Raw genomic sequence first — 56,549 nt, forward strand, 5'->3', positions numbered from 1 at the left:
TACTGGGCATACAGGGGTTTGTTCAGACCAAGGCGTTCCATTGCCTGAGCGTGCATTTCCGGGTCGACTCTGCGTTCGCCCATCATGACTTCCACGGGGTCGCCAGGGATCATGCGAATCAACGCGAACGTCAGCAAGGTGATGCCGAAGAACGTGGGGATCAGTAACCCCAGTCGGCGGGCAATAAAACTAAACATCGTAAGGTGTACCTCATCAGCCGGTTAGGCGTGCCCGGCATGCCTGGGTCAGGTATGCCGGGAGTTTCTTATCTACTTCACCTGGGTGGTGGCGAAGTTATTAGTGGTGAGGGGGCTAATTTGATAGCCCTCTACGTTGTTGCGCATTGCGGTGAACATTCTAGTGTGCGCCAGGCTGATCCATGGCTGGTCCTGGTTAAAGATAACCTGAGCTTGTTCGTACAGTGCTGCACGTTCAGCCGGGTCGGTTTTTTCCCGGGCCTGGTCGATCAGGGCCTGGAATTTTTCATTGCACCAGCGTGCGTAGTTTTCGCCGTTCTTCGCCGCCTCGCAACTGAGCATAGGCGTCAGGAAGTTATCCGGGTCGCCGTTATCGCCCGCCCATCCGGCGGAAACCATGTCGTGCTCGCCGTTTTTTGCGCGTTTGAGCATTTCGCCCCACTCCATCACGCGGATGTCGATCTTGATCCCGACCTTGGCCAGGTCGGCCTGCATCATCTGCGCGCCGAGCATCGGGTTGGGGTTGGTCGCACCCCCGCCGTTACGGGTGAACAGGGTGAACACGGTGCCTTCCGGTACGCCGGCTTCCTTGAGCAGGGCACGGGCCTTGTCCAGGTCGCGGGCAGGGTTCTTCATGTCGTGGTTGTAGCCCAGCAGGGTGTCCGGGAACGGGTTGACCGCCGCGGTCGCATTGCCTTTGCCGAACAGCGCGTTGACGGCCGCTTCCTTGTCGAAGGCGATGTCGATGGCTTTACGTACGCGCACGTCACTCAGGTATTTGTGCTGGGTGTTGATGGCGATGTACGCGACGGTCATCGCGTTCAGTTCATCGACCTTCAGCTTGGTGTCTTTCTTGATGCTCGGGATGTCGTCCGGTTTCGGGTACAGCGCGACCTGGCATTCGTTGGCCTTGAGCTTCTGCAGGCGCACGTTGTTGTCGGTGGCGATGGCCAGGATCAGCGAGTCAGCCGGCGGCTTGCCACGGAAATAGTCCGGGTTGGCCTTGAAGCGAACCTGGGCGTCCTTGTTGTAACGCTGGAAGACGAATGGGCCGGTGCCGATCGGCTTGTTGTTCAGTTCGCCAGTCTTGCCAGCCTTGAGCAGTTGGTCGGCGTATTCGGCGGAGTAGATCGAGGAGAACGCCATGGCGATATCGGCCAGGAACGGCGCTTCGCGGCGGGTCAAGGTGAACTTGACCGTATTGTTGTCGACTTTTTCGACGTTTTTCAGCAGTTCCTTGAAGCCCATGCTTTCAAAGTACGGGAAGCCCACGCTCGACAGTTTGTGCCATGGGTGGTTCGGGTCCAGCTGGCGCTGGAAGCTCCAGACCACGTCGTCGGCATTCATGTCGCGGGTCGGCTTGAAGTATTCGGTGGTGTGAAACTTGACGCCTTTGCGCAGGTGGAACGTGTACGTCAGACCGTCTTCGCTGATGTCCCAGGATTCGGCCAGTGCCGGAATCACATCAGTGGTGCCGGGCTTGAAGTCCGCCAGGCGATTGAAGATGGTTTCGGCCACCGCATCGGCTGTGACTGCAGTCGTGTACTGGACCATGTCGAAGCCTTCGGGGCTGTTTTCGGTGCAGACCACCAGCGGCTTGGCCGATACACCCACCGCGACAGTCAGCAAGGCGGCCGCGATGGCCGCACGTAGGGGAAGCATTTTCATCAAGAACCCTCTGCAATCGGTTGAAGGACAAAAGCCCCACGGTTGATTCATCGCTGGATCAACCGTGGGGCGGGTGCATTACAGAATGTTGAACGGAACAGTGGTCACGAGACGGAACTCGTTGATGCTGCCGTCAGCCTGGTTTTCGCTGGCGCGGTGGGCGGTGTAGGTCCCGCGAACAGTGGTGGCCTTGAACGGGCCGCTCTGGATAGCGTAGGTGGCACCGATGCCGTATTCGTAATGGTGTTCGCCGTCTTGCGACTGGATACCGTCGTAGCCTTTGTCGGCCACGCCTTTGTTGCCGGTGTAGTGAGTACCGTCGATGCCCCAGCCGCGCGCCTGGTAGATGTTGAACTTCAGGCCGGGTACGCCGTATTCGGCCATGTTCAGGCCGTAGGCAACCTGGAACGATTTCTCGTTCGGGCCGTTGAAGTCCGACAGCAGGGAGTTGGCCAGGTAGATGCCGTTGGTTTCGTGCAGGTAGTCGAAGTACTCGTTACCGTTCACTTCCTGGTACGAGAAGGTCAGGCTGTGGGCCTGGTGGGTCAGGCCGAACGACAGGGAGTAGGTGTCGTTGTCGATGTCGCCGATCAGCGCTTTGCCTTCTTCCTGGGTCTTGTAGTAGTTCAGGCCGGTGGTCAGGCTCAGTACCTGGCTGTCGCCCAGTACGTGGGTGGCGCCGAAGTAGTACTGGTTCCAGATGTCTTCGGCCTGGGTGGCCCAGAGGCTGGTGGTCAGGCTGGCGAAGGGGGTGTAGGTGATACCGCCGGTGTAGACGTGATCGGATTCAACGATGCCGTTGGCGTATTCGGTACGGAATTTACGCTGGCTTTGTTCGGTACGCGGTGAGTTGCGGTCGAAGGTGGCCAGGTCGAACGCCAGGTTGTTCAGCTCTTCGCTGTGGATCGCCACACCCTGGAAGCTCGAAGGCAGCGCACGGTTACCGATGACGTCGACCATCGGGCTGCTGAAGTTCTGACGACCGGCGGTCAGGGTGGTGTTGGAAATACGCGCCTTGACGTTGGCCAGGCCCAGTTTGCTCCACTGGCCAACGGCGTCGCCGCCTTCTTCGGTCAGGGTACGGTTGTTGCCCGCGCCTGGACGAGTGCCCGGTGCGCCGCCGTTGTTGGACGCCAGGTCCTTGCGGTCCTGGTCCAGGGCGATGGCGTTGTAGGCCGCCACTTCAGTGCTGACACCGACAGTGCCTTCGGTGAAGCCCGAGTTGTACTTGATGATGGTGCCCTGGACCCAGTTGATACGACGGTCAGTCGGGGTCGAGACGCCGTCTTTCTTGTAGGCGAAATTGGCACCACGTTTCAGTTGTTCATTGGCGTACCAGTTACGGGTCGTGCCGCTGATCGACTGGCCTTCGAGGAAACCGGTGGCTTCGCTCTGGGCGCTTTTTTCATTCACGGTCACCGGGGTGTACGCCTGGCTCTGGGTTTCAGCATACGCCGTGGCGGTGATGCTGCTGATGGCCAGGGCCAGTATCGCGGTGCTGCTCAGTTTCATGGGTGAAGCTCCTTACTTTCTATTATTAATGCCGGCCTTTTTTGGTGGTTCGGCTATTTGCTTTGGAACTCTTTCACGCATCGCAAACGTTTGCTGGATGCCGGATTGGCGAATTACGGCAATACGCTTGCGTGAGGGCGCATTGCGCCCCCAGCGTTTTCAGCTACACGGTTTTATTTTTCGATGCTGACACCCGAGAAAACGTTGCGACCGAAAGGACTGACCTTGAACCCTTCGATTTTGGCGCTCAACGGCTGGTTGACCGTCGAGTGGGCGACCGGCGTGATCGGTACCTGCTGCTTGAGGTACTGCTGCGCCTGTTTGTAGAGCACGGTGCGCTGGTCGCGGTCGGTCACGACCTTGGCCTGCTTGATCAGCTTGTCGTAGGCCGGATCACACCACATGGAGTAGTTGTTGCCACCGATGGCGTCGCAGCTGTACAGCGTGCCGAGCCAGTTGTCCGGGTCACCGTTGTCACCGGTCCAGCCGATCAGGCTGATGTCGTGCTCGCCATTCTTGGTGCGCTTGATGTACTCGCCCCATTCGTAGCTGACGATCTTGACCTTGAGGCCGATCTTCGCCCAGTCAGCCTGGAGCATTTCGGCCATCAACTTGGCGTTGGGGTTGTAGGGGCGCTGTACGGGCATGGCCCACAGGGTGATTTCGGTGCCTTCCTTCACGCCGGCAGCCTTGAGCAGTTCCTTGGCTTTTTCCGGGTTGTAGGCGGCGTCCTTGATCGTCTCATCGTAGGACCATTGGGTCGGCGGCATGGCGTTGACGGCCAGTTGCCCCGCACCCTGGTAAACGGCATTGAGAATGCCTTGCTTGTTCACCGCCATGTCCAGCGCCTGGCGCACTTCGAGCTGGTCGAATGGCTTGTGACGCACGTTGTAGGCGATGTAGCCCAGGTTGAAACCGGGCTTTTCGATCAACTGCAGCGCGGGATCGTTCTTCAGCGCGGTCACGTCGGCGGGGCGCGGGTGCAAGGTGATCTGGCATTCATTGGCCTTGAGCTTCTGCACACGCACCGAGGCGTCGGTGTTGATGGCGAAAATCAGGTTGTCGAGCTTGACCCGGCTCGGGTCCCAGTAATGCTTGTTGCCGGTGTAACGGATGTTCGAGTCTTTCTGGTAGCTCTTGAACACGAACGGCCCGGTGCCGATCGGCTTCTGGTTGATGTCGCTCGGCTTGCCTTCGGCCAGCAGCTTGTCGGCGTACTCGGCGGAGAGGATCGCGGCGAAGCTCATGGCGATGTTCTGGATGAACGCGGCGTCGACGCTGTTGAGCGTCATGACCACGGTCAGCGGCCCGGTCTTTTCGACCTTGGCGATGTTCTTGTTCAGGCTCATCCCGTTGAAATACGGGAATTCGGTCGGGTAAGCCTTACGGAAAGGTTGTTGCGGGTCGAGCATGCGATTGAACGTGAACAGCACGTCATCGGCGTTGAAGTCGCGAGTCGGAGTGAAGTACTTGGTTGTATGAAACTTCACGCCCGGGCGCAGGTGAAAGGTGTATGTGAGGCCGTCCTCGGAAATATCCCAGCTAGTGGCCAGACCAGGTACGACATTGGTCGAGCCTTTTTCAAACTCTGCCAGGCGGTTGTACAGCGGTTCGGCGGCGTCGTTATCGGTCGCGGTGGTGTACTGCGCGGTGTCGAAGCCGGCGGGGCTGCCTTCGGAGCAGAACACCAGGCTGTTGGAGGCAGCCTGGCTCATGGACGTGGCGGCCAGCAGGCCGGTGCCCAGCAATGCGGATAAAACCAAGGTATGGCGCATGACGCTCTCTCTTGTTCAGTGTTGTGTCAATGAGCCTTCGTCCCGTGCGCAGACGGAGGAGGCTTCACTGGTTTCCAGCCATGGCGTGCAGCAAAAAAAAACCGAGGACCCACGCATTCGCTGGTCAGATACCCGACGGTATGTACCGTGGGCCTGGCAGTAAATACGAAAAGTCCGAAAGACTCGTGGGAAAAGACGACGCGTCCTAGCGCTCTGCTGTAGTCAGCGGGCGATTTGGATGTAGGTAATTTCCTGCGTTCTCGGTAGGCAAAGTAACGGCGACGTCATGAACGTCGCCGTTACCCAACCTTATTTGCTGACGCTGACGCCGTAGAAGGAGTTCAAGCCAAACGGGCTGATCTTGAAGTCCTGCACATTGGCGCGCATGGGTTGGAACACCGTCGAGTGAGCGATAGGTGTCATTGGCGTCTGATCTTTAAGGATGTGTTGCGCCTGCTTGTACAGTTCGGTGCGCTTGCCTTGATCCGAAGTGCGCTTGGCTTGCTTGACGATGTCGTCAAACGGCTTGTAGCACCATTTCGAGAAGTTGTTGCCTTCCAGCGAGTCGCAGCCGAACAGCACGTTCAGCCAGTTGTCGGGATCACCATTGTCACCGCTCCAGCCAATCAGCATCGCCTGGTTCTCGCCGCCTTTGGAGCGCTTGATGTACTCGCCCCACTCGTAGCTCTGGATCTTGACCTTGAGACCGACTTTCGCCCAGTCGGACTGCAGCATTTCTGCCATCAGCTTGGCGTTCGGGTTATACGGACGCTGTACCGGCATGGCCCAGAGAACGATTTCGGTGCCTTCTTTCACACCGGCTTCCTTGAGCAGCTCCTTGGCTTTCTCAGGGTTGTACGGCGCATCCTTGATGGTGGTGTCGTAGGACCACTGGGTCGGCGGCATGGCGTTGACGGCCAGTTGGCCAGCGCCCTGGTACACGGAGTCGATGATCTGTTGCTTGTTGACCGCCATGTCCAGTGCCTGGCGCACTTTCAGTTGCGCCAACGGGTTTGGCTCGTTGCTGCCCTTGACCTTGTCCATCACGTTGTAGGCGATGTAGCCCAGGTTGAAACCGGCCTGGTCAGGCAGTTTCAGGGTCTTGTCTTCGCGCAGCGCTTTCAGGTCGGCCGGACGAGGGAAAAGGGTGACCTGGCACTCGTTCTTCTTCAGCTTCTGGATACGTACCGACGGGTCGGTGGTGATGGCGAAGATCAGGTTGTCGATCTTGACGTCGTCCGGCTTCCAGTAGTCCTTGTTCCCGGTGTAGCGGATGTTGGAGTCTTTCTGGTAGCTCTTGAACACGAACGGACCGGTGCCGACCGGCTTCTGGTTGATGTCGGCAGCCTTGCCTTCCTTCAGCAGCTGGGCTGCGTATTCGGCGGACTGGATCGAGGCGAAGCTCATGGCCATGTTCTGGATGAACGCGGCGTCAACGTCTTTGAGAGTGAACTTGACGGTTTTGTCGTCGACTTTATCGATCTTGGTGATGTTGGTATCCATCCCCATGTCGGTGAAGTACGGGAATTCGGTTGGGTACGCTTTGCGGAACGGGTCATCCTTGTTAATCATGCGATTAAAGGTGAACAGCACGTCGTCGGCGTTGAACTCACGAGTCGGCTTGAAATACGGGGTGGTGTGGAACTTGACACCGTCGCGCAGGTGGAAGGTGTAGGTCAGGCCGTCATCGGAGACGTCCCAGCTGGTCGCCAGGCCAGGAATTACGGCGGTGCCGCCGCGCTCGAACTGGGTCAGGCGGTTGAACATGGTTTCGGCAGAGGCGTCGAAGTCGGTTCCGGTGGTGTATTGACCTGGATCGAAACCGGCCGGGCTCCCTTCGGAGCAGAACACCAGGTTAGTCGCAGCTTGGGCGAACGGTGCGCTAGCTAGCAAGCTGGCACCTAATAAAAACGGAATGACCGCTTGTTTAAGCATGGTGGCCTCATGATTTGTTGTCATTTTTTGATTTTGAGGACGACCTCGTGAGTCGTGCCTGCGGATACTTATGCAGGGGCCATACCCAATGCAAGATCCAGAGCGACTACAAGCGTTAAACAGTGGCACGAACGTACCTTAATGTCGCATTTGTATAAAACTTGACGCATTTGACCGTTTGCGCGGTGTTTTTGTAGTGCAACTGGCGCACTTTTATGGTGCGCTAAAGCCTTGGGTTGCCCGTGAGTGGGGCGTGGTGTTACCTATTTATACCCCGTCCTTGACGGGTGTGTGGGGGTGAATGGGAGTGCTTATCGTTGCACTGGTATTGGTCGCGGGGTGCGAGTAGTACAAGGTGCAACTTTTCATTCCGGCCTGTAGGTTTTCCCTGTAGGAGCGCTCACAGACTGCGATCTTTTCGATAGCCCTCGAAATGTCCTGAGAGCATAGATCAGGATCAAAAGATCGCAGCCTGCGGCAGCTCCTACAGGGATAAAAAAAGGCGATCACCTTGGTGATCGCCTTTTTTGTTCAGAGGTTATCGAATCAAGGCATCAGCACTTCAATCGATCCATCGGCCGTCATGCTGACCTGGCTGGTGCCGGCTTCCACTTCCGGCGTCACCGGAGCGGCGTCCATGCTGGCGGCTTTCATCATCATCGGCCCGCGCATGTACGGTTGCGGGTAACCGTTGCTGTTGAAGTTCAGATTGACGATTTTGTAACCCTTGCCGCCCAGGGCATCGGTGGCCAGTTGGGCGCGGGCCTTGAAGGCAGTCACGGCCTCTTTGAGCAAGGCGTCTTCGCTGGCCTTGCGGGTTGGCGTGGCGATGGCGAAATCCATGCCGCCCATTTTCAGGTCGGTGAGCAGTTCGCCGGTCAGCTTCGACAGCGCGGCGAAGTCCGGGCTTTCCAGGCGCAGTTCGGCACGCTCGCGCCAGCCGGTGATTTTCTGGCCCTTGGCGTCGTAGATCGGGTAGCTGTTGCGACTGCCCTGGCGCAGGGTGACGTCCTTGACCTGCTTGGCCTGGGCCAGGGCCTTGTTCATGGTGGTGCTGACGTCCGCGGCGAGTTTGGCCGGGTCGGTATTCTGTTCTTCGGTGTAGAGGGTCACGATCATCAGGTCGCGCGCCACTTCCTGGCTGACTTCGGCGCGCAGGGAAATCTGGTTGTAATGCAGTTCGTCGGCGGCCAGGGCCGGGAAGGCGGCGAGGGTGCCAGCACTCAGGGCGAGGAGGGCGGCGCTGCGGCGGAATGTGTGCATGAAGGCTCCTAAGTGGGTGCGCAGGTTGATGGTCCGGGCCTGCGTGAAACCATCAGACTCTAGCTTTGATGATCCGGTTCGCACAGTTACAACTTCTATACAGATGGATGGCAGGTGACCCTGTGGCGAGGGGATTTAGCGAAACGTCGCACCGCCCCGTTCGGCTGCGTAGCAGTCGCAAAACAATGGGGCGGCTTCGCCACCCAACGGGGATAAATCCCCTCGCCACGAAGAGCTCGATGTCATTCAGGGCTGTGGCCGTTTGCCGCACTTTCGCCTGCCAGCCCCCGTGCTTGGTTATACTCCCGGCGATCCGCCTGGAGCGCTCATCAGGAGAGCTCATGCTCGCCCCCGTCCAAATCACTTCCGCCACGCGCCAGAATCTCTGGCGGTTGACGTTCATCCGCACTTTGGTCCTGGCCGCCCAAGCCGGTTCCGTAGGCCTGGCCTACTGGCTCGAACTGTTGCCGTTGCCATGGTTCCAACTGGCCGCGACCCTCGGCTGCTCGATGCTGCTGTGTGCCTTCACGGCCATTCGGCTGCGCACCAGCTGGCCGGTCACCGAGCTCGAATACGCGGTGCAACTGGCCTGCGACCTGTTTATCCACAGTGCGTTACTGTATTTCTCGGGGGGGTCGACCAACCCGTTCGTCTCTTATTACCTGGTACCGCTGACCATCGCGGCAGTGACTCTGCCATGGCGTTACTCGGTGATTCTATCGGGCATCGCCCTGGCCATGTATACCTTGCTGCTGGCGCGCTTCTACCCGCTGCAAACCTTCCCGATCGCCCGGGAAAACCTGCAGGTGTACGGGATGTGGTTGAGCTTCGCCCTGGCGGCGGCGGTGATCACGTTCTTCGCCGCGCGCATGGCCGAGGAGCTGCGTCGCCAGGAAGAGTTGCGGGCCATTCGCCGGGAAGAAGGCCTGCGGGACCAGCAACTGCTGGCCGTCGCCACCCAGGCGGCGGGCGCCGCCCATGAGCTGGGCACGCCGCTGGCAACCATGAGCGTGTTGCTCAAGGAGATGCAACAGGATCATCCTGACCCGATGCTGCAGGATGACCTGAAGGTGCTGCAGGACCAGGTCAAGCTGTGCAAGGAGACCTTGCAACAACTTGTTCGGGCGGCAGAGGCCAATCGCCGGCTGGCGGTGCAGATGCAGGACGTCACCGACTGGCTCGACGAAGCACTCAATCGCTGGCACCTGATGCGCCCGGAAGCCAGTTATCGCTTCCAGCGCCTGGGCCAGGGCACGGTGCCGCGCATGGCGCCGCCGCCGGACCTGACCCAGGCGCTGCTCAATTTGCTCAACAACGCAGCGGATGCCTGCCCCGAAGGGCTGCAAGTGACCCTGGACTGGAATGCCGAGGACCTGACCATCAGCATCCGCGACCACGGTGCCGGTGTGCCGCTGGCCATTGCCGAGCAGATCGGCAAGCCGTTTTTTACCACCAAGGGCAAAGGTTTCGGCCTGGGCCTGTTTTTGAGCAAGGCCAGCGTGACACGCGCCGGCGGCTCAGTGAAACTCTATAGTCATGAGGAAGGCGGCACGCTCACTGAGCTGCGCCTGCCCCACGGCGCCCGAGGAGACCAACATGAGTGACGAAATCCAAGTCGAAGGCGAAGAACTGCCGCATTTGCTGCTGGTCGACGATGACGCGACCTTTACCCGGGTGATGGCCCGCGCCATGGCCCGCCGCGGCTTTCGCGTCAGCACCGCCGGTTCCGCCGAAGAGGGCCTGACCATCGCCCAGGCCGATCTGCCGGACTATGCCGCGCTGGACCTGAAAATGGATGGCGATTCGGGCCTGGTGTTGCTGCCCAAGTTGCTGGAAATGGACCCGGAAATGCGCGTGGTGATCCTCACCGGTTATTCGAGCATTGCCACCGCCGTGGAGGCGATCAAGCGCGGCGCCTGCAACTACCTGTGCAAGCCGGCCGACGCCGACGACGTGCTGGCCGCGCTGTTGTCCGAACACGCTGACCTCGACAGCCTGGTACCGGAAAACCCGATGTCCGTGGACCGCCTGCAGTGGGAACACATCCAGCGCGTGTTGACCGAGCACGAAGGCAACATCTCCGCCACTGCCCGCGCCCTGGGCATGCACCGCCGCACGCTGCAGCGCAAACTGCAGAAGCGCCCCGTTCGTCGCTGAACCTGCGCTGAACGAATGCCGGCCGCTCCTCGCGACAAACCGAACCGATCATCTATGATCGGTTCGTGCATGTACTTTTCTTTATCGAGCCTTATCCATGAATCAGAACGCTGAATATTCCGCGGTCAATGATGCTGTGCGCGGGCAGTTTTTCCGAAAAGTCTGGGCGATGGTCACGCCTTATTGGCAGAGCGAAGAAAAGGCCAAGGCCTGGACATTGCTGATCGCCGTGATTGCGCTGTCGCTGATGAGCGTGGGGATCTCGGTGTGGTTCAACACCTGGTACAAGGATTTCTACAACGCCCTGCAGCAAAAGGACGAGGAGGCTTTTTGGCGGCTGATCCTGTATTTCTGCGCGATTGCCGCAGTGGCGATTGTCGGTGCAGTGTACCGGCTCTACCTGACGCAGATGCTGACGATTCGCTGGCGGGCGTGGCTCACCGAAAAGCATTTCGCCCGTTGGCTGGGCAACAAGAATTACTACCAGCTGGAGCAGGGCGGTTATACCGATAACCCGGACCAGCGCATTTCCGAAGACCTCAACAATTTCACGTCCGACACCTTGAGCCTGGGCGTTGGCCTGCTGCGCAATATCGTCAGCCTGGTGTCGTTCTCCATCATCCTCTGGGGGGTGTCGGGAAGCATTGAGGTGTTCGGGGTGACCATTCCCGGCTACATGTTCTGGTGCGTGCTGGTCTACGCAGTGGTGGGCAGCTGGCTGACGCATTTGATCGGTCGTCGCTTGATCGGCCTGAACAATCGGCAACAACGCTTCGAAGCCGACCTGCGTTTCTCCATGGTGCGGGTTCGTGAGAATGCCGAAAGCATTGCGCTGTACAACGGCGAGCCCAATGAGAACCGCCGCTTGACCCATCGTTTCTCGATGGTCTGGCACAACTTCTGGGACATCATGAAAGTGTCCAAGCGCCTGACCTTCTTCACCTCCGGTTACGAGCAGGCGGCCATCATCTTCCCCTTCATGGTCGCCGCGCCGCGTTACCTGGCCGGCAAGATCGAACTGGGCGAGCTGATGCAGATCAGTTCGGCGTTCGGCAATGTCCAGGACAGCTTCAGCTGGTTTATCACCGCGTACCAGAGCCTCGCTTCATGGCGCGCCACCTGCGATCGCCTGCTCAGTTTCCGTCAGGCCATGACAGACAACGAGCAACGTGCGCCGGCCATCGACGTGCAGAACTCGGGCTCAGCCTTGAAGGTGCACAACCTGGGCCTCGACCTGGCTGACGGTCGCCACCTGTTGACCAGTGGCGACATGACCGTGCAAGAGGGCGAGCGCGTCATGCTCAGCGGTCGTTCCGGCAGTGGCAAGTCGACCCTGCTGCGGGCAATGGGGCACTTGTGGCCGACGGGGCATGGCAGCATCCGCCTGCCGACGGCGCGTTATCTGTTCCTGCCGCAAAAACCGTACTTGCCAATCGGTACCCTGCGTGAAGCGCTGAGTTATCCACAGGCCGGTGATACGTATCCGAACGAGCGCTACGTGCACGTTCTGGAAACCTGTCGTTTGCCGCACCTGGTGGCGCGCCTCGATGAAGCCAATCACTGGCAGCGCATGTTGTCGCCGGGTGAGCAACAACGCCTGGCCTTTGCCCGCGCGCTGCTTTATGCCCCGCAATGGCTGTACATGGACGAAGCGACTTCGGCGATGGATGAAGAGGATGAGGCGTCGCTGTATCAGGCACTGATCGATGAGTTGCCGGGCCTGAGCATTGTCAGCGTCGGGCATCGCAGCAGCCTCAAGCGTTTCCATCCGCGGCACATTCGTATCGAGAGCGGCCATTTGGTGGACCAGACTGTGACTGCCTGATCACCACCGTTCTCTGTAGGAGCGAGGCTTGCCCGCGAAGAACGATAACGCGACCTTAAATAGACACCGTGTAACGGCTTTCGCGGGCAAGCCTCGCTCCTACAGAGGCGAGGTGGTGGTGATCGTACAACCGCGTTGAGCTATGATGCGTTTTCAGCCGATTTTTTCGAGACAGATGTTCACCATGGAAAACCCGAACGACGCACCACGCCTCCCTCGCAAGCGCCGTAGCCTCGCTCAGGAACTGGTGACGGTGCTGTCAGAGCAGATCCGCGACGGTCACCTCAAGCGTGGCGACAAGTTGCCCACCGAGTCGGCGATCATGGATGCCCATGGCGTCAGCCGCACGGTGGTGCGCGAGGCGATTTCCCGATTGCAGGCGGCCGGGCAGGTGGAAACCCGCCACGGCATCGGCACCTTCGTGCTCGATACCCCGAGCCCGAGTGGCTTTCGCATCGATCCGGCGACCGTGGTCACCCTGCGTGACGTGCTGGCCATCCTTGAACTGCGCATCAGCCTGGAAGTTGAGTCCGCCGGCCTCGCCGCGCAACGTCGCAGCCCCGAGCAGTTGGCGCTGATGCGCGCGGCGCTGGATGCCCTCAATGAAAGCGTTTCTCACGCCAGCGATGCCGTGGCATCGGACTTCCAGTTCCACCTGCAGATTGCCCTGGCGACCGGCAACCGCTACTTCACCGACATCATGACCCACCTGGGCACCAGCATCATCCCGCGTACCCGCCTCAACTCCGCACGACTGGCCCATGACGATCAGCAGCACTACATGAATCGCCTGAGCCGCGAGCACGAAGAGATCTACGACGCCATCGCCCGCCAGGACTCCGACGCGGCGCGTGCGGCCATGCGTTTGCACCTGACCAATAGCCGCGAGCGGTTGCGCCATGCCCATGAAGAGGCTGAGGCGCAGCGGGGGTAGATTCCGGGTCAGGTAATCCATTGCCTGTCAGACCGTCTTCGCGAGCAGGCTCGCTCCCACAGTTGAACGTGGCGGCTCACAATATGTGTGGCCGCAGATGAGCCATTGTGGGAGCGAGCCTGCTCGCGAAGGGGCCTGTAGTCATTGCACGCATCCTCCAGGCGCTCCGCCGATCGTCGTTGAATCCTCCGACAACGTATCTCTATCAAACCGTTGATCGCGTAATCTTGCCTCATCCTCCCATCATGTAGGCCCTGCAAACACGGGGCGTCACCCTATCTTGTCGAACAATTTTCACCCCTGACGATGAAATGCAGTTGACGGTTGTATTTTAAGTTGTACGATGACCTACAACCTCAGCGCAGGCTGAACGGTTTTCTCACACAACGTCGCTACCCAGGGTGTTCGAATAATGAATCCACAAGAACTGAAGTCCATCCTCTCTTCCGGTCTGCTGTCTTTCCCGGTCACCGATTTCAATGCCCAGGGCGATTTCAACCGCGCTGGCTACATCAAGCGTCTGGAATGGCTGGCCCCATACGGCGCCTCGGCTCTGTTCGCCGCAGGCGGCACCGGTGAGTTCTTCTCTCTGGCGGCCAGCGAATATTCGGAAATCATCAAGACGGCCGTCGACACTTGCGCCACCAGCGTGCCCATTCTCGCCGGTGTCGGTGGTTCCACCCGCCAGGCCATCGAATACGCACAGGAAGCCGAGCGTCTGGGCGCCAAAGGCCTGTTGCTGCTGCCGCACTACCTGACCGAAGCCAGCCAGGACGGCGTTGCCGCCCACGTTGAAGCCGTGTGCAAATCGGTCAACATCGGCGTGGTGGTCTACAACCGTAACGTCTGCCGCCTTAACGCGCCGCTGCTGGAACGTCTGGCCGAGCGCTGCCCGAACCTGATCGGCTACAAGGATGGCCTGGGTGATATCGAGTTGATGGTGTCGATCCGTCGCCGCCTCGGTGATCGCTTCAGCTACCTGGGTGGCCTGCCGACCGCCGAAGTCTACGCCGCGGCCTACAAGGCCCTGGGCGTACCGGTCTACTCCTCCGCGGTGTTCAACTTCATCCCGAAAACCGCGATGGACTTCTACCACGCCATTGCTCGTGAAGATCACGCCACCGTCGGCAAGATCATCGACGACTTCTTCCTGCCGTACCTGGACATCCGTAACCGCAAAGCCGGCTACGCGGTGAGCATCGTCAAGGCCGGGGCAAAAATCGCCGGTTATGACGCGGGCCCTGTGCGTGCGCCGCTGACCGACCTGACCGGCGAAGAGTACGAAATGCTCGCCGCGCTGATCGACAAGCAGGGTGCGCAATAACAACGATCAAACCGGAGCCGCTGAGCAATCAGCGGCTTTTTGCGTGAGGAGAACGACTCGTGACAAAGCGCTACGACAACTACATCAACGGTGAATGGGTCGCCGGTGCCGATTACTCGGTCAACATCAACCCGTCCGAACTGAGCGACGCCATTGGCGACTACGCCAAGGCTGACCTGACGCAGGTCCATGCCGCCATCGACGCCGCCCGCGCCGCATTCCCGGCATGGTCGGTTTCGGGCATTCAGGCCCGTCACGATTCCCTGGATAAAGTCGGTACCGAGATCCTCGCCCGTCGCGAAGAACTCGGCACCCTGCTGGCCCGGGAAGAGGGCAAGACCCTGCCCGAAGCCATCGGCGAAGTGACCCGCGCCGGCAACATCTTCAAGTTCTTCGCCGGTGAATGCCTGCGCCTGTCCGGTGACTACCTGCCGTCGGTGCGTCCGGGCGTCAATGTTGAAGTCACCCGCGAAGCCCTGGGTGTGGTCGGCCTGATCACTCCTTGGAACTTCCCGATCGCGATCCCTGCCTGGAAAATCGCTCCGGCCCTGGCCTACGGCAACTGCGTCGTATTGAAACCAGCTGATCTGGTACCGGGTTGCGCCTGGGCACTGGCGGAAATTATCTCCCGCGCAGGCTTCCCGGCCGGTGTGTTCAACCTGGTGATGGGCAGTGGTCGTGTGGTTGGCGATGCGCTGGTCAACAGCCCGAAAGTCGACGGCATCAGCTTCACCGGTTCCGTGGGCGTCGGTCGTCAGATCGCCGTCAGTTGCGTGTCGCGCCAGGCCAAGGTGCAGTTGGAAATGGGCGGCAAGAATCCGCAGATCATTCTCGACGACGCCGACCTCAAGCAAGCGGTCGAGCTGTCGGTGCAGAGCGCGTTCTACTCCACCGGCCAGCGTTGCACGGCATCGAGCCGCTTTATCGTCACCGCCGGGATTCACGACAAATTCGTCGAAGCCATGGCCGAGCGCATGAAGTCGATCAAGGTCGGCCACGCGTTGAAAGCCGGTACCGACATCGGTCCGGTGGTCTCGCAAGCTCAACTTGAACAGGACATGAAGTACATCGACATCGGCCAGTCCGAAGGTGCGCGCCTGGTCAGCGGCGGTGGTCTGGTGACCTGTGACACCGAGGGCTACTTCCTCGCGCCAACCCTGTTTGCCGACAGCGAAGCCTCAATGCGCATCAGCCGCGAAGAGATCTTCGGCCCGGTGGCCAACATCGTGCGCGTGGCCGATTACGACGCTGCACTGGCCATGGCCAACGACACCGAGTTCGGTCTGTCGGCGGGCATCGCCACTACGTCGTTGAAGTACGCCAATCACTTCAAGCGCCACTCCCAGGCCGGGATGGTGATGGTCAACCTGCCGACCGCCGGTGTGGATTACCACGTTCCGTTCGGTGGGCGTAAAGGTTCATCCTATGGATCACGTGAGCAAGGTCGCTATGCGCAAGAGTTCTACACGGTCGTGAAGACCAGCTACATCGGCTCCTGACGCAACACCCCCTGTAGGAGCGAGCCTGCTCGCGATGGTCGCAAGGACGCGGCGGTAAACCTGATGCCCCGCGTCATCGTTGACCACCATCGCGAGCAGGCTCGCTCCTACAGGGGAAACAAAGATTCACCCGCGCATAAAAATAATCAGTGGGAGTACATCTACATGCAATCGACCAAGAAGCCGACTCACGTCCGCTATTTGATCCTGCTCATGCTGTTTCTGGTGACCACGATCAACTACGCCGACCGCGCCACCATCGCCATCGCCGGCTCCAGCTTGCAAAAAGACCTCGGCATTGACGCGGTTACCCTTGGCTACATCTTCTCTGCATTCGGTTGGGCCTACGTGGCCGGGCAAATTCCCGGTGGTTGGCTGCTGGACCGTTTCGGTTCGAAAAAAATCTATGCGCTGAGCATCTTCACCTGGTCGCTGTTCACCGTGTTGCAGGGTTATGTCGGCGAGTTCGGCATGTCCACGGCGGTGGTTGCGCTGTTCATGCTGCGCTTTTTGGTCGGCCTGGCCGAAGCGCCGTCCTTTCCCGGCAACGCACGCATCGTCGCGGCCTGGTTCCCGACCGCTGAACGGGGCACCGCTTCGGCGATCTTCAACTCGGCGCAATACTTTGCCACCGTGTTGTTCGCACCGCTGATGGGCTGGATCGTCTACAGCTTCGGCTGGCAGCACGTGTTCATCGTCATGGGCGTGATTGGCATCATCTTCTCGGGCATCTGGCTGAAGGTTATCCACAGCCCACGCCAACACCCGATGATCAACGACGCCGAGTTCAAGCACATCGCCGACAACGGCGGCATGGTCGACATGGACCAGGACAAGGGCAAAGGCAAAAAGGTCGACGGTCCGAAGTGGGACTACATCCGCCAGTTGCTGACCAACCGCATGATGTTGGGCGTGTACCTCGGTCAGTACTGCATCAACGGCATCACCTACTTCTTCCTGACCTGGTTCCCGGTGTACCTGGTTCAAGAGCGCGGCATGACCATCCTCAAGGCCGGTTTCATCGCCTCGTTGCCGGCGATCTGCGGCTTCATCGGTGGCGTGCTTGGCGGGGTGATTTCCGATTACCTGCTGCGCAAGGGCCATTCCCTGACCTTCGCCCGCAAGGCGCCGATCATCGCTGGCCTGCTGGTGTCCAGCAGCATCGTGGCCTGCAACTACGTGGACGTCGAATGGATGGTCGTGGGCTTCATGGCCCTGGCGTTCTTCGGCAAAGGCGTGGGGGCATTGGGTTGGGCGGTGGTGTCCGATACTTCACCGAAGCAGATCGCCGGTCTCAGCGGTGGGCTGTTCAATACCTTCGGCAACCTGGCGTCGATCACTACGCCGATCGTCATCGGCTACATCATCAGTTCCACCGGTTCGTTCAAATGGGCGCTGGTGTTTGTCGGTTGCAACGCACTGGTCGCGGTGTTCAGCTATCTGGTGATCGTCGGTCCGATCAAGCGTGTGGTGCTCAAGGAGCCGCCGGTAAACGGCCCTGAAGCATCCGGTAAATTGTCTCAAGCGCATTCCTGAGGAGCGGCGTCATGCAGTTGATTGAACATTCCGATTCGCCGCGCTACATCCGCCTGCACGAGCGGGACAACGTGGTGATCGTGGTCAATGACCAGGGGGTACCGGCCGGTACCGAGTTTTCCGATGGCCTGGTTACCGTCGACTTCGTGCCACAGAGCCACAAGGTCACCCTGGAAGATATTCCCGAGGGTGGCCAGGTGATTCGTTACGGGCAGGTCATTGGCTACGCCCTGCAGCCAATTCCGCGTGGCAGTTGGGTCAAGGAAGATCAACTGCGCATGCCGACTGCGCCACCGCTGGACAGCTTGCCGCTGTCCACCGAAGTGCCGGCCGCACAGGCACCGCTGCAAGGCTATACCTTCGAGGGTTATCGCAACGCCGATGGTACGGTGGGCACGCGCAACATTCTCGGGATCACCACCACGGTGCAATGCGTGACCGGTGTGCTGGATCATGCGGTCAAGCGCATCAAGGACGAACTGCTGCCCAAGTACCCGCACGTCGATGACGTGGTGGCACTGACCCACAGCTACGGCTGTGGTGTGGCGATCACCGCCACCGACGCCTATATCCCGATTCGCACGGTGCGCAACCTGGCGCGCAACCCGAACCTGGGCGGCGAGGCGCTGGTGATCAGCCTGGGCTGCGAGAAATTGCAGGCCGGGCAGGTGATGCACGAAGGCGATGCCTCGGTGGACCTGAGCGAGCCGTGGCTGTATCGCCTGCAGGATTCCAGTCACGGTTTTACCGAGATGATCGAGCAGATCATGGAACTGGCTGAAACCCGTTTGAAGAAGCTCGATCAACGCCGTCGGGAAACCGTGCCGGCGTCCGAGCTGATCCTGGGCATGCAGTGTGGCGGCAGCGATGCGTTTTCCGGGATCACCGCCAACCCGGCCCTAGGCTATGCCTCGGACCTGTTGTTGCGTGCAGGTGCGACGGTGATGTTCTCCGAAGTCACCGAAGTGCGCGATGCGATCTACCTGCTGACCTCCCGTGCGCAAACCAAAGAGGTTGCCCAGGAACTGGTGCGGGAAATGGACTGGTACGACCGTTACCTGGCCAAGGGCGAGGCGGATCGCAGCGCCAACACCACGCCGGGCAACAAGAAGGGCGGTTTGTCGAACATTGTCGAGAAGTCCCTGGGCTCGATCGTCAAGTCCGGTAGCAGCGCTATCACCGGCGTGCTCGGCCCTGGCGAGCGATTCAAGGAAAAAGGCCTGATCTTCTGCGCCACCCCGGCCAGTGACTTTGTCTGCGGGACACTGCAGTTGGCGGCGGGGATGAACCTGCACGTTTTCACCACCGGCCGCGGCACGCCTTACGGGCTGGCCATGGCGCCGGTGGTGAAGGTATCGACCCGGACCGAACTGGCGCAGCGCTGGCCGGACCTGATCGACATCGACGCCGGGCGCATTGCTACCGGGCGGGCGTCCATCGAGGAGCTGGGCTGGGAGTTGTTCCACTACTACCTGGATGTGGCCAGCGGCAAAAAACAGACCTGGGCGGAGCGGCACAAGCTGCATAACGACATCACCCTGTTCAATCCGGCGCCGATTACCTGAGACCGCGTTATCGTTCTTCGCGGGCAAGCCTCGCTCCTACAAATCCGTGCCGTGCACATTTTTGCGCACGACACGGACCTGTAGGAGCGAGGCTTGCCCGCGATGACGGTCTTCCAGACGCCGGAGTCCTCAGTGGCTTATCATTAGCCCCCTAACGACGCCCACCTCAAGGTCCTCCCCGGCATGCTGGCAATTTTCCTCGAAACCCTGAACATCACCGCCCCGGTGTTCGCCATGCTGTTTCTGGGGGTGTTGCTCAAGCGCATCGACTGGATCAACGACAACTTCATCCACACCGCGTCATCCCTGGTGTTCAACGTCACCATGCCGGCGCTGCTGTTCCTGGGCATCCTGCATGCCGACTTGCACGCCGCGTTGCAACCGGCGCTGCTGATCTACTTCTCCCTCGCGACCCTGGTGTGCTTTGCCATTGCCTGGGGCTGGGCGATCTTCAGGTGCCCACGCGAAGACCGGGGGATCTACACCCAGGGTGCGTTTCGCGGTAACAACGGCGTTATCGGCCTGGCGCTGGCCGCGAGCATGTACGGCGACTACGGGATCTCCCTCGGGGCGATTCTGGCGGCGCTGGTGATCCTGTTCTACAACACGCTCTCGACCATTGTGCTGGCGGTGTACAGCCCGGTGATCAAGTCCGACCCGTGGAGCATTTGCAAAAGCGTGTTCAGCAACCCGCTGATCATCAGTGTGATTGCAGCGGCGCCCTTTGCTTACTTCAAGATCGGCTTGCCGGGATGGCTGGAGACGTCCGGCCAGTATCTGGCGCAAACCACCTTGCCGTTGGCGTTGATCTGCATAGGCGGCACGCTGTCGCTGGCGGCGATGCGAAAAAGTGGCTCGATGGCGCTCAGTTCAAGCCTGGTGAAAATGCTTGGCCTGCCCATTCTGGCGACCCTGGGTGCGTGGCTCTGGGGCTTTCGCGGTGCGGAGCTGGGGATTCTGTTCCTGTACTTCGGCAGCCCGACCGCAGCCGCCAGTTTCGTCATGGCCCGGGCAGCGGATGGCAATCATGAACTGGCGGCGGCGATCATCGTGATCACCACGTTGATGGCGGCGGTCACCACCAACATCGGAATCTTTTTGTTGCAGTGGGGTGGGTGGATCTAGCGGCTGGCCAGGTCGGGCAGAGTTTTGCACGCCGGCTCGATGACCGGAGGCGCCTGGCTCGGATAGCGCATCGGCATGACCTGCACCGGGGTCGTCACGACGAAGCCATCGGCAAAGATCGCTTCGACAAAGGTCGCTTTCCAGCCATTTTCTGGAGTGTCGATCTGCATGACACCGTCGAGGGGGGCGGTGAGGCTCAGCTCTTGCGGTTCGAACTGGATGCCACAGGGCTGCCGAAAGTCCCGGGCGTGCGGATTGATCGCCGTCCACTGTATCACCCGTACCGGTGCTTCGGAAAACTGCAGTCCAATCTTTTGTGGTTGCTGATCCGGGCGCAATGAAATGACCGGCAAGGGCTTATCCTGTTGCCAGCGATTGATGACAGGTATCAGCGAGTTCTCGATGAACCGTTTGATGCCGTAGTGACTGGCATTGGGCGCGACTCGCAAAGCTTTCGGACCTGGAAGCCGGTCGAAGAAAAATCGCGCATTGTCTGGCAGGAAGAAATCGTCGCTGCTGGCGTTGACGATGTATTTCGGGATCGCCAGGCGCTCGGCATAGCGGGTCTGCAGGTAGTTCAGCGGGTCTTCGATTTGCATCAGGCGGGAGAAGTTTTCAGTTTTTATCCGCTGGGTGATGCCTTCGTGATGATAGTCAAAAAATGCCAGTGGCCAGTTCTTGCCGTAGCTTTGATAGGTATGTTCAAGGACGTTATCCGTGCCCAGCACGTCGATGACAAATGGCACGATGGCCTTGACCCTCTCGTCGGCAATGGCTGTCAGCCAAACGGTCCAGCCACGTTTCGATGCGCCGCTGGCAATGAAGCGGTCTATCCCCCAGGGTTGCAGTTCCTTTTGCGCAAGGTCCATGGCCTTGACCATCGACACCACCATGGGCAGGCGCACCGACATGAACGGGCGCTGGTATGGGTCGTCGAGAAAGAGTTTCCAGCTGTGGGCGACGCTGGCGTCTTCAGTGCGCGCAATGCCGTCGTCGGCATAGGTCAGGTACTGGTTCGGAACGTTGCTGACTGAAATGACAATCGTGCGTGTCTTGCCCGCCACTTCAAGCGCCATGGTTTCGGTGAAGTCAGTGGGTTCGTTGGCATTGGTTGGCCCGGCGTTGGCGGTTCCGTTGTTGGCCAACAGCAGGGCCTGGCTGTGCAGGGCGTTGTCCGGAATGTAGATGTCAACCGTGTGTTTCCACGGTGCCGGGCTGACCAAAGCCTGTGGCGACCATTGCTGGGAAGACAATTCGAAACTGCGTTTTTCCACGCCGGGAAATATCGTGCTCGCCTTGGCGGTGTAAAGCAGCGGGTTGGCGTCCTCGGCTTTCTTGTAACAAGCGAGCACTTCGCTGAAGTCCTGACCGCTGGCTTCGAAACACGCTTGGGCAGAGGCATGAATCGAGCTGCTGACGAGCAGACTGGACAACATCAATATCGACAATACGAACCTGGTGTTCATTCCCATGGGAGCCTTCCTTGTGATGCAGGGAAAGGCTCGAGTCCTGGGCGCAGCGAGCTGCACCGACCATTCCCCATCTGGTTTTTGGTCGGCGCTGTGTGTCGAAAAGAGGCTTGCGGGAACAGGTTTGGCAGGGCGCCTTTTATTGTCGAAATATGTGGGCGAACTGATTAGCCACGAGGGTTACCAAGAGAAGTGTTCACTCCGGCTTCTGATAGCTGTCGATCACTTCCTGCGCCGCGCGAAACGCATCGATCGCCGCCGGCACCCCGGCATACACCGCGCAATGCAGCAGGGCTTCGCGGATCTCCTCCACGGTACAGCCGTTGTTCAGCGCGCCGCGCACGTGGCCTTTCAATTCCTGCGGGCATTTGAGCGCCGTCAGTGCTGCGAGCGTGATCAGGCTGCGGGTTTTCAACGGCAGGCCTTCGCGATTCCAGACCCCGCCCCAGGCGTGTTCGTTGACGAAGTCCTGCAGCGGCTGGGTGAACTCGGTAGCGTTGCCCAGTGCGCGGTCGACGAAGGTGTCGCCCATCACTTGGCGACGTACTTCAACGCCGGATTTCTTGTTCTCGGTCATGGCGATTCCCTCTTATGGTGTTGGCGACGCCAGGCGCGCAATGACGTGAACAACAGGAACGCCATTAGCGCTGGCAGGACGAAAAACAGCATCAGGTGTTCAAGCTTGCTGGCCAGCGGCATGCCGGTGGTGAACGACACCACGTGCAGGCCGTAGGCCAGGTACAAGCCCAGAAACAGCAGGCCTTCGGCGCGGGTCACGCGGTAACCGGAATAGAACACCGGCAGGCACAGCGCGGCGACGCCAAGCATCACCGGCAAGTCGAAATCCAGGGCGTTAGGCGATACCGACAGCGGCGCTGGCGCGACCAGTGCGGTCAAGCCCAGCACACCCAGGAGGTTGAACAGGTTGCTGCCGATCACGTTGCCCACGGCGATCTCGCGTTCACCGCGCAGCGCCGCGATCAGCGAGGTGGCGAGCTCCGGCAGGGACGTGCTGACGGCGACGATGGTCAGGCCGATGATGCGTTCTGACAGCCCGAGGTCTGTGGCGACCGATACCGCTGCACCCAGCAGCAGATGCCCGGCGTACACCAGCATTGCCAGGCCGGTGACGATCATCAGCAGGCTGCTGATCCACGGTGCTTGCCCTGTGTGGTCATGACTCGATACCGGGCGCACCGAATGCCGCGATTGGCGTAACAGCAAAGCCAGGTACAGCAGCAGCGCCGACAGCAATATCACGCCGTCGACACGGGTCAGGTCCTCGTTCCACGCCAGTACGAACACCAGCAGGCTCGCGCCGATCATCAGGGGAATATCCAGGCGCACCAGTTGCCGTGACACCCGCAACGGGATGATCAGCGCCGACAATCCGAGCGTGACGAGGATGTTGAAAATGCTGCTGCCGATCACGCTGCCGACGGCAATGTCGGCGTTGTGCGCCAGGGTGGCTTGCAGGCTGACCGCCATTTGCGGTGCGCTGCTGCCGAGGGCGACGATGGTCAGGCCGATGATCAGTGGGCGTACATGCAGGCGGGCTGCCAGGCGCACGGCAGCGCGTACCATCAGTTCGGCGCCGGCAATCAGCAGCACCAGCCCGCTGAGCAATTCGATCACGCTGATCAGGGGTAAATCGGCTAGTCCGAAAATGGTCGGGGCTCCGTCGGTCAGTCGAGGGCTTGCACGCGAACCCGCGCGGTGCCGCTCTTGAGCATGCCCAGCCGTTCGGCGGCTTCATGGGACAGGTCGATCAGGCGGCCACGGGTGTGCGGGCCGCGGTCATTGATGCGCACCACGCAGGATCTGTCGTTGTTCAGGTTGGTGACCTTCACCCGTGTACCGAAGGGTAGCTGGCGATGGGCGGCGGTCATGGAATTCTTGTTGAAACGCTCGCCACTGGCGGTGCGTTTACCTTGGTGTTTGGCGCCGTAATAGGAGGCAACGCCGGTTTTGTCGTAGCCGTGCGGGTCGACGGTGTCGGTGCTGGCGCAGCCGGCCAGCAGGGAGAGCAGGGCGCAAAGTCCAAGTAGACGCTTCATTCAAGGTTTCCCGAAACAAATTGTAGGAGCGAGCCTGCTCGCGATAGCGTTCTGACCGTCAACTCATCGTTGAGTGCCGAACCGCCATCGCGAGCAGGCTCACTCCCACAGGGAAATGGAGCCAGATTTTAGAGCTGGCTCCATTCCGGTCAGCCTTCGAGCTTGCTTTTCAGCAGTTCGTTGACCTGTTGCGGGTTGGCCTTGCCTTTGGAGGCTTTCATGGCCTGGCCGACGAAGAAGCCGAACATCTTGCCGCGCTTGGCTTCGTCTGCCGCGCGGTATTGCTCGACCTGCTCGGCATTGGCCGCGAGCATTTCGTCCAGCACCGCCGAGATCGCACCGGTGTCGGTCACTTGCTTGAGGCCGCGCTTGTCGATGATCTCGTCCGCGCTGCCTTCGCCGTTGGCCATGGCTTCGAACACCACCTTGGCGATCTTGCCGGAGATGGTGTTGTCCTTGATGCGCAGCAGCATGCCGCCCAGAAGCTCTGCGGAAACCGGCGACTGCTCGATGTCCAGGCCTTGCTTGTTGAGCAGGCTGCCCAACTCGACCATCACCCAGTTCGCCGCCAGCTTGGCGTCGCCGCCGATGCTTGCGACTTTCTCGAAGTAATCGGCTTGCTCGCGGCTGGTGGCCAGCACGCTGGCGTCATAGACCGACAGGCCGAACTGCGCCTGGAAGCGCTCGCGTTTCTGCGGTGGCAGTTCCGGCAGGGTGGCGCGCACGTCGTCGAGGAACGAGTTTTCGATCACGACAGGCAGCAGGTCCGGATCGGGGAAGTAACGGTAGTCGTTGGCTTCCTCCTTGCTGCGCATCGGACGGGTCTCGTCCTTGTTCGGATCGTACAGGCGGGTCTGCTGGATCACCTTGCCGCCGTCTTCGATCAATTCGATCTGACGCTGGATTTCGCTGTTGATCGCCTTCTCGATGAAGCGGAACGAGTTGACGTTCTTGATCTCGCAGCGCGTACCGAACTCGACCTGGCCCTTTGGACGGATCGAAACGTTGCAGTCGCAACGCAGCGAACCTTCGGCCATGTTGCCGTCACAGATGCCCAAGTAACGCACCAGCGCGTGGATCGCCTTGACGTAAGCCACGGCTTCCTTGGCGCTGCGCATGTCCGGCTCGGAAACGATTTCGAGCAACGGCGTGCCGGCACGGTTCAGGTCGATGCCGCTGGCGCCGCTGAATTCTTCGTGCAGGCTCTTGCCGGCGTCTTCTTCCAGGTGCGCACGGGTGATGCCGACGCGTTTGACCGTGCCGTCTTCCAGGGCGATATCCAGGTGGCCCTTGCCGACGATCGGCAATTCCATCTGGCTGATCTGGTAGCCCTTGGGCAGGTCCGGGTAGAAGTAGTTTTTACGGGCGAACACGTTGTGCTGGCCGATCTCGGCGTCAATCGCCAGGCCGAACATCACCGCCATGCGCACCGCTTCCTGGTTCAGCACCGGTAGTACGCCGGGCATGCCCAGGTCTACGAGGCTGGCCTGGGTGTTCGGCTCGGAACCGAAGGTGGTGGAACTACCGGAAAAGATTTTCGACCGGGTGGTGAGCTGGGTGTGAATCTCCAGCCCGATCACGACTTCCCATTGCATGTGTGTCTCCTCAGAAGCCGGTTGGGGTGCGGGTGTGCCAGTCAGTGTTCAACTGATACTGGTGGGCAACGTTCAACAGGCGACCTTCCTGGAAATACGGGGCGAGCAGTTGCACGCCGACCGGCAGGCCGTCGACAAAACCGGCTGGCATCGACAGGCCTGGCAGGCCGGCGAGGTTGGCGGTGATGGTGTAGACGTCTTCCAGGTAGGCTGCGACCGGGTCGCTGTTCTTGGCGCCGAGCTTCCAGGCCGGGTTAGGCGTGGTTGGGCCGAGAATGATGTCGACCTCATTGAAGGCCGCCATGAAGTCGTTCTTGATCAAGCGACGAATCTTCTGCGCCTTCAGGTAGTAGGCGTCGTAGTAACCGGCGGACAGGGCGTAGGCGCCGACCATGATCCGGCGCTGCACTTCCGTCCCGAAACCTTCGCCACGGGAGCGCTTGTACAGGTCTTCGAGGTTTTTCGGGTCTTCGCAGCGATAGCCGAAACGCACGCCATCGAAACGCGACAGGTTGGAAGAGGCTTCCGCCGGGGCGATCACGTAGTACGCAGGAATCGCGTGCTGCATGTTCGGCAGGCTGATTTCCTTGATCACGGCGCCGAGCTTTTTCAGTTCTTCGACGCTGGCCATGACCAGGTCGGCGATGCGCGGGTCGAGACCGGCGCTGAAGTACTCTTTAGGCACGCCGATGCGCAGGCCCTGCAGCGAACCGTTGAGGCTGGCGCTGTAGTCCGGCACGGGTTCGTCGATGCTGGTGGAGTCGTTCGGATCGAAGCCAGCCATACCTTGCAACAATATTGCGCAGTCTTCGGCAGTGCGCGCCAACGGGCCGCCCTGATCGAGGCTGGAGGCGTAGGCGATCATGCCCCAGCGCGAAACGCGACCGTACGTCGGTTTCAGGCCGGTGAGGTTGGTCAGCGCCGCTGGCTGGCGGATCGAACCGCCGGTGTCGGTACCGGTGGCGGCAGGCAGCAGGCGAGCAGCCACTGCAGCAGCGGAGCCACCGGACGAACCGCCTGGCACGTGTTCCAGGTTCCACGGGTTTTTCACCGCGCCGTAGTAGCTCGACTCGTTGGCCGAGCCCATGGCGAATTCGTCCATGTTGGTCTTGCCCAGGGTCACGGCCCCGGCAGCGGCCAGCTTGGCGACGACGGTGGCGTCGTACGGCGCCTTGAAGTTGTCGAGCATCTTCGAGCCGCAGCTGGTGCGGATGCCCTGGGTGCAGAACAGGTCCTTGTGGGCGATCGGCGCACCCAGTAGCGCGCCGTTCTCACCATTGGCCCGGCGTGCGTCAGCGGCTTTCGCCTGCGTGAGCGCCAGGTCTTCGGTGAGGCTGATGAAGCTGTTGAGCTGCGGGTCGAGCTGGGCGATGCGCGCCAGCAGGACTGTGGTCAGCTCTTCGGAAGAAAACTTTTTATCGGCGAGTCCGCGGGCGATCTCGGCCAGAGTCAATTGATGCATTGCAGGCTCTTTCCCTTTAGTCGATGACTTTCGGAACCAGGTACAGGCCGTTTTCGACCGCTGGTGCGATGGACTGGTAGGCCTCGCGATTGTTGCTTTCGGTCACGACGTCTGCACGCAGGCGCTGGCTGGCTTCCAGTGGGTGGGCGAGCGGCTCGATACCATCGGTATTGACCGCCTGCATTTCGTCGACCAGCCCGAGAATGCTGTTGAGGGCCGAAGTAATGTGTGGAAGATCGGCATCATTGAGGCCAAGGCAGGCCAGATGAGCGATTTTTTCCACATCGGAGCGTTCAAGCGCCATTGGGATTCTCCAGTGGAAAACAAGACGGACGGCGTCCGTGTGTTAGATTGTCGGAACACTACCGCACTTCTACGGTCATATGGCCGCGATTGTGGGGTTTGGTGCACAGAAAAGCGGCCAATTTAACATATTGGCGCCTTGCCCAAAATCCCTGTCGTTGTTAGAGTTTGCCGCACTTTTTTACCCACGCGTTGCCTAGGGTCCCTTTCCCATGTTCAAGAAACTGCGTGGCATGTTTTCCAGCGATCTTTCCATCGACCTGGGCACTGCCAACACCCTTATTTACGTGCGTGAGCGCGGTATCGTCCTGAATGAGCCATCGGTTGTGGCCATTCGGACGCACGGTAACCAGAAAAGTGTCGTTGCTGTCGGCACCGAAGCGAAGCGCATGTTGGGCCGTACGCCGGGCAACATTGCTGCCATTCGTCCGATGAAAGACGGCGTGATCGCCGACTTCAGCGTCTGCGAAAAGATGCTGCAGTATTTTATCAACAAGGTTCATGAAAACAGCTTCCTGCAGCCTAGCCCTCGTGTGCTGATCTGCGTCCCATGCAAGTCCACCCAGGTTGAGCGTCGCGCCATCCGTGAGTCGGCCCTCGGTGCCGGTGCCCGTGAAGTGTTCCTGATCGAAGAGCCGATGGCGGCTGCGATCGGTGCCGGCCTGCCGGTTGAAGAAGCTCGCGGTTCGATGGTTGTGGATATCGGTGGCGGTACCACCGAAATCGCGCTGATCTCCCTGAACGGTGTGGTCTACGCCGAATCCGTACGGGTAGGTGGCGACCGTTTCGACGAAGCGATCATCACTTATGTGCGTCGCAACTACGGCAGCCTGATCGGTGAATCCACTGCCGAGCGCATCAAGCAGGAAATCGGTACCGCCTACCCGGGCGGCGAAGTTCGCGAAGTCGACGTTCGTGGCCGCAACCTGGCCGAAGGCGTTCCACGCGCATTTACCCTGAACTCCAACGAAGTGCTGGAAGCTCTGCAAGAGTCCCTGGCAACCATCGTTCAGGCCGTGAAGAGCGCACTGGAGCAATCGCCGCCGGAACTGGCTTCCGACATCGCCGAGCGTGGCCTGGTGCTGACCGGTGGTGGCGCCTTGCTGCGTGACCTCGACAAGCTGCTGGCCCAGGAAACCGGCTTGCCGGTGATTGTCGCCGAAGACCCGTTGACCTGCGTTGCTCGCGGCGGTGGCCGTGCATTGGAAATGATGGATAAACACACCATGGACCTGCTCTCCAGCGAATAAGTCGCCGGATCGCCTCCATGCTGTTGAGCGCGCAGGCGGCACTTTGCAGTGCTGCCTGTTCGCGTTTATCTTCTGTCGTCTGCATCCAGGCCGGTTTGATGCCGTATGAATAAAGAGAACATTTGCCTGGGAGGAGCGGCTTATTAAACCGCTTTTCACCAAGGGTCCCTCACTGGGCGTGCGCTTGTTGGTGCTGGTCGTGCTATCGGTCGCGCTGATGGTGGTCGATGCCCGCTTCACACTGCTCAAGCCAGTGCGTAGCCAAATGTCGCTGGCGCTGATGCAGTCTTACTGGATCACTGACCTGCCGCAGCGGCTATGGCAGGGTGTGGCCAGCCAGTTTGGCAGCCGCACCGAACTGGTCGCCGAAAACGAAAAACTCAAGAGCGAGAACCTGCTGTTGCAGGGGCGCATGCAGAAGCTTGCTTCTCTCACCGAGCAGAACGTTCGGCTGCGCGAGTTGCTCAACTCTTCGGCGCTGGTCAACGAAAAGGTCGAAGTGGCCGAACTGATCGGCATGGACCCCAACCCGTTCACCCATCGCATCATCATCAACAAGGGTGAGCGCGACGGCGTGGTGCTCGGTCAGCCGGTACTCGATGCCCGTGGCCTGATGGGCCAGGTGGTCGAGTTGATGCCCTACACCTCCCGGGTCCTGCTGCTGACCGATTCCACCCACAGCATTCCGGTGCAGGTCAACCGCAACGGCCTGCGCGCCATTGCCAGCGGCACTGGCAACCCGGAGCGCCTGGAACTGCGCCACGTGGCCGATACCGCCGATATCAAGGAAGGCGACCTGTTGGTCAGTTCCGGCCTCGGCCAGCGCTTCCCGGCAGGTTACCCGGTGGCGACGGTCAAGGAAGTAATCCACGATTCCGGCCAGCCGTTCGCCATTGTTCGCGCCGTACCGACCGCCGCCTTGAACCGCAGCCGTTACCTGCTGCTGGTGTTCAGCGATACCCGGACCGCCGAAGAGCGTGCCAACGATGCTGCCCAGGCCCAGGAAAGCCTGGATGCGCAGGGCGGTGGGCCGATCATTCCGGCGACCGTGCCGCGGCCGGCGGTTGTACCGGCGGCTGTTGCAGCTCCCGCTGCCCCGGCGGCGCCAGCAGCTCTAGTGGCCACTCCGGCGGCCACGACCCCGGCCAAGCCTGCCGCCAAGCCTGCTGCCAAACCCACCGCGACTGCACCCGCCAAGCCACCGGCGGCACAACCCGCTGTCGTCAAGCCTGCTGCCAAACCGCCTGTCTCCGCGCCGGCTACCACTGGGGGACGAGAATAATGGTCGGTGTTACAGCTTCCCGAAACGGCTGGATCGTCTGGCTGACATTTGCCGTCGGCATGTTGCTCAGCGTATCGCCGCTGCCGCAATTCATGGAAATCCTGCGCCCGCTGTGGCTGGCCTTGCTGCTGGCGTTCTGGGCGCTGGCACTGCCGCAGAAAGTCGGCATGGTCACCGCCTGGTGCCTGGGCCTGGCAGAGGACGTACTGTACGGCACGCTGCTGGGCCAGAATGCATTGATCCTGACGCTCATCACCTACTTGGTGCTGGCGCTGCAACAACGCCTGCGAATGTTCCCGATGTGGCAGCAGAGCCTGGTGATCCTGGTGATCTTCGGCCTCGCCCAGCTTGTTCAATTGTGGCTCAGTGCCCTGACCGGCAATCGTCAGCCAACCCTGGCGCTGGTATTGCCGGCACTGGTCAGCGCGTTGCTCTGGCCTTGGGTCAGCTTCGGTTTGCGTGGATTGCGTCGACGCTACAAAATCAATTAATTCGCTCAGGCATAGACAGGGAGAGGTCTTGATGAAACGGTTGTACCTCGCCTCTGGCTCACCGCGTCGGCGTGAACTGCTCACGCAGATCGGCGTGCCGTTCTCCGCCATCAGTGCGGATATCGACGAAACCCCTTTGACCCATGAATCCCCGTCGGCCTATGTCGAGCGCCTGGCGCGCGGCAAGGCCGAGGCCGGACGCGGCGCCGTCTCGTCTGAAGCTGCCTGCTGCGTGCTCGGTGCAGATACCGCCGTGGTGCTCGATGGAAAAATTCTTGGCAAACCGGTTGATGAAGACGATGCGTGCGCCATGCTGAAGAGGTTGTCGGGGCGCGAGCATCAGGTCCTGACCGCGATCGCGCTGCTCGACGGTGAGCGTTGCGAGTCCTTGGTGGTCACCAGTCACGTGCGTTTTCGAGAGATCAGCCCTGATGAAGCGGCAGCATACTGGGCCAGCGGCGAACCCCGGGACAAGGCCGGTGGATACGGTATACAAGGACTGGGCGCGGTGTTTGTCGCCGGGCTCACTGGAAGTTACTCGGCGGTGGTTGGACTGCCGCTGTGCGAAACCGCGGAACTGCTCGGCCATTTCGGCATACCCTGTTGGCAAACCAATAACGCGCGCTAAGCGTCGTAACCGGCCATTATCGTGAACATGCCTGAACGAGACCCTGCCATGAGTGAAGAGATCCTGATCAACATCACGCCGATGGAATCGCGCGTGGCGGTGGTCGAAAACGGTGTCCTGCAAGAAGTTCATGTCGAGCGCACGCAAAAGCGCGGGATCGTCGGCAACATCTACAAAGGCAAGGTCGTGCGGGTGTTGCCCGGCATGCAGGCGGCGTTCGTCGATATCGGCCTGGACCGCGCCGCGTTCATTCATGCGTCCGAAATCTCCATGCGTGAAGGTCCGGCAGTCGAGAGCATCAGTGCGCTGGTGCATGAAGGCCAGAGCCTGGTGGTGCAAGTCACCAAGGACCCCATTGGCTCCAAAGGTGCGCGCCTGACGACGCAGCTGTCGATCCCTTCGCGTTATCTGGTGTACATGCCGCGCACTGCGCACGTCGGTATTTCGCTGAAAATCGAAGACGAAGCCGAGCGCGAACGCCTCAAGCAGGTGGTCACCGATTGCGTGGCCAAGGAAGGTATCAAGGAGGCGGGCGGGTTCATCCTGCGCACGGCAGCCGAAGGCGCCGGGGCCGATGAAATCCTCATGGACATCCGCTATCTGCGCAGGCTCTGGGACCAGATCAGCGAGCAGATCAAAACCATCAGCGCGCCGAGTGTGATCTATGAAGATCTCGGCTTGGCACTGCGCACCCTACGCGACCTGGTGAGCCCGAAAATCGAGAAAATCCGCATCGATTCCCGGGAAACCTTCCAGAAAACTACGCAGTTCGTCGCCGAATTGATGCCGGAGATCGCCGATCGTCTGGAACATTATCCGGGCGAGCGGCCGATTTTCGACCTGTACGGTGTCGAAGATGAAATCCAGAAGGCCCTTGAGCGCAAAGTCCCGTTGAAGTCCGGCGGTTACCTGGTGGTCGACCCGGCGGAAGCCATGAGCACCATCGACGTCAACACAGGGGCCTTCGTCGGGCATCGCAATCTTGAAGAAACCATCTTCAAGACCAACCTCGAAGCGGCGACCGCCATTGCCCGCCAGCTGAGGCTGCGCAACCTGGGCGGGATCATCATCATCGACTTCATCGACATGGAAGACGAAGAACACCAGCGCCAGGTGCTGCGCACGCTCGAGAAGCAACTGGAGCGCGATCACGCCAAGACCAACATTATCGGCATCACCGAGTTGGGCCTGGTGCAGATGACCCGCAAGCGCACCCGCGAAAGCCTCGAACAGGTCCTGTGCGAGCCGTGCACCAGTTGCCAGGGGCGCGGCAAGCTGAAGACTCCAGAAACCATTTGCTACGAAATCTTCCGCGAAATCCTGCGTGAGGCTCGCGCCTATCAGGCGGAAGGCTATCGTGTATTGGCGAACCAGCGAGTCGTCGATCGCCTGCTCGATGAAGAGTCGGGTAACGTCGCCGAACTTGAAGGGTTTATCGGGCGCACCATCCGGTTCCAGGTCGAAACCATGTATTCCCAGGAACAATACGACGTCGTGCTGCTCTGAACTGCTGCGTCCTGAATTTTCCTGAACGGCTGGCCTCAGCTTTCTGCAGAACTTTTGCCATGGGAGCCAACTGACATGGAGCGTCTGACACGCATATTGGCCGCACTGACCCGCTGGGGTCTGGGCCTGTGCGCGTTGGTTTTGGTGTTGATGGCGTTGTACGTCAGCCTTGGCCGGGAACTGGCGCCGTTGGTGGCCGAGTACCGTGGCGAAGTCGAAACCAAGGCTAGCGAGGCCTTGGGCATGCCCCTGCAAATCGGCGAGTTGAAAGGCAGCTGGAGTGGCTTCGCGCCCATCTTGTCGGCTCACGATGTGACAGTAGGGGAGGGGGCCAACGCCCTGCACCTGGAAAACGTACGGGCTGTCCCGGACGTGTGGGCCAGCCTGCTGGCACGCGATGTGCGTATCGCCAATCTTGAGATCAATGGCCTGAAGATCAGCCTCAAGCAGGGCGATGACGGCGCGTGGGCGCTGGAAGGTTTGCCGGTCAAGGATGATCAGCCCCTCGACCCGGAGCAGTTGCTCAATCGCATGCAAATGATCCAGCAGCTGTCGGTACTCGACAGCCAGGTCACCTTGCAGCCGTGGGGAGAGTCGCCGCTGACCCTGACGTACGTCGGGGCGACGCTGAAAACCGGCACATCCCGCCAGCGACTCGATGCCCGCTTGACCCTGCCCGATGGCCAGCCATTGGCCTTGAATGTGCGTACCCGCATTCGTGCCAGCCAGTGGAAGGACGGCGAAGCGCAAGTGTATGTGAGCTTGCCGCAGAGCGACTGGTCGAAATGGTTGCCCGAAACCCTGACCCAGCAATGGAATTTCTCCGAGATCAAGGCCGGTGGCGAGCTGTGGGCAACCTGGGGCCAGGGCGTCTTGCAAAGCGGCGCCGTGCGTTTGAATGCGCCGCAGTTAAAGGGGGCCTATGCCGAGCGCAAGCCGATCCAGATCAACAACCTGGCGCTCAACGGTTATTTCCAGCGCAGCGCCGAGGGAATGCTGGTAACGGTTGACTCCCTGGCCATGAACCTTGGCGAGACCCGTTGGGAATCGCGCCTGCAACTCAAGCAGACCCCGGCCGCGGACAGGACGCAGGATCTCTGGCATCTGCAAGCCGACCGTCTCGACCTGACACCACTCACGCCCCTACTCAATGCCCTGGCACCATTGCCGGAAGGTGTCGCCACGGTGGTCGAGCGGCTGAAAGTCACCGGTGGACTGCGCAACATACTGATCGACGTGAAGCCCAATGCTACCGACGACAGCCGGTTCAGCTTCGCGGCCAACCTCGATCGCGTCGGCTTTGACGCGTATCACGGCGCCCCCGCGGCGCGCAATGTCACGGGAAGCATCAGCGGCGACCTTGGCCATGGCGAGTTGCGCATGGACAGCAAGGATTTCATGCTGCACCTGGACCCGATTTTCGCCAAGCCATGGCAATACATCCAGGCCAACGCGACCTTGGCCTGGAAGCTCGACAAGGAAAGTTTCACCTTGATCGCGCCGTACCTGAAGGTGCTGGGCGAGGAAGGCAAGATTGCCGGCGACTTCCTGATCCGCCTGTTTTTCGATGACACACAGGAAGACTACATGGACCTGCGGGTCGGTCTGGTGGAGGGCGACGGTCGCTACACCGCCAAATACCTGCCGACCGTCCTCAGCCCGGCGCTGGATGAATGGCTGCGAACGGCGATTCTCAAGGGGGCGGTGGATGAGGGTTTCTTCCAGTACCAAGGCTCTTTGAACCATGGCGCCGAGGAAACGGCCCGCAGCATCAGCCTGTTTTTCAAAGTCCACGATGCCGAGCTGGCGTTTCAGCCTGGCTGGCCGCATGTCAGCAAGGTCACGGGTGATGTGTTCGTCGAAGACAGTGGCGTAAGGATCCTGGCCAGCAAGGGTCAATTGCTCGACACCCAGGTCCGCGACATCTACGTCAATATTCCCCACGTGCCTGCCGGGCAGAACAGTCACCTGTTTCTCGATGGCGCGTTTGCAGGCGGATTGGGCGACGGTCTGAAAATTCTCAAGGAGGCGCCGATCGGCACGGCCGAGACGTTCGCTGGCTGGGAAGGCGAGGGCGATCTGCAAGGCAAGCTGAAGCTGGATATTCCGCTGGCCAAGGGCGAGCAGCCGAAGATCCTGGTTGACTTCAAGACGGCAAAGGCCCGCCTGAAACTGCCCGAGCCACCCCTCGAGCTGACTCAGCTCAAGGGTGACTTCCGTTTCGACAGCAGCAAAGGGTTGAGTGGGCAGAACATCAGCGCGCGGGCCTTCGATAAACCGGTCACTGCGCAAATTTTCGCCGATGGTCGCGAGGGCAAGCTCAACACCCGGGTCACCGCTTCCGGGCAGGTAGAAGTCAAGAAACTCACGGACTGGCTGAGCGTGACCCAGCCGTTGCCGGTGAGCGGCGTGATCCCCTATCAACTGCAACTGACCCTGGATGGTGCCGATAGCCAGTTGATGGTCAACTCCAATCTCAAAGGCGTTGCAGTTGATTTGCCAGCACCCTTTGGCACGACTGCCGATGCGGGGCGCGATACGTCGTTCCGCATGACCTTGCAGGGTCCGGAACGGCGCTACTGGGTGAACTACGGTGAATTGGCGAACTTCACGTTTGCCGCACCAAAAGACAGTTTTGCCGACGGTCGTGGCGAGCTGTTCCTGGGCAGCGGCAATGCCGTTCTGCCAGGTACCAAAGGCCTGCGGGTACGCGGTGTACTGTCGGAACTGGATGTCGGCCCCTGGCAGGATCTGGTGAACAAATATGCCGGAAAGGACCCGGGTGGCAATGCCAAGCAGTTGCTCAGTGGTGCCGACATCAAGGTCGGCAAGCTCAGCGCTTTGGGCACTACGCTGGATCAGGCAGCGGTGCAGTTGACGCGCAAACCTTCCGCATGGGCGTTGCAACTCGACAGCCAGCAGGTCAAGGGCACTGCCAGTCTCCCCGATGCCAAAGCCGCGCCGATGGTGATCAACCTGCAAACCGTGCGGCTGCCCGCACCTGACCCCAAGGTCCTGGCCGACGAAAATTCGCCGGACCCCCTGGCCTCGGTGGACCCGACCAGGATCCCGGCCCTGGATATCACCATCAACCAGTTGTACCAGGGCAATGACCTGGTCGGCGGCTGGTCGTTGAAGGTGCGTCCGACCGCCAAAGGCATTGCGCTCAACGCGCTGGACCTGGGCCTCAAGGGCATCCTGTTGCAAGGCAGCGGCGGTTGGGAAGGCGCGCCCGGCGCCAGCACCAGCTGGTACAAGGGGCGGATCAGCGGCAAGAACCTGGCGGATGTGCTCAAGGGCTGGGGCTTTGCGCCGAGTGTCACCAGCCAGGAGTTTCACATGGATGTCGACGGCCGCTGGCCCGGCTCGCCGGCATGGCTGGCTACCAAGCGTTTCTCCGGCACCCTCGATGCGTCGCTCAAGGAAGGCCAGTTTGTCGAGGTTGAGGGCAGCGCCCAGGCGTTGCGGGTGTTCGGTCTGCTCAACTTCAACTCCATCGGCCGCCGCTTGCGCCTGGACTTCTCCGACCTGTTCGGCAAAGGCCTGAGCTATGACCGGGTCAAGGGCCTGCTGGTGGCGACCAACGGCGTGTATGTGACCCGCGAGCCTATCCGCCTGACTGGGCCGTCGAGCACCATCGAGCTCAACGGCACGCTGAACATGGTGGCCGATCAGATCGATGCGAAATTGATGGTGACCTTGCCGGTGACCAACAACCTGCCCATTGCTGCGCTGATCGTCGGCGCACCGGCAATCGGCGGGGCGCTGTTCCTGATCGACAAATTGATTGGTGACCGTGTGGCGCGCTTTGCCAGTGTGAAGTACACGGTCAAGGGGCCGTGGAAAGAACCGAAAATCACCTTCGAGAATGCTTTTTGACGCCAGCCTCCAAACCTATGGAGTAGCATGGCCTTAGGTGCTCCAACGCTAATACTGTAGGAGCGAGCGATGCGGCGATCCGACTTGCCCGCGAACCGGGCGCCGCGGTTTATCAACACTACCGCGTCATCGTTCTTCGCCGGCAAGCCTGGCTCCTACAGGTTTGTGTGCTGAATTCCAGACTAAGGAAAGGCCATGTCCATAGCGGTAATTCAAATGGTCAGCCAGAGCGATGTGCTGGCCAATCTGGCCCGGGCGCATCAGTTGCTGGAACAAGCAGCCGCGGGCGGCGCGAAATTGGCCGTGCTGCCGGAAAATTTTGCCGCCATGGGCCGGCGCGACATCGCCGACATCGGTCGCGCCGAGGCGCTGGGCGAAGGCCCGATCCTGCCGTGGTTGAAACAGACGGCCCGCGACCTCAAGTTATGGATAGTGGCCGGCACCTTGCCGTTGCCGCCGGTGGATCAACCGACGGCCAAGGTGCATGCCTGCTCGTTGCTGGTCGACGATCAGGGCGAAACGGTCGCTCGCTACGACAAGCTGCACCTGTTTGATGTGGACGTGGCAGACAATCGCGGCCGTTATCGCGAATCCGATGACTATGCTTATGGCAGTGGGGTGGTGGTGGCGGACACGCCGGTAGGGCGAGTCGGCCTGACGGTCTGTTATGACCTGCGCTTCCCGGAGCTCTACAGTGAATTACGGGCTGCCGGCGCGGAACTGATTACCGCGCCGTCAGCTTTTACCGCTGTGACCGGCGCCGCGCACTGGGACGTGCTGATTCGTGCGCGAGCCATAGAAACCCAGTGTTATGTGCTCGCGGCCGCCCAGGGTGGAACGCATCCGGGGCCGAGGGAAACCTGGGGCCATGCGGCAATTGTCGACCCATGGGGGCGGGTGTTGGCGCAACAGGATCAAGGCGAGGCCGTGCTGCTGGCCGAACGCGATAGCAGCGAACAGGCGTCCATCCGGGCGCGGATGCCGGTGTCCAGTCACCGGCGCTTTTTCTCGCAGGGCGCCCAGCGGCCTGCCTCAGAACGATGAATTTAAGGCGTAAAGCATATGAGCGAGTTGTTGTCCTCAGTCAGTGAACACCTCCTGGCACCCGGTGGCGTATCGATCGAAAGCCTGCAAGGCGTGCTCGGCGACTTGGCCGGCCCCGGCATCGACGCCGCCGACCTGTATTTCCAGGGGCAGATTTCCGAGTCCTGGGCGCTGGAAGACGGCATCGTCAAGGAAGGCAGCTTCAACCTCGACCAAGGGGTTGGCGTTCGCGCGCAATCCGGTGAGAAGACCGGGTTTGCCTACAGCAATGCCATCACCCTGGAAGCCTTGGGCGCGGCGGCCCGTGCCGCCCGTTCGATCTCCCGGGCGGGGCAGAATGGCACCGTGCAAGCGTTCACCACCCAGGATGTGGCGCAGTTGTACGGGCCGGACAATCCGCTGGAAGTGCTGACCCGTGCCGAGAAAGTCGATCTGCTCAAGCGCATCGATGCCGCCACGCGCGCCCTCGACCCGCGTATCCAGCAAGTCACCGTGAGCATGGCCGGTGTCTGGGAGCGGATTCTGGTGGCGTCCACCGATGGCGGCCTGGCGGCGGATGTACGGCCATTGGTGCGCTTCAACGTCAGTGTGATCGTCGAACAGAACGGCCGTCGCGAGCGCGGTGGCCACGGTGGTGGCGGGCGTACCGATTACCGTTATTTCCTCGCTGAAGATCGCGCCATGGGCTATGCCCGTGAAGCGCTGCGCCAGGCACTGGTCAATCTGGAAGCCATTCCGGCGCCGGCCGGTACCTTGCCGGTGGTGCTGGGTTCCGGTTGGTCGGGCGTGCTGCTGCACGAAGCGGTCGGCCACGGCCTGGAAGGTGATTTCAACCGCAAGGGCAGCTCCGCCTACAGTGGGCGCATGGGTGAAATGGTCGCGTCCAAGCTGTGCACCATCGTCGATGACGGCACCCTGGCCGGTCGCCGTGGCTCCTTGAGCGTCGATGACGAAGGCACGCCGACCGAGTGCACCACGCTGATCGAAAACGGCGTGCTCAAGGGCTACATGCAGGACAAGCTCAACGCCCGCCTGATGGGCGTGGCCCGCACCGGTAACGGCCGTCGCGAATCCTACGCGCACCTGCCGATGCCGCGCATGACCAACACCTACATGCTGGCCGGCGAAAGCGACCCGGAGGAAATCATCGCGTCGGTGAAGCGCGGCATCTACTGCGCCAACCTCGGCGGCGGTCAGGTGGACATCACCAGCGGCAAGTTCGTGTTCTCCACCAGCGAGGCGTACCTGATCGAAGACGGCAAGATCACCGCCCCGGTCAAAGGTGCGACGTTGATCGGCAACGGCCCGGAGGCCATGAGCAAGGTGTCGATGGTCGGCAACGACCTGGCACTGGACAGTGGTGTGGGGACGTGTGGCAAGGATGGGCAGTCGGTGCCGGTGGGTGTCGGCCAGCCAACGCTGAAGATTGATGCGATCACCGTGGGTGGCACGGGCTCGTAAGGATGGAGCTGTGGGTGAGTCGCGTGGCGACTCACCCGGTCAGATACTTAACGCAGACCGCGTTGAGTCTCGTCCAGCTCACGGATGTACTTGAAGATTTTACGGCTCGAAGCAGGAGGCTTGTTTTGCGCAACCTCATGCTGGGCCTGACGGATCAGGGAGCGCAATTGCTGGCGGTCCGCGTCCGGGTAGTCGACGACGAATTTTTCCAGTACGGCATCGTCGCCGGCGATCAGGCGATCGCGCCAACGTTCCAGGTTATGGAAGCGTTCGTTGTACTGGCGAGTGGAGGCATCGAGTTGATCGAGCAAAACCAGAATCGCGTCAGTGTCCTGATCGCGCATCAGTTTGCCGATGAACTGAAGGTGCCGTTTACGCGCGATGTTCGCGGTGTGCTTGGGCGCATCGGCCAGGGCCCGGCGCAAGGCGTCGGTCAAGGGCAGTTTTGCCAGCAAGTCAGGCTTGAGCGTTGTAAGGCGCTCGCCAAGGTCAACCAGAGCATGCAGCTCGCGTTTGACCTGGGATTTGCTTTTTTCTCCCGTATCGAGGGAGTCGTCGTAAGAATCAACCATGGTGGCCGTCCGCAAAGAAACGCCGCCATGATAACCAGTCGGGGGCCGCTTGTCCGGCCCGGTCGCTCGATGACCGTTACCGAAAGCAGAATTTGAGTGGAGAACAGCATGAGTGCAGTTGAAAGCGTCGGCCCACAAGCGTTGCCGGCACTGCAAGAACAAGTCGAGCAGATCATCGCTGAAGCCAAGCGACAGGGCGCCAGTGCCTGTGAAGTGGCGGTGTCCCTGGAGCAAGGCCTGTCGACCACGGTTCGCCAGCGTGAAGTCGAAACCGTCGAATTCAACCGCGACCAGGGTTTTGGTATCACCTTGTACGTCGGTCAGCGCAAGGGCTCGGCCAGTACCTCGGCCAGTGGGCCGGAGGCGATTCGCGAAACCGTTGCCGCTGCCCTGGCCATTGCCAAGCACACTTCCGAAGACGAAGCCTCGGGCCTGGCGGATGCCGCGCTGATGGCCAGGGATGTCCAGGATTTCGACCTGTTCCACCAATGGGACATCTCCCCGGAACAAGCCATCGAGCAGGCGCTGGCCTGTGAGGCCGCGGCGTTCGCCGCCGACAGCCGGATCAAGAATGCCGATGGCACCACCCTGAGTACGCATCAGGGCTGCCGCGTCTACGGCAACAGCCACGGATTTATCGGCGGTTATGCGTCGACCCGGCACAGCTTGAGTTGCGTGATGATCGCCGAGGCCGATGGCCAGATGCAGCGCGATTACTGGTACGACGTGAACCGCCAGGGCAATCTGCTGGCTGACCCGGTTAGCATCGGCCAACGTGCAGCGCAACGCGCGGCAAGCCGCCTGGGCGCGCGTCCGGTGCCGACCTGCGAAGTGCCGGTGCTGTTTTCCGCAGAACTGGCCGGCGGCTTGTTCGGCAGCTTCCTCTCGGCGGTTTCCGGTGGCAGCCTGTACCGCAAATCCTCGTTCCTCGAAGGCACACTGGGGCAGAAACTGTTCCCGGAATGGCTGACCATCGACGAGCGTCCGCACCTGATGCGCGCCCTGGGCAGTGCGGCGTTCGATGGTGATGGCCTGGCCACCTACGCCAAACCGTTCGTCGAAAAAGGCGAACTGGTGTCCTACATTCTCGGCACCTACTCAGGCCGCAAGCTGGGCATGCCGAGCACCGCCAATGCCGGTGGCGTGCACAACCTGTTCGTCACCCATGGTGATGAGGACCAGGCTGCCCTGTTGCGTCGCATGGGGCGCGGCCTGCTGGTCACCGAATTGATGGGCCAGGGCCTGAACATGGTCACCGGTGATTACTCCCGTGGCGCGGCGGGTTACTGGGTCGAGAACGGTGAAATCCAGTTCGCGGTCCAGGAAGTGACCATCGCCGGCAACATGCGTGACATGTTCAAGCAGATCGTCGCCGTGGGTAATGACCTGGAACTGCGCAGCAACATTCGCACCGGTTCGGTGTTGATCGAGCGGATGACGGTGGCGGGTAGCTAGCTCTCACCGTTACACCCAAAGGCGCGCCACCCATCGGGTGGCGCGCCTTTTTTTATGCGCCTTACACCGAACCTCTGTGGGAGCGAGCCTGCTCGCGATGGCGATAGAGCATTCAAAACACAGGTTGACTGACCCACCGTCATCGCGAGCAGGCTCGCTCCCGCAATGGATCGCCTGAGTCGTTCGCACTTGTTTTGGTTCTCATTATCATCTAATAATAAATCTCATTACCGAATGAGCCCCGGATCATGAGTTCTGCCTTGCACGAGCAGCCTTACCTCGAAAGCTGGCGCTGGATGAGTCGCCAGATCCGTTGCGCGATGAATCCCGACGAGCCGCGCCTGATCGACCATTACCTGGCCGAAGGCCGGTATCTGGCCTGTTGCACGGCAACCTCACCCTGGACCGTCGCTGAAACTTCCTTCCGTCTGTTGCTCGACACCGCCGCCGATGTCGCGCTGCCCTGGCACTGGCGCACTTACTGCCTCGACCAGGCCTGGCGCCCGCTGCGCGAACTCGAGCGCCTCTCTTTGTGCAAGTGCCGGCTCAAACGCTGGCAGAGCTACACCTGGCAACTGGCGACCTGCGAGTTGCAGCCTTCGATTCCCCTAACTGAACTGGTGCAAGGATATTCAGATGACCAAGACACGTATTGAGCGCGACAGCATGGGCGAGCTTCAGGTCCCGCAAGACGCCCTCTACGGCGCACAGACCCAACGTGCGGTGGATAACTTCCCGATCAGCGGCAAGCCGATGCCCGTGCAGTTCATTCGCGCGCTGATCCTGGCCAAGGCTGCCGCTGCCCGGGCCAACATCGAGCTCAAGCAGATCAGCGAATCCCAGGGCAACGCCATCGCCCTGGCGGCGCAAGGCCTGCTCGAAGGCGATTTCATGCAGCATTTCCCGGTGGATGTTTTCCAGACCGGTTCCGGCACCAGCTCCAACATGAATGCCAACGAAGTGATCGCCACCTTGGCCAGCCGCCTGCTCGGCGAGCCGGTGAACCCCAACGATCACGTCAACTGCGGCCAAAGCAGCAACGACATTATCCCCACCACTATCCATGTCAGTGCCGCGCTGGCCCTGCACGAACAGTTGCTGCCGGCCCTGATCGGGCTGGTACAGGTGATCGAGCGCAAGGCGCAAGAGGTGCATCACCATGTCAAGACCGGTCGCACCCACCTGATGGACGCCATGCCGGTGCGCATGAGCCAGGTACTCAATGGTTGGGCACAACAGCTCAAGGCCAACATCGGTCATTTGCAGGGCCTGCAGCCAAGCCTGCAATCCCTGGCCCAGGGCGGTACGGCAGTGGGCACTGGCGTCAATGCGCATCCCGAATTCGCTGCGCGCTTCAGCCAACAGCTGAGCAAGCTGACCCAGGTGCAATTCACCCCGGGGGTGGATCTGTTTGCGTTGATCGGGTCCCAGGACACCGCCGTTGCCGTATCCGGACAACTCAAGGCCACCGCGGTTTCGCTGATGAAAATCGCCAACGACCTGCGCTGGATGAACTCCGGTCCATTGGCCGGCCTGGGTGAGATAGAGCTCGAAGCCTTGCAACCGGGGTCTTCGATCATGCCAGGCAAGGTCAACCCGGTGATCCCGGAAGCCACCGCCATGGTCGCCGCCCAGGTGATCGGCAACGACACGGTGATCACCATCGCCGGTCAGTCGGGCAATTTCGAGCTCAACGTGATGCTGCCAATCGTCGCCCAGAACCTGCTGAGCAGCATCGAATTGCTGGCCAACTCCAGCCGACTGCTGGGTGAAAAAGCGATTGCCAGCTTCAGGGTCAACGAAGACCGGATCAAGCAAGCGTTGTCACGCAACCCGATCCTGGTGACCGCACTCAACCCGATCATTGGCTACCAGAAAGCCGCTGAAATCGCCAAGAAGGCCTATCAGCAGGGCCGCCCGGTGATCGATGTCGCGCTGGAGCACACCGACCTGTCGCGTAGCCAGCTGGAAGAGTTGCTCAACCCGGAAAAACTCACCGCTGGCGGCGTGTAAACACCACCACCGCTTTGGAGGCTCACCATGGAGCACTGGAAACGCACGATCGAAAGGGCAAATCGTTGTTTCATGTTGGGCGAGCTGGTCGATGCTCGCGAGGCTTACTTGCAGGCATTGGCCCTGGCCCAGGTGCTGTTCGAGCGCTGGGGAAATGCCGATGAAGCGGTGGCGGCCTGCGTGATTTCCCATCACAACCTGGCGGACCTGCATTTGCGCCTGAACCAGCCGGAGGAGAGCGCCGAGTACCTGTGCGCCATCCATCAGCGCCTGTTGCAGGCCATGCAGGATCCGCGACTGACGCCAGCCCTGCGCGAAGCGGCGCTGCGCCAGAGCAACAAGACCTACGTCGAGCTACTGAATTTCATCAGCGAACACGGTGAATACCCACGCACCCATCGTTTGCTGCACATCGATGCTGCATCAAAGCCGCAACGCCCTGCGCCTCACCCTCATGGAGTCCACTGAACATGGCTTTTACCCTGCCTGCCTTGCCGTATGCCTACGACGCCCTGGAACCGCACATCGATGCGCAGACCATGGAGATTCACTACACCAGGCACCACCAGACCTACATCAACAACCTGAACGCGGCGGTCGAGGGCACCGAGTTCGCCGAGTGGCCAGTGGAAAAACTGGTGGCCGCCGTGCAGCAACTGCCAGAAAAGCTCCGCGCAGCGGTGATCAATCAGGGCGGCGGCCACGCCAACCATTCACTGTTCTGGGAGGTCATGGCGCCCCACGGCGGCGGCAAGCCTGAAGGCGCGTTGGCCCGGGCTATCGACGAGCAACTGGGTGGCCTCGACAACTTCAAGGAGGCTTTCACCAAGGCTGCGCTGACCCGTTTCGGCAGTGGCTGGGCCTGGCTGAGCGTCACACCGCAAAAGACCCTGGTCGTGGAAAGCAGTGGCAATCAGGACAGCCCATTGATGAACGGTAATACGCCGATCCTCGGCCTGGATGTGTGGGAGCACGCCTACTACCTGCAGTATCAGAACCGCCGTCCGGAATACATCGGTGCGTTCTACAACGTGATCAATTGGCCGGAAGTTGCTGCGCGCTATCAAGCTGCACTGGCCTGAGTCTTCAATAAAAACAATCCAAGGCTGATTATGGGCACTGAAACACTGGCGATCCCAAGTGGGCGAATGTTTCGTTATGCATTTGGATCGCTGCTACTGCTGGCGGGCATGAGCTTGCTGGTTGCGCACGGGCTGGCGTGGCTGGACCTGGAACCGCGGCTGTCGCGGGCGTTGCAGGGCGGGGCGATCTGCGCTCTTGGCACTGCGCTCGGGGCCGTGCCGGTGCTGGTGATCCGGCGTATGCCCCAGACACTCAGCGATACGCTGCTGGGCTTTGGTGCTGGCGTGATGCTCGCGGCGACGGCGTTTTCGCTGATCGTGCCGGGCATTGCCGCGGCTGAAAACCTTGGCATGACGCCGTGGGCAGCCAGCGGCCTGATCTGCTTCGGCATCATGCTCGGTGCGCTCGGTCTGTTCCTGGTGGATCGCAAGGTCTCGGGGGTTTCACCACAAATGCTCGTCGGCACCGTGGAGCATCCGGTGATCCCGCCACGGATCTGGCTGTTCGTGTTTGCAATCATTGCCCATAACATCCCTGAAGGCATGGCGGTTGGCGTGTCGGCCGGTGGCGGCATGGCGGATGCCGACAGCCTGGCAATGGGCATTGCCTTGCAGGATGTGCCGGAAGGGTTGGTGATCGCGTTGGTTTTGGCCGGGGCAGGGATGTCGCGTTTCAAGGCCTTTGTGATTGGAGCGGCGTCAGGGTTGGTCGAGCCGGTATTCGCGCTGTTGTGCGCGTGGCTGGTGAGCCTGGCCGAACTGCTGTTGCCATTGGGGTTGGCGCTGGCGGCGGGGGCGATGCTGTTGGTAGTCACCCACGAAGTCATTCCCGAGTCGCGGCGGCACGGTCACGACAAGCTGGCTAGCCTTGGGTTGCTGATCGGGTTTTGCTTGATGATGGTGATGGATACCGCGCTAGCGTAAAAAAGATCGCAGCCTGCGGCAGCTCCTACACGGATCGCGTTTCCCTGTAGGAGCTGCCGCAGGCTGCGATCTTTTGACCTTTACTCGCCTTCGTCGAAGTAATTGTTGATCAACGCCACCAGCGCATCCAGCGCTTCTTGTTCCTGCTCGCCTTCGGTACTCAAATGAATTTTGGTGCCCTTGCCGGCAGCCAGCATCATCATCGCCATGATGCTTTTACCATCGACGGTGGTTTCTGGCGTGCGTCCTACCCTGATCGTGCAATCCTTGAATTGACCGGCGACCCCAACGAATTTTGCCGAAGCGCGGGCATGCAGACCCAGCTTGTTGATGATTTCGATTTCCAGAGCAGGCATCGCGGTGTGAATCCTTTAGCTGAGGTCGCGGTGGCGAACCTGGACATTCTTCAGGGATTGCTGCAGGACCTGGCCAAGACGTTCAGTCAGGTAGACGGAGCGGTGATGGCCGCCGGTGCAGCCAATGGCAATGGTGACATAGGCACGGTTGCTGGCGGCAAAGCGTGGCAGCCATTTGAGCAAATAAGTAGAAATGTCCTGGAACATTTCCTCGACATCGGGTTGCGCCGCCAGGTAATCGGCTACCGGTTGGTCGAGCCCGGACTGCTCGCGCAGTTCCGGCTTCCAGTAAGGGTTGGGCAGGCAGCGCACATCGAACACCAGGTCGGCGTCGACCGGCATGCCACGCTTGAACCCGAATGATTCCACGAGGAATGCCGTACCGGGTTCCGGCTGGTTCAGCAGGCGCAGCTTGATGGTATCGCGCAGTTGATACAAGTTCAGGCTGGTGGTGTTGAGCTTGAGATCGGCAAGGTCGGCAATCGGTCCGAGCAGGGTGGTCTCGTCGTTGATCGCCTCGGCCAGGGAGCGGCTGGCATTGCTCAGCGGGTGACGCCGACGGGTTTCCGAGAAACGCTTGAGCAGGGTTTCCTCGTCGGCATCCAGGTACAGGACATCGCACTGGATGTGGCGACTGCGCACTTCGGCCAGCAACTCGGGGAACCGCGACAGGTGGCTTGGCAGGTTGCGAGCATCGATGGATACGGCCACCAGCGGTTGTGCCAGCTCGGTGTGGATCAGCGCTCGCTCGGCCAGTTCGGGCAGCAACCCGGCAGGCAGGTTGTCAATGCAGTAGTAGCCGTTGTCCTCGAGGACGTCGAGGGCGGTACTTTTACCTGAGCCGGAGCGGCCGCTGACGATGATCAAACGCATGATTAGTGACCGTTTTGCTCGCTCAGGACAACCTGATACAAGGCTTCATTGCTCGAGGCGCTGCGCAGTTTTTCGCGCACTTCCTTACGGTCGAGCATGCTGGCGATCTGGCGTAGCAGCTCCAGGTGCGCATCGGTAGCGGCTTCCGGGACCAGCAGCACGAACAGCAGGTCAACCGGGGCGCCATCGATGGCGTCGAAATCGATGGGGGCGTCCAGGTGCATCAAGGCACTGATGGGCGCGATGCAGCCCTTCAGGCGGCAGTGTGGAATGGCGATGCCGTTGCCAAAACCGGTCGAGCCGAGTTTTTCGCGGGCAATCAAAGCCTCGAAGACATCTTGCATCTCCAGATCCGGCACTTCGCGATGGATAAGGTTGGCAATTTGCTCGAGGGCTTTCTTTTTACTGCCGCCCGGCACGTTCACCAGGGAACGGCCGGGGGTCAGGATGCTTTCAAGTCGGATCATGGGTTGGGAGTGTTAACGACCCGTAGCGCCCTGGAGGAGGCTCTGGGTCTTTTCCTTATGCTTTTTGAGTTGTTTATCCAGCTTGTCGGTCAGTGCGTCGATTGCCGCGTACATATCGGTATGTTCCGCGTTGGCGACCACTTCATTGCCGGGAATATGCAGCGTGGCTTCGATTTTCTGCTTCAGCTTCTCGACCGTCATCGTGACCTGCACGTTGGTGATCTTGTCGAAATGTCGCTCTAATCGTTCGAGTTTTTCGCCGATGTAGGAGCGAAGAGGTTCGGTCACTTCCAGTTGGTGTCCACTGATGTTGACTTGCATACAGCTTCTCCTTCGTTGCCAGTGCATAAAGCGGCAGATCCAGATGATCTGCCACTGGAACGCTGTGGCGTGGCCCTACATCAACCGCTTGCGTTCGCTCGAAGGCGCGATCCCCAGGGATTCGCGGTACTTGGCGACGGTGCGGCGGGCCACCTGAATGCCTTGTGCCTCCAGTAAACCAGCGATCTTGCTGTCACTCAACGGCTTTTTCTGATTTTCCGCCGCCACCAGTTTTTTGATGATCGCGCGGATTGCCGTGGACGAGCATTCTCCGCCTTCGGAGGTGCTGACGTGGCTGGAAAAAAAGTATTTCAGTTCATAGATGCCCCGAGGGGTATGCATGAACTTCTGCGTGGTGACCCGCGAAATCGTCGACTCGTGCATGCCGACCGCTTCGGCGATGTCATGCAGGACCAATGGTTTCATGGCCTCGTCGCCGTACTCCAGGAAGCCGCGCTGATGCTCGACGATCTGCGTGGCCACTTTCATCAGGGTTTCGTTACGGCTTTGCAGGCTTTTGATGAACCAGCGGGCTTCCTGCAGCTGATTGCGCATGAAGGTGTTGTCGGCGCTGGTGTCGGCACGGCGAACGAACCCGGCATACTGGGCGTTGACCCGCAGGCGAGGCACCGACTCCTGGTTGAGCTCTACCAGCCAGCGTTCGTTGTCCTTGCGCACGATCACGTCGGGAACCACGTATTCGGCTTCGGTCGACTCGATTTGTGAGCCCGGTCGCGGGTTGAGGCTCTGGACCAGTTCGATGACCTGGCGCAGTTCATCTTCCTTGAGCTTCATGCGGCGCATCAGCTGGCTGTAGTCGCGGCTGCCGAGCAAGTCGATGTAGTCGGTGACCAGTCGCTTGGCTTCGGCCAGCCAAGGCGTCTTGGCGGGTAGCTGGCGCAATTGCAGCAGCAGGCATTCACCCAGGTTGCGCGCACCGATGCCGGCGGGTTCGAATTGCTGGATGCGGTGCAGGACGGCTTCGATTTCGTCCAGTTCGATGTCCAGTTCCGGATCGAAGGCTTCGAGGATTTCCTCCAGCGTCTCGTCCAGGTAACCCTGGTTGTTGATGCAGTCGATCAGGGTCACGGCGATCAGGCGATCGGTGTCGGACATCGGTGCCAGGTTCAGTTGCCACAGCAGGTGGCTTTGCAGGCTCTCGCCGGCCGATGTGCGGGTGGTGAAATCCCACTCGTCGTCATCGTTGCTCGGCAGGCTACTGGCGCTGGTCTGGTAGACGTCTTCCCAGGCGGTATCGACAGGCAGTTCGTTGGGGATGCGCTCGTTCCAGTCGCCTTCCTCGATGTTATCGACGGTCGGGGCGCTTTCCTGGTAAGAGGGTTCCTGGGTGTCGGTACTGGGCTTGTGTTCGGCGTTGTCGGCCAGCGGGTCGGAATTGTCGAAGTCGTCGCCTTCTTCCTGGCGCTCGAGCATCGGATTGGACTCCAGGGCCTCCTGGATTTCCTGTTGCAGGTCCAGGGTCGACAATTGGAGCAGGCGGATGGCCTGTTGCAGCTGCGGTGTCATCGTCAGCTGCTGGCCCATTCTCAAGACTAGCGATGGTTTCATGGCAGGGGCTTAACACCTTATTCGCCGGCGCACATGCGCCATCCACTACAGGGCGCCGGAGCGCCAAACATAAGCAAATTATATGCCCGAAACTGCGGTGTTTGCCTAGAGCGCTGTAACAATAAAAAAAGGTTGATTTTCTATTGCGCCAAGCGCTCGCTCGACCCTCCGGACACCTCGACGCTTACAGACGGAATTCGTGTCCCAGGTACACTTCCTTCACCAGGTCGTTGGCCAGGATGGTTTCAGCGTCGCCTTCGGCGATCAGTTGGCCGTCGTTGACAATGTAGGCGGTTTCGCAGATATCCAGGGTTTCACGGACGTTGTGGTCGGTGATCAGCACACCGATGCCCTTGGCCTTGAGGTGGTGGATGATTTGCTTGATGTCGCCCACCGAGATCGGGTCGACGCCGGCGAACGGTTCGTCGAGCAGGATGAATTTCGGGTTGGTGGCCAGTGCCCGGGCGATTTCCACGCGACGGCGTTCGCCGCCGGACAGGCTCATGCCGAGGTTGTCGCGGATGTGGCTGATATGGAACTCCTGCAGCAGGCTTTCCAGCTCCTTGCGCCGACCGGCCTTGTCGAGTTCCTTGCGGGTCTCGAGGATGGCCATGATGTTGTCGGCCACCGAGAGTTTGCGGAAGATCGACGCTTCTTGCGGCAGATAACCGATACCTGCCTTGGCGCGACCGTGCATCGGCTGGTGACTGACGTCGAGGTCGTCGATCAGCACGCGCCCCTGATCGGCCTGTACCAGGCCGACGATCATGTAGAAGCAGGTGGTCTTGCCGGCGCCGTTGGGGCCGAGCAAGCCGACGATCTGGCCGCTGTCGATGGACAGGCTGACGTCACGCACGACCTGGCGGCTCTTGTAGCTCTTGGCCAGGTGCTGGGCTTTCAGAGTTGCCATTACGGGGCCTTTTGCTCGTCGGTTTTCTTTTTCGGCTGGATCACCATGTCGATGCGCGGACGCGACTCGGTCACCTTGCTGCCCGTGGCGCGACCAGCGCTAGCCAGCTTGTTCTTGGTGTCGTAGACGATTTTCTCGCCCTGGGTGACGTTGTTGTCCTTGTCGACGACTTTGGCCTTGTCGATCAGTATCACGCGGTTTTGTGAGGCGAGGTACTGGATGGTTACGCCCCAGCCTTGAACCGGCTTGGCGTCGCCAGCCGTCTGCAGTTGCTCGAAGTAGGCCAGGTTGCCCACCGAAGTCACCACGTCGATGTCGCCGTTCGGGGCGCGGGTCATGGTCACTTTGTTGCCGGTGACCTTCATCGAACCCTGGGTGATGATGACGTCGCCGGTATAGGTGGCGATGCCTTGCTTGTCATCCAGTTGGGCGTCGTCGGCTTGAATGCGGATAGGCTGCTCTTGATCGTTCGGCAGAGCCCAGGCGCTCACGCTTCCCAGTGCTGCGCCCAGACTGAGCAAAATAGGGAGTGTTTTAACGAGCCTCATACTGTCCTCTTACGTTCGATAGCAGGTGTATCCTGCTTTCTTTCAAGTACGCTTTCATTCCGATGCCTGTCGATACGCCGCCGGCGCCGTCGATTCTAACGGGTTGCTCGGTCTGCGCATATTGCTGCTGCGGGAACACGGTCATGCGCGTGGTGGTGATCAACGTCCTGCGGTTTTTCTCGTCGAAACGGGTAATGCGCACCGAATCGATCAATTCGACCTGTGTGCCGTCGGGATTGACTTCACCTTTTTCGCTTTGCACATGCCACGGGAACTCGGTGCCCCGGAACATGTTCAGGTCGGGGTTGGTCAGCAGCGTCACTTCGGTGGCTTTCAGGTGCTCGACCTTGTCCGACGTCATCTCGTATTGCAGCCTGCCGTCCGGCAGGAACTGCACGCTGTGGGCGTTGGTGGCGTAATAGTCGATCGCGCTCTCATCGACTTGCACTACCGGCTTGTCAAGGAAGCGTTCCGGGCTGATGTTCCAGTAGCCGACCGCAGCGAAAATCGCCGTGATGCTACCGAACAGCAGAATGTTGCGAATCTTTTTACTTAGCATGATCTGGCTCACAGGTACGCGGCGTTGGCCTCATCGAGGCGGCCTTGGGCGCGCAGGATCAATTCGCAGAATTCACGTGCGGCACCTTCGCCTCCTCGGGCTTGGGTGATGCCGTGAGCGTGCTCGCGCACGAAGCTGGCGGCGTTGGCCACTGCCATGCCCAGGCCGACGCGGCGGATCACCGGCAGGTCCGGCAAATCGTCACCGAGGTAGGCGACCTGCTCATAGCTTAGGCCGAGTTGGGCAAGAAGCTCGTCGAGCACCACCAGTTTGTCTTCGCGACCCTGATACAGGTGGGGAATGCCGAGGTTCTTCGCGCGTCGTTCGACCACTGGGGTTTTGCGGCCGCTGATGATAGCGGTTTGCACGCCGGCCGCCATCAGCATCTTGATGCCCTGGCCATCGAGGGTGTTGAACGTCTTGAATTCGCTGCCGTCTTCGAGGAAGTACAGGCGTCCGTCGGTCAGGACGCCGTCGACATCGAACACCGCCAGTTTGATCTGTTGGCCGCGTTGCAGCAGGTCCGTGCTCATTACATTACTCCCGCACGCAGCAAGTCGTGCATGTTCAGGGCACCGACCGGGCGATCTTCGCTGTCGACCACGACCAGCGCGTTGATTTTGTGATCTTCCATTATTTTCAGGGCCTCGGCGGCGAGCATTTCGGCACGGGTGGTCTTGCCATGGGCCGTCATGACCTGATCGATAGTGGCGCTGTGGATATCGATGCTGCGGTCCAGCGTGCGACGCAAGTCACCGTCGGTGAAGATCCCGGCCAGCTTGCCGTCGGCCTCTAGTACCACCGTCATGCCCAGGCCCTTGCGGGTCATTTCCATCAACGCATCCTTGAGCAGGGTGCCGCGCTGTACTTGCGGCAGCTCTTGCCCGGCGTGCATGACGTTTTCCACTTTCAGCAGCAGGCGCCGGCCCAGCGCGCCACCCGGGTGGGAAAAGGCGAAATCCTCGGCGGTAAAACCACGCGCTTCCAGCAAGGCGACGGCCAGGGCATCGCCCATGACCAGCGCGGCGGTCGTTGACGAGGTGGGCGCCAGGTTCAGCGGGCAGGCCTCGTGATCGACCTGCACATTCAGGTTGACCTCGGCAGCCTTGGCCAGTGGTGAGTCGGGGTTGCCGGTCATGCTGATCAGCTGGATGCCCAGGCGCTTGATCAGTGGCAGCAGGGTGACGATTTCATTGGTTGAGCCTGAGTTCGACAGCGCCAGGATGATGTCGTCGCGGGTGATCATCCCCATGTCGCCATGGCTGGCTTCGGCAGGGTGGACGAAAAAGGCCGTGGTGCCGGTACTGGCCAGGGTGGCGGCAATCTTTGTGCCGATGTGCCCCGATTTGCCCATGCCGACCACGACCACTCGGCCTTTGCTGGACAGAATCATTTCGCAGGCGCGCACGAAATCCGCATCGATACGGGGCAGCAAGCTTTTTACGGCTTCCAGTTCGAGGCGGATGGTGCGTTGTGCTGACTTGATCAGGTCGCTGGATTGGCTCATTTCGAAAATGTTTAGCCTGATGAAAAGGCGGCGATTATAGCCGGTATGGTTGAAACCCTCACGCAAGTTCGTTGCCCATTGTCATTCCTTGTTACCGAATCCCCTCTAGATGGAGCTTCCTGGCTGTCATGTTGCTGAACATGGCCCGGCATTGGCCTTGGGCGCGTGACGCTTGCAGTGATATAGTTCGCCGCCAGTTCGGCCCGCCCGGGAAGTATGTGCTTTTGTCAGGAAGCCAGGCGTCCGAGTGTGAGGCTGCATCGCAAGGAGTTTAGATGAGTGCCGATAACGCCTACGCGGTCGAGCTGAAGGGACTGACCTTCAAGCGCGGTTCGCGCAGCATTTTCAATAACATTGATATCCGCATCCCGCGCGGCAAGGTCACCGGCATCATGGGGCCTTCCGGGTGTGGCAAGACCACGCTCTTGCGCTTGATGGGCGCGCAGCTGCGGCCTGCCAGTGGCGAAGTCTGGGTCAATGGTCAGAACCTGCCGGCGCTGTCGCGCAGTGATCTGTTCGATGCACGCAAGCACATGGGTGTGCTGTTTCAGAGTGGCGCACTGTTTACCGATCTCGATGTCTTCGAGAACGTCGCCTTCCCATTGCGCGTTCATACCGGGCTGCCCGAAGAAATGATCCGCGACATCGTCCTGCTTAAATTGCAGGCCGTGGGGTTGCGCGGCGCCATCGACCTGATGCCCGACGAGCTGTCCGGCGGCATGAAGCGTCGCGTCGCGCTGGCGCGGGCGATTGCGCTTGATCCACAGATTCTCATGTATGACGAGCCCTTTGTCGGCCAGGACCCCATCGCCATGGGCGTGCTGGTGCGCCTGATCCGCTTGCTCAACGATGCGTTGGGCATTACCAGTATCGTGGTTTCCCACGACCTGGCCGAAACCGCCAGCATCGCCGATTACATCTATGTAGTGGGCGACGGGCAGGTGCTGGGGCAGGGCACTCCCGACGAGCTGATGAACTCGGACGAGCCGCGTATCCGTCAATTCATGACAGGCGAGCCCGACGGTCCGGTCGCCTATCACTTTCCAGCGACGGATTACCGCGCAGATCTTCTGGGGAAGCGTTGATGCGCAAGATTTCACTTTTGGAAAGGGTGCGCCGGTTCGGCCACGCCGGCATCGACGTGCTGGCGGTGTTCGGGCGCTCTTCGCTTTTTCTGTTCCATGCACTGCTGGGGCGCGGTGGCATCGGAGGCGGGTTTGGCCTGCTGGTCAAGCAACTGCATTCGGTGGGAGTGATGTCCCTGGTGATCATTGTGGTCTCCGGGATATTCATCGGCATGGTGCTGGCGCTGCAAGGCTTCAACATCCTGTCCAGCTACGGTTCGGAGCAGGCGGTAGGGCAGATGGTGGCGCTGACGCTGCTGCGTGAGCTGGGGCCGGTGGTCACGGCCTTGCTGTTCGCCGGGCGTGCCGGTTCGGCGCTGACGGCGGAAATCGGCAACATGAAGTCCACCGAACAGCTCTCGAGCCTGGAAATGATCGGGGTGGATCCGCTCAAGTACATCATTGCCCCGCGCCTGTGGGCCGGCTTCATTTCCTTGCCGGTGCTGGCGATGATTTTCAGCGTGGTGGGTATCTGGGGCGGTTCCTGGGTGGCCGTCGACTGGTTGGGTGTCTATGAAGGCTCCTACTGGTCGAACATGCAGAACAGCGTGACCTTTGCCGATGATGTGCTCAACGGCATCATCAAAAGCATGGTCTTCGCCTTTGTCGTGACCTGGATCGCCGTATTCCAAGGCTATGACTGTGAGCCCACTTCAGAGGGGATCAGTCGTGCCACTACCAAGACCGTGGTGTATGCCTCTTTGGCTGTGCTCGGCCTGGACTTTATTCTGACCGCCTTGATGTTTGGAGATTTCTGATGCAAAACCGCACCCTGGAAATCGGTGTCGGCCTTTTCTTGCTGGCTGGCATCCTGGCTTTGCTGTTGCTGGCGTTGCGGGTCAGTGGACTGTCCCCGAGCCCGAGCACCGAAACCTATAAACTTTATGCGTATTTCGACAATATCGCCGGTTTGACTGTCAGAGCCAAAGTGACCATGGCCGGTGTGACCATCGGCAAGGTCACGGCAATCGATCTGGATCGCGACAGTTTCACTGGTCGGGTGACCATGCAACTGGAGAAGCGCGTAGATAATCTACCGGCAGACTCCACTGCATCTATCCTGACCGCTGGCCTGTTGGGCGAGAAGTACATCGGTATCAGTGTGGGTGGGGAAGAAGCCCTGCTCAAGGATGGCGCGACCATCCACGACACCCAGTCGTCGCTGGTGCTCGAGGACCTGATCGGTAAATTCCTGCTCAATACCGTTAGCAAAGACGCCAAATGAGGAGCTTTTGAATGATCTCTACCTTGCGACGTGGCCTGTTGGTTTTGCTCGCGGCCTTGCCGTTGATGGGCAACGCGATGGCGGCACCTACTGCGCACGAGCTGGTTCAGGACACCACCGACCGCTTGCTGGCCGACCTGGCCGCCAACAAAGAGAAGTACAAGCAGGATCCGCAGGACTTCTATGCGGCGCTCAACACCATTGTCGGGCCGGTGGTGGATGCCGAAGGTATTTCCAAGAGCATCATGACGGTCAAGTACTCGCGCAAGGCTACCCCTGCGCAAATGAAGACCTTTGAGGAAAACTTCAAGAAGGGTCTGTTCCAGTTCTATGGCAATGCCTTGCTCGAGTACAACAACCAGGGCATCACCGTTGATCCTGCCAAGGACGAGTCGGGCGAGCGTACGAGCGTCGGCATGACGGTCAAGGGCAGCAACGGCGCGATCTATCCTGTGTCCTACACACTGGAAAAGGTCGGTGGCGAGTGGAAACTGCGCAACGTCATCATCAACGGCATCAACATTGGCAAGCTGTTCCGCGATCAGTTCGCCGATGCGATGCAGCGTAATGGCAACGACCTGGACAAAACCATCAATGGTTGGGCCGGGGAAGTCGCCAAGGCCAAGGAATCCACCGAGAAGCAGACCCAATGAGTGAGTCGGCGGTCCGGATGGACGAAGCCGGCGAGCTGCGGCTCAGCGGTGTGCTGGATTATCGCACCGGCCCGCAATTGCGCCAGCAGGGGCAGGCGCTGATCAATGCCAGCAAGGCCGCGGCCGTGGTGATCGATTGTTCGGCGGTAGAGAAATCCAGCAGCGTCGGTCTATCGTTGCTGTTGTGTTTCATGCGTGATGCCCAGGCGGCCGGCAAGGCGCTGAGCATCCGCGGGATGCCAGAAGACATGCGCGAAATCGCTCAGGTCAGTGAACTGACCGAGCTGTTGGCGCATCCCTAACCCGCATCTATGAACAAGCCCCCCGTCAGAGTCCTGCTTCGCGGGGTTCGCAGGCGCGGGGCTTTTTTGTATGATGTCCGACCCGCGCGCACAGGGCGCCGATTGAGGTTGAGCATGCAGGCCGTAGAAGTGAAGGGCTTTCTTGAAGGAAAGCTGCCCGGAACGAAGGTGGAAGTCGAGGGCGAAGGCTGCAATTTCCAGCTGAACGTGATTAGCGATGAACTGGCGGCGTTGAGCCCGGTGAAGCGTCAGCAGCAGATCTATGCCCATTTGAACCCATGGATCACCGATGGCAGCATCCATGCTGTCACTATGAAATTTTTCAGCAGCGCGGCCTGGGCCGAGCGCACCTGAGCCCAAGGGCGTCGAGATTCTTATGGATAAATTGATTATTACTGGCGGTGCTCGTCTTGACGGCGAGATCCGCATCTCCGGGGCAAAGAACTCCGCCCTGCCGATCCTGGCGGCTACCCTGCTGTGCGATGGTCCGGTGACCGTTGCCAACCTGCCACACCTGCACGACATCACCACCATGATCGAGCTGTTCGGTCGCATGGGGATCGAGCCGGTGATCGACGAGAAGCTGGCCGTCGAAATCGACCCACGTTCCATCAAGACCCTGATCGCTCCGTACGAACTGGTTAAAACCATGCGTGCGTCGATCCTGGTGCTGGGCCCGATGGTTGCCCGTTTCGGTGAAGCCGAAGTCGCGCTGCCTGGCGGTTGCGCCATCGGTTCGCGTCCGGTTGACCTGCACATTCGTGGCCTGGAAGCCATGGGCGCGATCATCGACGTCGAAGGCGGCTACATCAAGGCCAAGGCGCCTGAAGGCGGCCTGCGCGGTGCGCACTTCTTCTTCGACACCGTCAGTGTGACCGGTACCGAAAACATCATGATGGCCGCAGCCCTCGCCAAGGGCCGCAGCGTCCTGGCGAACGCCGCGCGCGAGCCTGAAGTCGTCGACCTGGCGAATTTCCTGAACGCCATGGGCGCCAAGGTTTCCGGCGCTGGTACCGACACCATCACCATCGATGGCGTCGAGCGTCTGCACACCACCACCTACAAGGTGATGCCGGACCGTATCGAAACCGGCACCTACCTGGTGGCCGCGGCCGTGACCGGCGGACGTGTGAAGGTCAAGGACACCGATCCGACCATCCTCGAAGCCGTGCTGGAGAAACTCCGCGAAGCGGGTGCCGAAATCACCACCGGTGAAGACTGGATCGAGCTGAACATGCACGGCAAGCGGCCTAAAGCCGTGAACGTGCGGACCGCTCCGTACCCGGCGTTCCCGACCGACATGCAGGCGCAGTTCATCTCCCTCAACGCCATTGCCGAAGGCACGGG

The 56,549-nt window shown here is 60.4% G+C and carries 53 protein-coding genes and 1 pseudogene (1 of these 54 running past the window's edge); 30 read left to right on the forward strand and 24 right to left on the reverse strand.

Annotated elements, in window-relative coordinates; genetic code table 11:
* The 6 genes and pseudogenes from HFK74_RS24120 to HFK74_RS24145 form a co-directional block, all read right to left on the reverse strand.
* A pseudogene (locus HFK74_RS24120) lies at positions 1–197 on the reverse strand (peptide ABC transporter permease); the annotation flags it as partial.
* Positions 198–269: 72 nt separating this feature from the next.
* Positions 270–1,865, reverse strand: a complete 1,596-nt coding sequence (locus tag HFK74_RS24125; RefSeq protein ID WP_180205675.1) for an ABC transporter substrate-binding protein — start codon at positions 1,863–1,865, stop codon at positions 270–272.
* 78 nt (positions 1,866–1,943) lie between these two features.
* Positions 1,944–3,377, reverse strand: coding sequence for an OprD family porin (locus tag HFK74_RS24130; RefSeq protein WP_180205676.1), 1,434 nt, complete (start codon positions 3,375–3,377; stop codon positions 1,944–1,946).
* Positions 3,378–3,550: 173 nt separating this feature from the next.
* Positions 3,551–5,152: an ABC transporter substrate-binding protein gene (locus HFK74_RS24135; protein ID WP_180205677.1), complete on the reverse strand. Its 1,602-nt coding sequence runs from the start codon at positions 5,150–5,152 to the stop codon at positions 3,551–3,553.
* 309 nt (positions 5,153–5,461) lie between these two features.
* Positions 5,462–7,087: an ABC transporter substrate-binding protein gene (locus HFK74_RS24140; protein ID WP_008057474.1), complete on the reverse strand. Its 1,626-nt coding sequence runs from the start codon at positions 7,085–7,087 to the stop codon at positions 5,462–5,464.
* Between the two features lie 546 nt (positions 7,088–7,633).
* Positions 7,634–8,350 (reverse strand): SIMPL domain-containing protein, encoded by a 717-nt coding sequence (locus HFK74_RS24145; RefSeq protein WP_180205678.1) that lies wholly within the window; start codon positions 8,348–8,350, stop codon positions 7,634–7,636.
* A gap of 341 nt (positions 8,351–8,691) precedes the next feature.
* Between HFK74_RS24145 and HFK74_RS24150 the strand changes: the two genes are divergently transcribed.
* From HFK74_RS24150 to HFK74_RS24190, 9 genes are all read left to right on the forward strand, one after another.
* The gene (locus tag HFK74_RS24150; RefSeq protein WP_008057482.1) at positions 8,692–9,954 is read left to right on the forward strand and encodes an ATP-binding protein; all 1,263 of its coding nucleotides are present in this window, start codon (positions 8,692–8,694) and stop codon (positions 9,952–9,954) included.
* Positions 9,947–10,507: a response regulator transcription factor gene (locus HFK74_RS24155; RefSeq protein ID WP_008057484.1), complete on the forward strand. Its 561-nt coding sequence runs from the start codon at positions 9,947–9,949 to the stop codon at positions 10,505–10,507. The genes HFK74_RS24150 and HFK74_RS24155 overlap by 8 nt, the downstream gene beginning before the upstream one ends.
* A gap of 97 nt (positions 10,508–10,604) precedes the next feature.
* Positions 10,605–12,332, forward strand: coding sequence for an ABC transporter ATP-binding protein/permease (locus HFK74_RS24160; protein ID WP_180205679.1), 1,728 nt, complete (start codon positions 10,605–10,607; stop codon positions 12,330–12,332).
* Between the two features lie 184 nt (positions 12,333–12,516).
* The gene (locus tag HFK74_RS24165; RefSeq protein WP_175391458.1) at positions 12,517–13,266 is read left to right on the forward strand and encodes a FadR/GntR family transcriptional regulator; all 750 of its coding nucleotides are present in this window, start codon (positions 12,517–12,519) and stop codon (positions 13,264–13,266) included.
* 412 nt (positions 13,267–13,678) lie between these two features.
* Positions 13,679–14,590 (forward strand): 5-dehydro-4-deoxyglucarate dehydratase, encoded by a 912-nt coding sequence (gene kdgD, locus HFK74_RS24170; RefSeq protein WP_020796617.1) that lies wholly within the window; start codon positions 13,679–13,681, stop codon positions 14,588–14,590.
* A gap of 59 nt (positions 14,591–14,649) precedes the next feature.
* Complete coding sequence (locus tag HFK74_RS24175) at positions 14,650–16,089, forward strand: aldehyde dehydrogenase family protein (protein WP_180205680.1); 1,440 nt, start codon at positions 14,650–14,652, stop codon at positions 16,087–16,089.
* 75 nt (positions 16,090–16,164) lie between these two features.
* Positions 16,165–17,625: an MFS transporter gene (locus HFK74_RS24180; protein WP_368738178.1), complete on the forward strand. Its 1,461-nt coding sequence runs from the start codon at positions 16,165–16,167 to the stop codon at positions 17,623–17,625.
* An 11-nt stretch (positions 17,626–17,636) separates the two neighbouring features.
* Positions 17,637–19,190: a galactarate dehydratase gene (gene garD / locus HFK74_RS24185; protein WP_180205681.1), complete on the forward strand. Its 1,554-nt coding sequence runs from the start codon at positions 17,637–17,639 to the stop codon at positions 19,188–19,190.
* A gap of 183 nt (positions 19,191–19,373) precedes the next feature.
* Positions 19,374–20,315 carry an AEC family transporter gene (locus tag HFK74_RS24190; RefSeq protein ID WP_180205682.1) on the forward strand — a complete coding sequence of 314 codons (942 nt, stop codon included), beginning with the start codon at positions 19,374–19,376 and terminating at the stop codon, positions 20,313–20,315.
* Here HFK74_RS24190 and HFK74_RS24195 read toward each other — a convergent pair.
* From HFK74_RS24195 to gatC, 7 genes are all read right to left on the reverse strand, one after another.
* Complete coding sequence (locus tag HFK74_RS24195) at positions 20,312–21,787, reverse strand: PhoPQ-activated pathogenicity-related family protein (protein ID WP_180205683.1); 1,476 nt, start codon at positions 21,785–21,787, stop codon at positions 20,312–20,314. The two genes, HFK74_RS24190 and HFK74_RS24195, sit on opposite strands and share 4 nt — an antisense overlap.
* Before the next feature lie 193 nt (positions 21,788–21,980).
* Positions 21,981–22,361 (reverse strand): carboxymuconolactone decarboxylase family protein, encoded by a 381-nt coding sequence (locus tag HFK74_RS24200; RefSeq protein WP_180205684.1) that lies wholly within the window; start codon positions 22,359–22,361, stop codon positions 21,981–21,983.
* Positions 22,358–23,419 (reverse strand): calcium/sodium antiporter, encoded by a 1,062-nt coding sequence (locus HFK74_RS24205; protein WP_180205685.1) that lies wholly within the window; start codon positions 23,417–23,419, stop codon positions 22,358–22,360. The genes HFK74_RS24200 and HFK74_RS24205 overlap by 4 nt, the downstream gene beginning before the upstream one ends.
* Positions 23,420–23,469: 50 nt before the next feature.
* On the reverse strand, positions 23,470–23,841 hold the full coding sequence (locus tag HFK74_RS24210; RefSeq protein ID WP_180205686.1) for a septal ring lytic transglycosylase RlpA family protein: 372 nt from the start codon (positions 23,839–23,841) through the stop codon (positions 23,470–23,472).
* A gap of 149 nt (positions 23,842–23,990) precedes the next feature.
* Entirely contained in the window at positions 23,991–25,436 is a 1,446-nt protein-coding gene (gene gatB, locus HFK74_RS24215; protein ID WP_180205687.1) for an Asp-tRNA(Asn)/Glu-tRNA(Gln) amidotransferase subunit GatB, read from the reverse strand.
* Positions 25,437–25,446: 10 nt separating this feature from the next.
* Positions 25,447–26,898, reverse strand: coding sequence for an Asp-tRNA(Asn)/Glu-tRNA(Gln) amidotransferase subunit GatA (gene gatA / locus HFK74_RS24220; protein ID WP_180205688.1), 1,452 nt, complete (start codon positions 26,896–26,898; stop codon positions 25,447–25,449).
* A 16-nt stretch (positions 26,899–26,914) separates the two neighbouring features.
* Positions 26,915–27,202, reverse strand: a complete 288-nt coding sequence (gatC, locus tag HFK74_RS24225; protein ID WP_008054345.1) for an Asp-tRNA(Asn)/Glu-tRNA(Gln) amidotransferase subunit GatC — start codon at positions 27,200–27,202, stop codon at positions 26,915–26,917.
* Positions 27,203–27,413: 211 nt separating this feature from the next.
* On the opposite strand from gatC, the gene mreB reads away from it, so the two are divergent.
* The 8 genes from mreB (at position 27,414) to tldD (ending at position 38,742) form a co-directional block, all read left to right on the forward strand.
* The gene (gene mreB / locus HFK74_RS24230) at positions 27,414–28,451 is read left to right on the forward strand and encodes a rod shape-determining protein MreB (protein WP_002555108.1); all 1,038 of its coding nucleotides are present in this window, start codon (positions 27,414–27,416) and stop codon (positions 28,449–28,451) included.
* Positions 28,452–28,593: 142 nt separating this feature from the next.
* A complete protein-coding gene (gene mreC, locus HFK74_RS24235) occupies positions 28,594–29,733 on the forward strand; it encodes a rod shape-determining protein MreC (protein ID WP_180205898.1) in 1,140 nt (379 codons plus the stop codon).
* A complete protein-coding gene (gene mreD / locus HFK74_RS24240; protein ID WP_008054347.1) occupies positions 29,733–30,224 on the forward strand; it encodes a rod shape-determining protein MreD in 492 nt (163 codons plus the stop codon). The genes mreC and mreD overlap by 1 nt, the downstream gene beginning before the upstream one ends.
* A gap of 31 nt (positions 30,225–30,255) precedes the next feature.
* Positions 30,256–30,852 carry a nucleoside triphosphate pyrophosphatase gene (locus tag HFK74_RS24245; RefSeq protein WP_180205689.1) on the forward strand — a complete coding sequence of 199 codons (597 nt, stop codon included), beginning with the start codon at positions 30,256–30,258 and terminating at the stop codon, positions 30,850–30,852.
* 48 nt (positions 30,853–30,900) lie between these two features.
* Positions 30,901–32,358 (forward strand): ribonuclease G, encoded by a 1,458-nt coding sequence (rng, locus tag HFK74_RS24250; RefSeq protein WP_008054350.1) that lies wholly within the window; start codon positions 30,901–30,903, stop codon positions 32,356–32,358.
* A 75-nt stretch (positions 32,359–32,433) separates the two neighbouring features.
* Complete coding sequence (locus HFK74_RS24255) at positions 32,434–36,237, forward strand: YhdP family protein (protein WP_180205690.1); 3,804 nt, start codon at positions 32,434–32,436, stop codon at positions 36,235–36,237.
* Positions 36,238–36,432: 195 nt separating this feature from the next.
* Positions 36,433–37,281: a carbon-nitrogen hydrolase family protein gene (locus HFK74_RS24260; protein WP_180205691.1), complete on the forward strand. Its 849-nt coding sequence runs from the start codon at positions 36,433–36,435 to the stop codon at positions 37,279–37,281.
* An 18-nt stretch (positions 37,282–37,299) separates the two neighbouring features.
* On the forward strand, positions 37,300–38,742 hold the full coding sequence (tldD, locus tag HFK74_RS24265) for a metalloprotease TldD (RefSeq protein WP_180205692.1): 1,443 nt from the start codon (positions 37,300–37,302) through the stop codon (positions 38,740–38,742).
* 47 nt (positions 38,743–38,789) lie between these two features.
* Here tldD and yjgA read toward each other — a convergent pair whose 3' ends face one another.
* On the reverse strand, positions 38,790–39,314 hold the full coding sequence (gene yjgA / locus HFK74_RS24270; protein ID WP_008054354.1) for a ribosome biogenesis factor YjgA: 525 nt from the start codon (positions 39,312–39,314) through the stop codon (positions 38,790–38,792).
* A gap of 108 nt (positions 39,315–39,422) precedes the next feature.
* Here yjgA and pmbA point away from each other — a divergent pair, with 108 nt between their 5' ends.
* The 6 genes from pmbA (at position 39,423) to HFK74_RS24300 (ending at position 44,788) form a co-directional block, all read left to right on the forward strand.
* On the forward strand, positions 39,423–40,769 hold the full coding sequence (gene pmbA, locus HFK74_RS24275) for a metalloprotease PmbA (RefSeq protein WP_180205693.1): 1,347 nt from the start codon (positions 39,423–39,425) through the stop codon (positions 40,767–40,769).
* Between the two features lie 248 nt (positions 40,770–41,017).
* Complete coding sequence (locus HFK74_RS24280; protein WP_180205694.1) at positions 41,018–41,425, forward strand: FagA protein; 408 nt, start codon at positions 41,018–41,020, stop codon at positions 41,423–41,425.
* Positions 41,406–42,782: an aspartate ammonia-lyase gene (locus tag HFK74_RS24285; RefSeq protein ID WP_180205695.1), complete on the forward strand. Its 1,377-nt coding sequence runs from the start codon at positions 41,406–41,408 to the stop codon at positions 42,780–42,782. Before HFK74_RS24280 ends, HFK74_RS24285 begins: the two co-directional genes overlap by 20 nt.
* 27 nt (positions 42,783–42,809) lie before the next feature.
* Positions 42,810–43,250, forward strand: coding sequence for a hypothetical protein (locus HFK74_RS24290; protein ID WP_180205696.1), 441 nt, complete (start codon positions 42,810–42,812; stop codon positions 43,248–43,250).
* A 2-nt stretch (positions 43,251–43,252) separates the two neighbouring features.
* Complete coding sequence (locus tag HFK74_RS24295) at positions 43,253–43,864, forward strand: superoxide dismutase (RefSeq protein ID WP_180205697.1); 612 nt, start codon at positions 43,253–43,255, stop codon at positions 43,862–43,864.
* Positions 43,865–43,894: 30 nt separating this feature from the next.
* Positions 43,895–44,788: a ZIP family metal transporter gene (locus HFK74_RS24300; RefSeq protein WP_180205698.1), complete on the forward strand. Its 894-nt coding sequence runs from the start codon at positions 43,895–43,897 to the stop codon at positions 44,786–44,788.
* 80 nt (positions 44,789–44,868) lie between these two features.
* On the opposite strand, the gene HFK74_RS24305 is transcribed toward HFK74_RS24300, so the two are convergent.
* The 10 genes from HFK74_RS24305 to HFK74_RS24350 all read right to left on the reverse strand — a co-directional run bounded on the left by HFK74_RS24305 (position 44,869) and on the right by HFK74_RS24350 (position 51,898).
* Positions 44,869–45,144: an HPr family phosphocarrier protein gene (locus HFK74_RS24305; protein ID WP_180205699.1), complete on the reverse strand. Its 276-nt coding sequence runs from the start codon at positions 45,142–45,144 to the stop codon at positions 44,869–44,871.
* A gap of 15 nt (positions 45,145–45,159) precedes the next feature.
* The gene (rapZ, locus tag HFK74_RS24310) at positions 45,160–46,017 is read right to left on the reverse strand and encodes an RNase adapter RapZ (protein WP_180205700.1); all 858 of its coding nucleotides are present in this window, start codon (positions 46,015–46,017) and stop codon (positions 45,160–45,162) included.
* A gap of 2 nt (positions 46,018–46,019) precedes the next feature.
* The gene (gene ptsN, locus HFK74_RS24315; RefSeq protein ID WP_180205701.1) at positions 46,020–46,484 is read right to left on the reverse strand and encodes a PTS IIA-like nitrogen regulatory protein PtsN; all 465 of its coding nucleotides are present in this window, start codon (positions 46,482–46,484) and stop codon (positions 46,020–46,022) included.
* Positions 46,485–46,496: 12 nt separating this feature from the next.
* A complete protein-coding gene (gene raiA, locus HFK74_RS24320) occupies positions 46,497–46,805 on the reverse strand; it encodes a ribosome-associated translation inhibitor RaiA (RefSeq protein ID WP_008018717.1) in 309 nt (102 codons plus the stop codon).
* A gap of 75 nt (positions 46,806–46,880) precedes the next feature.
* Complete coding sequence (locus HFK74_RS24325) at positions 46,881–48,374, reverse strand: RNA polymerase factor sigma-54 (protein ID WP_180205702.1); 1,494 nt, start codon at positions 48,372–48,374, stop codon at positions 46,881–46,883.
* A 184-nt stretch (positions 48,375–48,558) separates the two neighbouring features.
* Complete coding sequence (gene lptB, locus HFK74_RS24330) at positions 48,559–49,284, reverse strand: LPS export ABC transporter ATP-binding protein (RefSeq protein ID WP_008054366.1); 726 nt, start codon at positions 49,282–49,284, stop codon at positions 48,559–48,561.
* Positions 49,284–49,832 (reverse strand): lipopolysaccharide transport periplasmic protein LptA, encoded by a 549-nt coding sequence (gene lptA, locus HFK74_RS24335; protein WP_180205703.1) that lies wholly within the window; start codon positions 49,830–49,832, stop codon positions 49,284–49,286. The genes lptB and lptA overlap by 1 nt, the downstream gene beginning before the upstream one ends.
* Entirely contained in the window at positions 49,819–50,391 is a 573-nt protein-coding gene (lptC, locus tag HFK74_RS24340; protein ID WP_180205899.1) for an LPS export ABC transporter periplasmic protein LptC, read from the reverse strand. Before lptC ends, lptA begins: the two co-directional genes overlap by 14 nt.
* Positions 50,392–50,399: 8 nt before the next feature.
* Positions 50,400–50,924 carry an HAD family hydrolase gene (locus tag HFK74_RS24345; RefSeq protein ID WP_180205704.1) on the reverse strand — a complete coding sequence of 175 codons (525 nt, stop codon included), beginning with the start codon at positions 50,922–50,924 and terminating at the stop codon, positions 50,400–50,402.
* Positions 50,924–51,898, reverse strand: a complete 975-nt coding sequence (locus HFK74_RS24350) for a KpsF/GutQ family sugar-phosphate isomerase (protein WP_180205705.1) — start codon at positions 51,896–51,898, stop codon at positions 50,924–50,926. Before HFK74_RS24350 ends, HFK74_RS24345 begins: the two co-directional genes overlap by 1 nt.
* Positions 51,899–52,173: 275 nt before the next feature.
* Between HFK74_RS24350 and HFK74_RS24355 the strand changes: the two genes are divergently transcribed.
* The 7 genes from HFK74_RS24355 to murA form a co-directional block, all read left to right on the forward strand.
* Positions 52,174–52,983 carry an ATP-binding cassette domain-containing protein gene (locus HFK74_RS24355; RefSeq protein WP_180205706.1) on the forward strand — a complete coding sequence of 270 codons (810 nt, stop codon included), beginning with the start codon at positions 52,174–52,176 and terminating at the stop codon, positions 52,981–52,983.
* Positions 52,983–53,780, forward strand: a complete 798-nt coding sequence (gene mlaE, locus HFK74_RS24360) for a lipid asymmetry maintenance ABC transporter permease subunit MlaE (RefSeq protein WP_008054372.1) — start codon at positions 52,983–52,985, stop codon at positions 53,778–53,780. Before HFK74_RS24355 ends, mlaE begins: the two co-directional genes overlap by 1 nt.
* Entirely contained in the window at positions 53,780–54,247 is a 468-nt protein-coding gene (gene mlaD / locus HFK74_RS24365) for an outer membrane lipid asymmetry maintenance protein MlaD (RefSeq protein ID WP_180205707.1), read from the forward strand. The genes mlaE and mlaD overlap by 1 nt, the downstream gene beginning before the upstream one ends.
* 11 nt (positions 54,248–54,258) lie before the next feature.
* Positions 54,259–54,900: a phospholipid-binding protein MlaC gene (locus HFK74_RS24370; RefSeq protein ID WP_180205708.1), complete on the forward strand. Its 642-nt coding sequence runs from the start codon at positions 54,259–54,261 to the stop codon at positions 54,898–54,900.
* Positions 54,897–55,202: a lipid asymmetry maintenance protein MlaB gene (locus tag HFK74_RS24375; RefSeq protein ID WP_180205709.1), complete on the forward strand. Its 306-nt coding sequence runs from the start codon at positions 54,897–54,899 to the stop codon at positions 55,200–55,202. The genes HFK74_RS24370 and HFK74_RS24375 overlap by 4 nt, the downstream gene beginning before the upstream one ends.
* 114 nt (positions 55,203–55,316) lie before the next feature.
* On the forward strand, positions 55,317–55,556 hold the full coding sequence (locus HFK74_RS24380) for a BolA family protein (RefSeq protein ID WP_180205710.1): 240 nt from the start codon (positions 55,317–55,319) through the stop codon (positions 55,554–55,556).
* Positions 55,557–55,578: 22 nt separating this feature from the next.
* Positions 55,579–56,549: the 5' portion of a UDP-N-acetylglucosamine 1-carboxyvinyltransferase gene (gene murA, locus HFK74_RS24385; RefSeq protein WP_180205711.1), read on the forward strand. It continues 295 nt past the right edge of the window; the window shows 971 of its 1,266 coding nt (coding positions 1–971); the start codon lies at positions 55,579–55,581; its stop codon lies off the right edge, out of view.

The organism is Pseudomonas sp. SbOxS1, from assembly GCF_013416725.1.
Classification (GTDB): domain Bacteria; phylum Pseudomonadota; class Gammaproteobacteria; order Pseudomonadales; family Pseudomonadaceae; genus Aquipseudomonas.

Coding starts and splice junctions, on each gene's coding strand:
- HFK74_RS24125 (WP_180205675.1), bottom strand. CDS start 1,865: ATGAAAATGCTTCCCCTACGTGCGGCCATCGCGGCCGCCTTGCTGACT.
- HFK74_RS24130 (WP_180205676.1), bottom strand. CDS start 3,377: ATGAAACTGAGCAGCACCGCGATACTGGCCCTGGCCATCAGCAGCATC.
- HFK74_RS24135 (WP_180205677.1), bottom strand. CDS start 5,152: ATGCGCCATACCTTGGTTTTATCCGCATTGCTGGGCACCGGCCTGCTG.
- HFK74_RS24140 (WP_008057474.1), bottom strand. CDS start 7,087: ATGCTTAAACAAGCGGTCATTCCGTTTTTATTAGGTGCCAGCTTGCTA.
- HFK74_RS24145 (WP_180205678.1), bottom strand. CDS start 8,350: ATGCACACATTCCGCCGCAGCGCCGCCCTCCTCGCCCTGAGTGCTGGC.
- HFK74_RS24150 (WP_008057482.1), top strand. CDS start 8,692: ATGCTCGCCCCCGTCCAAATCACTTCCGCCACGCGCCAGAATCTCTGG.
- HFK74_RS24155 (WP_008057484.1), top strand. CDS start 9,947: ATGAGTGACGAAATCCAAGTCGAAGGCGAAGAACTGCCGCATTTGCTG.
- HFK74_RS24160 (WP_180205679.1), top strand. CDS start 10,605: ATGAATCAGAACGCTGAATATTCCGCGGTCAATGATGCTGTGCGCGGG.
- HFK74_RS24165 (WP_175391458.1), top strand. CDS start 12,517: ATGGAAAACCCGAACGACGCACCACGCCTCCCTCGCAAGCGCCGTAGC.
- kdgD (WP_020796617.1), top strand. CDS start 13,679: ATGAATCCACAAGAACTGAAGTCCATCCTCTCTTCCGGTCTGCTGTCT.
- garD (WP_180205681.1), top strand. CDS start 17,637: ATGCAGTTGATTGAACATTCCGATTCGCCGCGCTACATCCGCCTGCAC.
- HFK74_RS24190 (WP_180205682.1), top strand. CDS start 19,374: ATGCTGGCAATTTTCCTCGAAACCCTGAACATCACCGCCCCGGTGTTC.
- HFK74_RS24195 (WP_180205683.1), bottom strand. CDS start 21,787: ATGGGAATGAACACCAGGTTCGTATTGTCGATATTGATGTTGTCCAGT.
- HFK74_RS24200 (WP_180205684.1), bottom strand. CDS start 22,361: ATGACCGAGAACAAGAAATCCGGCGTTGAAGTACGTCGCCAAGTGATG.
- HFK74_RS24210 (WP_180205686.1), bottom strand. CDS start 23,841: ATGAAGCGTCTACTTGGACTTTGCGCCCTGCTCTCCCTGCTGGCCGGC.
- gatB (WP_180205687.1), bottom strand. CDS start 25,436: ATGCAATGGGAAGTCGTGATCGGGCTGGAGATTCACACCCAGCTCACC.
- gatA (WP_180205688.1), bottom strand. CDS start 26,898: ATGCATCAATTGACTCTGGCCGAGATCGCCCGCGGACTCGCCGATAAA.
- gatC (WP_008054345.1), bottom strand. CDS start 27,202: ATGGCGCTTGAACGCTCCGATGTGGAAAAAATCGCTCATCTGGCCTGC.
- mreB (WP_002555108.1), top strand. CDS start 27,414: ATGTTCAAGAAACTGCGTGGCATGTTTTCCAGCGATCTTTCCATCGAC.
- mreD (WP_008054347.1), top strand. CDS start 29,733: ATGGTCGGTGTTACAGCTTCCCGAAACGGCTGGATCGTCTGGCTGACA.
- HFK74_RS24245 (WP_180205689.1), top strand. CDS start 30,256: ATGAAACGGTTGTACCTCGCCTCTGGCTCACCGCGTCGGCGTGAACTG.
- rng (WP_008054350.1), top strand. CDS start 30,901: ATGAGTGAAGAGATCCTGATCAACATCACGCCGATGGAATCGCGCGTG.
- HFK74_RS24255 (WP_180205690.1), top strand. CDS start 32,434: ATGGAGCGTCTGACACGCATATTGGCCGCACTGACCCGCTGGGGTCTG.
- HFK74_RS24260 (WP_180205691.1), top strand. CDS start 36,433: ATGTCCATAGCGGTAATTCAAATGGTCAGCCAGAGCGATGTGCTGGCC.
- tldD (WP_180205692.1), top strand. CDS start 37,300: ATGAGCGAGTTGTTGTCCTCAGTCAGTGAACACCTCCTGGCACCCGGT.
- yjgA (WP_008054354.1), bottom strand. CDS start 39,314: ATGGTTGATTCTTACGACGACTCCCTCGATACGGGAGAAAAAAGCAAA.
- pmbA (WP_180205693.1), top strand. CDS start 39,423: ATGAGTGCAGTTGAAAGCGTCGGCCCACAAGCGTTGCCGGCACTGCAA.
- HFK74_RS24280 (WP_180205694.1), top strand. CDS start 41,018: ATGAGTTCTGCCTTGCACGAGCAGCCTTACCTCGAAAGCTGGCGCTGG.
- HFK74_RS24285 (WP_180205695.1), top strand. CDS start 41,406: ATGACCAAGACACGTATTGAGCGCGACAGCATGGGCGAGCTTCAGGTC.
- HFK74_RS24290 (WP_180205696.1), top strand. CDS start 42,810: ATGGAGCACTGGAAACGCACGATCGAAAGGGCAAATCGTTGTTTCATG.
- HFK74_RS24295 (WP_180205697.1), top strand. CDS start 43,253: ATGGCTTTTACCCTGCCTGCCTTGCCGTATGCCTACGACGCCCTGGAA.
- HFK74_RS24300 (WP_180205698.1), top strand. CDS start 43,895: ATGGGCACTGAAACACTGGCGATCCCAAGTGGGCGAATGTTTCGTTAT.
- HFK74_RS24305 (WP_180205699.1), bottom strand. CDS start 45,144: ATGCCTGCTCTGGAAATCGAAATCATCAACAAGCTGGGTCTGCATGCC.
- rapZ (WP_180205700.1), bottom strand. CDS start 46,017: ATGCGTTTGATCATCGTCAGCGGCCGCTCCGGCTCAGGTAAAAGTACC.
- ptsN (WP_180205701.1), bottom strand. CDS start 46,484: ATGATCCGACTTGAAAGCATCCTGACCCCCGGCCGTTCCCTGGTGAAC.
- raiA (WP_008018717.1), bottom strand. CDS start 46,805: ATGCAAGTCAACATCAGTGGACACCAACTGGAAGTGACCGAACCTCTT.
- HFK74_RS24325 (WP_180205702.1), bottom strand. CDS start 48,374: ATGAAACCATCGCTAGTCTTGAGAATGGGCCAGCAGCTGACGATGACA.
- lptB (WP_008054366.1), bottom strand. CDS start 49,284: ATGGCAACTCTGAAAGCCCAGCACCTGGCCAAGAGCTACAAGAGCCGC.
- lptA (WP_180205703.1), bottom strand. CDS start 49,832: ATGAGGCTCGTTAAAACACTCCCTATTTTGCTCAGTCTGGGCGCAGCA.
- lptC (WP_180205899.1), bottom strand. CDS start 50,391: ATGCTAAGTAAAAAGATTCGCAACATTCTGCTGTTCGGTAGCATCACG.
- HFK74_RS24345 (WP_180205704.1), bottom strand. CDS start 50,924: ATGAGCACGGACCTGCTGCAACGCGGCCAACAGATCAAACTGGCGGTG.
- HFK74_RS24350 (WP_180205705.1), bottom strand. CDS start 51,898: ATGAGCCAATCCAGCGACCTGATCAAGTCAGCACAACGCACCATCCGC.
- HFK74_RS24355 (WP_180205706.1), top strand. CDS start 52,174: ATGAGTGCCGATAACGCCTACGCGGTCGAGCTGAAGGGACTGACCTTC.
- mlaE (WP_008054372.1), top strand. CDS start 52,983: ATGCGCAAGATTTCACTTTTGGAAAGGGTGCGCCGGTTCGGCCACGCC.
- mlaD (WP_180205707.1), top strand. CDS start 53,780: ATGCAAAACCGCACCCTGGAAATCGGTGTCGGCCTTTTCTTGCTGGCT.
- HFK74_RS24370 (WP_180205708.1), top strand. CDS start 54,259: ATGATCTCTACCTTGCGACGTGGCCTGTTGGTTTTGCTCGCGGCCTTG.
- HFK74_RS24375 (WP_180205709.1), top strand. CDS start 54,897: ATGAGTGAGTCGGCGGTCCGGATGGACGAAGCCGGCGAGCTGCGGCTC.
- HFK74_RS24380 (WP_180205710.1), top strand. CDS start 55,317: ATGCAGGCCGTAGAAGTGAAGGGCTTTCTTGAAGGAAAGCTGCCCGGA.